Here is a 56,171-nt window from a genome sequence, read left to right as displayed (position 1 = left end):
GCGGTGCATGTTCACCACGGCCTTAGCGCCCACGCAGACGACTGGGTGGCGCATTGTCGGCAGATTTGCCAGCAGTGGCAGGTGCCGCTGGTGGTGCATCGCGTGACGTTAGCCCGGGGAGGGCTGGGCGTCGAGGCCCACGCTCGTGCGGCGCGCTATCAGGCCTTTCAGGATACGCTCAATGCCGGCGAGGTGTTAGTGACCGCCCAGCACCAGGACGATCAGTGCGAAACCCTGCTGCTGGCGTTAAAACGCGGCAGCGGTCCTACCGGCCTGTCGGCGATGGCGCCATCCTCTGCCTTTGCCGGCAGTCGACTACTGCGTCCTCTCCTCAATGAAACCCGCGAATCACTACGCCAGTGGGCGCTCGCCCATCAGCTGTCGTGGATCGAAGATGAGAGTAATCAGGATGATACCTATGACCGCAATTTCCTGCGCCTGCGGGTGATCCCGGTGCTGCGCGAGCGTTGGCCGCACTTTAGCGAGGCCGTCGCCCGCAGCGCCAGCCTGTGCGCCGAGCAGGAACAACTGCTGGACGAGATGTTGGCGGCGGAGCTGGCGTCGCTGGTGGCCGAAGATGGCTCGCTGGCTATCGCGCCGCTGGCGACGATGAGTCCGCCGCGCCGAGCGGCGCTGCTGCGTCGCTGGCTCGCCGGGCAGCAGGCGCCGATGCCCGCCCGCGAGGTGCCTGAGCGCCTCTGGCACGAGGTGGCGCTGGCGCGGGAAGATGCCAGCCCCTGTCTGCGGCTGGGGGAATTTACCGTCCGCCGTTTTCAACAGCGTTTGTACTGGGTGAAGTATCTTCCCGGTCAGACGGACAGCGTTCAGCGCTGGCCCGACTGGCGCCAGCCGCTGCGGCTGGCGGACGGTCTCGGCGAGCTGACGCTGCAGCCCGGCGGCAGGCTGCGCCCACCGTCGGCGGATGAGCCGGTCACCGTCCGCTTTCGCGCCAGCGGCCACCTGCATATTGTCGGGCGCCATGGCGGACGCAAGCTTAAGAAGCTCTGGCAGGAGCTGGGCGTTGCTCCGTGGCGACGAGACACCACGCCGCTGCTGTTTTACGGCGAAACGCCGATTGCCGCAGCGGACGATCTGTTTGTGACCACAGAAGGTGAAGTGAAGGACGGGGAAGGGGTCAGGCTGATGTGGAGGAAAACGGGCGATTAAGCCCGTTTTTGATTCAGGATTCGCTCACCACCACGGTGCCGATTTCCGGGTGACTGAAGCTGGCGATTTTATCCAGGCGCAGCTCGCGGACGTTGCCGGCGAGTTCGACCACCAGATACTCGATATTTTTTCGCGAGATAAGATCGCTGGCCTTTGCCTGCAGCTGTTCGCCATCCTTCAGCGCCAGCGTTAGCACCAGGTGATGCTGGCAGGCCAGCTCCAGGTTGTCGTAATCATCGCAGTTAATGGGTTGATAAGTATCATTCATTGACATAATCGCTCACCAGTAAGTTTGCTGCCGCATAAGCGGCCTTTTCCCTGACTGACTCCGAAAGGGCCTCATCCGCCGCAATCTCATTCAATACTTTCAACACGCAACCCAGCGCATCCGGGATATACCCTAAGTCTCCGCTGGCTATTTCCGCATACCGCTTGCGTATTAACTCACAATAGTGGTCCACATGCCCTCCTGTCAGCGTTCTGACTCAACCGTGGGATGCAAGTTTAAGCCTACGAAGATAAACTCTGTTTAGCAAGGGAACTATATCATAGTCATTTAAGCAATTTCAGCAGGATGAAACAGGTTGCTGCGATTGACGACAGCCTTTTGCCGCCAGTTTCGCTACAATGTACGCCATTCTTTTCAGGAGTTTATTCATGGCGCTGAAAGCGACAATATATAAAGCTGCGGTAAATGTAGCCGATCTGGATCGCAACCAGTTTCTGGATGCTAACCTGACGCTGGCTCAGCATCCGTCAGAAACCCAGGAGCGCATGATGCTGCGCCTGCTGGCATGGATCAAATATGCCGATGAACGGCTACAGTTTACCCGCGGTCTGTCGTCGGATGACGAGCCGGAGCTGTGGCTGCTTAACGATCATCTCGGGGTCGATCTGTGGATCGAACTGGGTCTGCCGGATGAGCGGCGGATTAAGAAAGCCTGCTCACGGGCGCAGGCGGTGGCGCTGTTTGCCTATAATAGCCGGGCAGCTGAAATCTGGTGGCAGCAGAATCAGAGCAAGCTTGCGGCGTACCCGAAGCTGACCATCTGGTATCTTGATGATGCGCAACTGGCACTGCTTAGCGCCTTTGCCGACCGTACCATGACGCTGCAGGCCACTCTGCAGGAGGGCAGTATCTGGTTATCCGACGCTCGGAATAATCTGGAAATTCAGCTTACCGCCTGGCAAGCGTCGGCATGATTACTATTAGCCGCAGCGTAGCCCTTGCCGACGACGAAATCGTCTTGTCAGGCATTCGCGCCCAGGGAGCAGGGGGGCAGCATGTAAACAAAGCGTCGACGGCGATCCATCTGCGCTTTGATATTAAAGCTTCAAGCCTGCCGGAGTTTTATAAAGAGCGCCTGCTCGCCGCCAGCCACCACTTAATTTCTGCTGACGGTGTGGTTATCATTAAGGCTCAGGAATACCGCAGCCAGGAGATGAACCGTGAAGCGGCGATCGCCCGGCTGGTGGCCCTTATTAAAGAATTAACCGCAGTGCAAAAAAGTCGCCGGGAGACGCGACCGACTCGGGCATCGAAAGAGCGACGCCTTGCTTCCAAGGCACAGAAGTCCTCAGTCAAGGCGCTGCGTGGGAAAGTTCGCCAGTGAAAGCGTCGGCGAACGGGTGAAATGGATGATAAGGAAAGCAAAGTGAAGAAAATCGTATTCTCCGTGATAGCGGCCTGTTCGCTGTTCGCGCTGTTTGGTTGTAACCATCGCGCCGAGACTGACACGGTCCAGCCAGCGGCGATGGAAGAGCTCAAGCCGATGCAGCAAAGCTGGCGAGGCGTGCTGCCTTGCGCGGATTGCGAAGGTATCGACACCTCGCTGTTCCTGGAAAAAGACGGGACCTGGGTGATGAATGAGCACTACCAGGGCGCCCGTCGTGAGCCGTCATCCTTTGCCTCGTACGGCACCTGGGCACGTACCGCGGATAAGCTGGTGCTGACCAACAGCAAGGGCGAGAAATCTTACTTTCGCGCGAAAGGCGACAAGCTGGAGATGCTCGACCGCAACGGAAGCCCCATTCAGTCTCCTCTCAACTATACCCTGGAGCCAGTGAAGGCCAGCCTGCCGACGACGCCGATGGCGATGCGCGGCATGTATTTCTATATGGCCGATGCGGCAACCTTTACCGATTGCGCGACCGGTAAACGCGTCGCGGTGGCGAACAATGCCCAGCTTGAACGGGATTATGCCGCCGCGCGCGGGACCGATACTCGCCCGGTACTGCTGGTGGTAGAAGGGCACTTTACTCTCGAAGCGAACCCGGATACCGGCGAGATGATGAAAACGCTGATGACGGATCAAGCCGGCAAATTTATTCCCGGTAAAGACTGCAGCCATTGATTGTCAGGCCCCTGTCCGGGTAACGGGCAGGGGATGATCCCGCGCAGTACCACCTACCTCCTCCTGTTATTAGCCCTGTCACATCAAGAGTGAGCGTGGATCTGGCTGGCGGAAAAGCGTCAATCGTTTCTTTACTCCGCACCGTCCTTCGGTTTGTTCAGCCCCACCAGCTTACCGGCCTGAAGATAAACTCCCAGTTTCAAATGCCCGACATACTGGAGCTGCGTTTCGGGTTTAAACGTGGCGACGTCTCCTTCCCGCATGTGCAGCAGATCGGAAGGACTGATCCACGCCGCCTGCGCGAGCGTCAGCGGATGCCCGGCTCGGACAAAGGCCTCGCTGACAAACTCCGAGCAAAACCACGCTTTCTTGTCGCCGCTTGCCGCATCGCCCAGCTGCGCTTTAGCCAGGCCACTGACGCACTGCTGGCGAAAGTCTCGTGAGAAGGGGTTGAGCGAGCAGAGCGGTTTGGTGACCATATAAGGGATAAACTGAATAATGCCGCGATAGTTATACCCGCTGTCTTTGACCTGCCAGGCAAAACTTTTCATCGCCGTCGCCTGGTCCGGCGTCAGGTCAGGCACCCTGAGAGCAAAGAGTTTATCGCTGTGCGCCAGCGCCTGCTGAAGGGTAATCACTTGTACGCCGGCGCCGGTGGCTTCCGCAACCTGACCTTCGCCCACATACAGCGCGACGTGGCTTACGGAAGAGGCGCTGAAGGCGCGGATCCCAAGCGATGTGACGCCCAGGCTGGAGGAGAACAGCAGGTCGCCGGAGCGCAGGTCGCTTTCGGCGATTTCGCGCAGTCCGCTGCCGGCAATCGAGCTTTGACGCTGGAGGGTAACAGCCCAGGATGATGAATGGTCATCGGCAGCAGATGTGGAAGGCGAGCTGCGGCCGACGTCCAGGGTACAGGCGGTAAGCAGGAGCAGGGCAAAAGTCAGCAGTCCGCTGCGGAGGAGATGTGCAGTCATTGGTACTGTCCTTGTAAAAAGGGCCCTGACATCCGTTCAGGGCCCTGAGGTGGGTGTTAGCCTTTTATCGCTTTAACCAGATATTCCACAATATCCCCGGTCTTAATCAGCTGCTTCTCACCGTTGCGACGATACTTGTATTCGATATCATCGTTGTCGAGGTTACGATCGCCCAGCACGATGGTGTGCGGGATACCGATCAGCTCCATATCGGCGAACATCACGCCCGGACGCTCTTTACGATCGTCCATCAGCACTTCAATACCCTGGGCGCTCAGCTCGGCGTACAGTTTCTCCGCCAGCTCCTGCACACGGTAAGACTTGTGCATGTTCATCGGCAGGATCGCCACCTGGAAAGGCGCAATCGCATCCGGCCAGACGATACCGCGATCGTCAAAGTTCTGCTCAATCGCCGCCGCTACCACGCGAGTCACCCCGATACCATAGCAGCCCATGGTCAGGATCTGGTTACGCCCATCTTCGCCCTGGACCGCGGCTTTCATCGCCTCGGAGTACTTCGTCCCCAGCTGGAAGATATGACCCACTTCGATACCGCGCTTAATAAGCAGGGTACCTTTGCCGTCCGGGCTCGGGTCGCCGGCGACGACGTTACGGATGTCGGCCACTTCCGGCGTCGCGACATCGCGGTCCCAGTTGATGCCGAAGTAGTGTTTGCCATCGATGTTGGCGCCAGCGGCGAAATCGCTCATCACTGCTACAGTACGGTCGATAATCACCGGAACCGGCATGTTCACCGGGCCCAGGGAGCCCGGACCGGCGTTCACCAGGGCGCGGATCTCTTCTTCGGTGGCGAAGGTCAGCGGGCTGGCGACCTGCGGCAGTTTTTCCGCTTTCACTTCGTTCAGCTCGTGATCGCCGCGCACCAGCAGGGCAACCAGCGGGGAAGCGCTATCTTCAACCGCTTTCACCAGCAGAGTTTTCACGGTTTTTTCGATCGGCAGGTTGAACTGCTCCACCAGCTCGGCGATGGTTTTGGCGTTCGGCGTATCGACCAGGGTCATCTCCTGGGTGGCGGCTGCGCGCGGCTCTTTCGGCGCAACGGCTTCCGCAAACTCGATGTTTGCCGCGTAGTCGGAGCTGTCGGAGAAGATCACATCGTCTTCGCCGCTCTGCGCCAGCACCTGGAATTCATGAGAGGCGCTGCCGCCGATAGAACCGGTGTCAGCCTGTACCGCGCGGAAATCCAGCCCCATACGGCTGAAGATTTTGCTGTAAGCGGCATACATCGCGTCGTAGGTTTCCTGCAGCGATTCCTGCGAAGTATGGAAAGAGTAGGCATCTTTCATCAGGAATTCACGGGAGCGCATCACCCCGAAACGCGGGCGTACTTCGTCGCGGAATTTGGTCTGGATCTGATAGAAGTTCAGCGGCAGCTGTTTATAGGAGTTCAGCTCGTTGCGGATCAGATCGGTAATGACCTCTTCGTGGGTTGGGCCGAGGACGAACGGACGATCGCCGCGATCGGCAATGCGCAACAGTTCCGGGCCGTACTGCTCCCAGCGCCCGCTCTCCTGCCACAGTTCAGATGGCTGAACGACCGGCATTAACACCTCGATCGCACCGGCGTTGTTCATTTCTTCACGCACGATGTTTTCGACTTTTTTCAGGACGCGCACGCCGGTCGGCAGCCAGGTGTATAACCCGGAGGCCAGCTTGCGGATCATCCCGGCGCGCAGCATCAGCTGATGGCTGATTACCTCGGCGTCGGCAGGTGTCTCCTTCAGAGTGGAGAGCAGATATTGGCTAGTACGCATGTTGTAACGGTTCCAGTTAAACGAGCGGAACAGGCTGGTTGCCCAGCCTGAAACAAAAAAAGTGGTTTAGTTTACCAGCGTGGCAAAGATGCCAAAAGAGAGGAAAATAAAATTAGCGCGCTTCGAGGGCAAAGACTTCAAAACCGGAGGCAGTCACCCGCCAGCGGACGTTGAAATCCAGCAGCCAGACGGCATACGTTTTTCCCGCTTGTTCCTCTTTTCGGTAGGCCGGACGCGGATCCTGCGCCAGCACCTCGCGGATAAACGCTTTGATATGCGGGTAGCGTTTTTCCAGCGTGAGTAACTGTGCGTCTATTTCCGGCGTAAAGCTGACGTTCATACCCGCCAGCGGCGCCTGCTGTGCATAGCTGGCGCTGGCGTCCGGCAGGGCTTCGGCGAAAGGAAGATACGGTTTGATATCAACCACCGGCGTCCCGTCGACGAGATCGAGGCTGCCGAGTTCCAGTATTACCTGATCTTTCTGACAGCGAATGCCCTTGAGCTCAACGAGCGACATGCCGATGGGATTAGGGCGAAACGTTGAACGGGTGGCGAAGACGCCCATCCGCGCATTGCCGCCCAGTCGGGGAGGTCGCACCGTCGGACGCCAACCGCCTTCCATTGTCTGATGAAACACAAACAGGATCCACAGATGGCTGAAACTCTGCAGGCCACGCACGGCGTCGGCCTGGTTATAGGGCGCGACCAGATGGAGTTCTCCGCCGCCGTGTTTCACCAGGCCTGGCTGGCGAGGAACGGCAAACTTCTCTTTATACGGCGAACGGATGACGCCTATTTGCGCGAACTGAAATGCGCTCATTGCGCCGAGACGTTAAGCGCTGAACCCAGGCAAACGGCCTGACGGTAGCAGCCTGGCGTACCGCTGGTCACTTCGCAGCGGTGAAGCAGGACGGCATTAGCTTTCATACGCGCGGCATTAATTTGCAGGCGCTTGCGCGCGGTGGGGATATTCGGCGGAGAATCCTGATTCGAAGCCTGGCAGGACTCGCCAGATACTTCACCCAGATCGCGGAACGGTTTACCAACCAGCTCTGACGCATCGGTGTAAATACGTACTGGGGCCGGGCGGGTGGCGCGCGGTTTGCTCGGCTCAGATTTAACCGGCGGGGTTGCAGTGCTTTGAGCAGGCTCAACGGGAGATCTGCTTAGCATGGAACAACCGCTTAACATGAGTGCTAACAAACAGATCGGTAAAGCACGCATAGTATTTCCTCAATGAATAAAAAACAGGGCGTTATTGAATCAGGTGCTTGCATAAATGACAAGACGGGCGTGAAGCCCGTCCTGAATGATATTACGGTGAGAAAAGATTACCAGCCTTTCACGGCACCGCCGTTAAAGATCTTGTTCGCTGCTTCGTAAACTTCATCGCTCTGGTAAGCCTGAACGAATTTTTTCACATTCTCAGCATCTTTATTGTCTTCACGCGCCACAATCAGGTTCACGTAAGGAGACTCTTTACCTTCAACAAAGATGCCGTCTTTCGCCGGGGTCAGGCCAATCTGGCTGGCGTAAGTGGTGTTGATAACGGCCAGCGCAATCTGCGCATCGTCCAGGGAACGCGGCAGCTGCGGCGCCTCCAGTTCAACAATCTTCAGGTTTTTCGGGTTCTCGACGATGTCCAGCGAGGTCGGCAGCAGGCCTACGCCATCCTTCAGTTTGATCAGGCCCACCTGCTGCAGCAGCAGCAGGGAACGACCGAGGTTAGTCGGATCGTTAGGGACGGCGATCTGGGAGCCCGGCTGCAGTTCGTCCAGCGATTTGATTTTCTTCGAATAACCCGCGATCGGGTAGACGAAGGTATTACCGACAGCCACCAGCTTATAGCCGCGGTCTTTAATCTGCTGATCGAGATACGGTTTATGCTGGAAGGCGTTCACGTCGATATCGCCTTTGCTCAGCGCTTCGTTCGGCAGAACGTAATCGTTGAAGGTCACCAGTTCTACGTCAAGGCCATACTTCTCTTTTGCTACTTTCTGCGCAACTTCAGCGACCTGCTGTTCCGCCCCGACGATAACGCCGACTTTAATATGATTCGGATCTTTTTCATCCTGACCGCAACCCACCAGCGCCAGAGAACCGATTAACGCGCCGACTGCCGCAAAAGTTTTGAAATTAAAGGCCATGTTATTTCCTTCCTGTAAGAATGAGTGTTGTCTGCCAATAACGTTATTTGTGAGTCACAGCCCGGACGATGCGATCGCCAGAGAATTGAATTAAATAAACCAGAACAACCAGCAATACCAGTACGGTATTCATCACGGTGGCGTTATATCCAATATAGCCATACTGATAACCAATCTGACCCAGGCCACCGGCGCCCACCGCGCCGCCCATTGCGGAATAACCCACCAGCGTGATGAGCGTGATGGTGGCGGCGTTGACCAGACCCGGCAATGCTTCAGGTAGCAGGACTTTGCGCACGATCTGCAGCGGCGTGGCGCCCATCGCGCGGGAGGCTTCAATAAGGCCGGTGGGGATTTCCAGCAGGGCGTTCTCCACCATGCGGGCGATAAACGGCGCGGCGCCAACTGTTAATGGCACAATCGCTGCCTGCAGGCCGATAGAGGTACCGACGATCACGCGGGTAAACGGAATCATCCAGACCAGCAGGATAATGAACGGGATGGAGCGGAAAATATTCACCAGCGCCGACAGCGTACGGTACAGTTTGGCATTGGCGACGATTTGCCCCGGACGGGTAACGTACAGCAGCACGCCCACCGGCAGGCCGAGGACAAAACCGAAGAAGCCAGAGACAAAAGTCATTGCCAGCGTTTCCCATACGCCGCGCAACAGCAGCCACATCATTGCCTCAGACATAACCCAATACCTCTACTTTTACATGATGTTCCTGCAGCCAGGCGATGGCCGCCTGAGTGTCTTCCTGTGTACCGTGCATTTCGGTGAGCATGATGCCGAACTTCACCCCGCCGGCATAATCCATCTGCGCGCTGATAATGTTGTTATTCACGTTGAAGCGACGCGCGGTTTCAGAGAGCAGCGGCGCATCGACGGAGTGGCCGGTAAATTCCATGCGCAGCATCGGTACGCTATCCGCTGTGGCGGTAGGTTTCAGGCGCGCCTGATAGTCATCCGGAATATCGAGGTGCAGAGTGGACTGAATAAACTGCTGAGCCAGCGGCGTCTTCGGATGGGAGAAGACTTCGCTCACGGTGTCCTGCTCGATCAGTTGACCATTACTAATGACCGCCACGCAGTCGCAGATACGTTTAACCACGTCCATTTCATGGGTGATCAACAGGATGGTCAGTCCCAGGCGACGGTTAATGTCTTTCAGCAGTTCGAGAATGGAACGGGTAGTGGCCGGATCCAGGGCGCTGGTGGCTTCATCGCACAGCAATACTTTAGGATTGCTGGCCAGCGCGCGGGCAATCGCCACGCGCTGTTTCTGGCCGCCGGAGAGGTTGGCCGGGTAGCTGTCGTGCTTATCACCCAGACCGACAAGATCCAGCAGCTCCGTGACACGGCGTTTGATTTCAGCCTGCGGCGTGTTATCCAGCTCCAGGGGTAATGCCACGTTGCCGAAAACGGTCCGCGAGGCCAACAGGTTAAAATGCTGGAAAATCATGCCAATTTGACGGCGAGCGCGGGTTAGCTCTTTCTCCGACAGGGCAGTCAGTTCCTGACCGTCAACCTGTACGCTGCCCTCGGTCGGGCGCTCCAGCAGGTTCACGCAGCGAATCAGCGTACTTTTACCGGCGCCGGAGGCACCGATGACGCCGTAAATCTGTCCGGCAGGGACATGCAGGCTGACGTTATTCAGCGCCTGAATGCTGCGATTCCCCTGCTGGAATACTTTGGTGATATTGGAAAGTTTAATCATCAGTTATTTATTATCGTTTAGCCGTTTGCCGTGGCATTTTCTTCTGCCGTATCCAGGCGATGCCTGGCAATGAAATGGATGTTAAGGCATCCAGACGTCTAAATCAATCTGACTCTTTATAATGAGCACTTTCTTGCATGCGGAAACATGCGATACTAGCGGCACTAGTCTTTTTCAGGAGCAAACCGGTGGCAAAGTCAGTACCCGCAATTTTTCTCGACCGTGACGGCACTATTAATGTCGATCATGGCTACGTCCACGAAATCGACAATTTTGAATTTATCGATGGCGTCATTGACGCGATGCGCGAACTAAAAGAGATGGGCTACGCGCTGGTGCTGGTCACTAACCAGTCCGGTATTGCCCGCGGTAAATTTACCGAAGCCCAGTTTGAAACGCTGACCGAATGGATGGACTGGTCTCTGGCAGACCGCGGCGTCGACCTCGACGGTATCTACTATTGCCCGCATCACCCGCAGGGTGCGGTTGAGGAGTACCGCCAGACCTGTGATTGTCGTAAACCGCATCCGGGGATGCTGATTTCCGCCCGCGACTATCTGCATATCGATATGGCTGCTTCTTATATGGTAGGGGACAAACTGGAAGATATGCAGGCGGCAGCGGCTGCGGATGTCGGGACTAAAGTACTGGTGCGCACCGGTAAGCCCCTGACTGAAGAAGCGGAAAAAGCGGCGGATTGGGTGCTAAATAGCCTGGCAGAGCTGCCGGCGGCGATTAAAAAGCAGCAAAAATAAGCGTTGCGTTTAAAAGATGAGCGGTTGAAATAAAATTGTATTTTTCCGCTTGTCATTCCCGGAGAGCTCCCTATAATGCGCCTCCATCGACACGGCGGATGTGAATCACTTCACACAAACAGCCAGTTCGGTTGCAGAGAAAAATCCTGAAAAACGGGTTGACTCTGAAAGAGGAAAGCGTAATATACGCCACCTCGCGACAGAGCGCTAAAGCGCGTCGCAACTGCTCTTTAACAATTTATCAGACAATCTGTGTGGGCACTCAAAGTGACATGGATTCTTAACGTCCTCGGACGAAAAATGAATACCAAGTCTCAAGAGTGAACACGTAATTCATTACGAAGTTTAATTCTTTGAGCATCAAACTTAAATTGAAGAGTTTGATCATGGCTCAGATTGAACGCTGGCGGCAGGCCTAACACATGCAAGTCGAGCGGTAGCACAGAGAGCTTGCTCTCGGGTGACGAGCGGCGGACGGGTGAGTAATGTCTGGGAAACTGCCTGATGGAGGGGGATAACTACTGGAAACGGTAGCTAATACCGCATAATGTCGCAAGACCAAAGTGGGGGACCTTCGGGCCTCATGCCATCAGATGTGCCCAGATGGGATTAGCTAGTAGGTGGGGTAACGGCTCACCTAGGCGACGATCCCTAGCTGGTCTGAGAGGATGACCAGCCACACTGGAACTGAGACACGGTCCAGACTCCTACGGGAGGCAGCAGTGGGGAATATTGCACAATGGGCGCAAGCCTGATGCAGCCATGCCGCGTGTGTGAAGAAGGCCTTCGGGTTGTAAAGCACTTTCAGCGGGGAGGAAGGCGATAAGGTTAATAACCTTGTCGATTGACGTTACCCGCAGAAGAAGCACCGGCTAACTCCGTGCCAGCAGCCGCGGTAATACGGAGGGTGCAAGCGTTAATCGGAATTACTGGGCGTAAAGCGCACGCAGGCGGTCTGTCAAGTCGGATGTGAAATCCCCGGGCTCAACCTGGGAACTGCATTCGAAACTGGCAGGCTAGAGTCTTGTAGAGGGGGGTAGAATTCCAGGTGTAGCGGTGAAATGCGTAGAGATCTGGAGGAATACCGGTGGCGAAGGCGGCCCCCTGGACAAAGACTGACGCTCAGGTGCGAAAGCGTGGGGAGCAAACAGGATTAGATACCCTGGTAGTCCACGCCGTAAACGATGTCGATTTGGAGGTTGTGCCCTTGAGGCGTGGCTTCCGGAGCTAACGCGTTAAATCGACCGCCTGGGGAGTACGGCCGCAAGGTTAAAACTCAAATGAATTGACGGGGGCCCGCACAAGCGGTGGAGCATGTGGTTTAATTCGATGCAACGCGAAGAACCTTACCTGGTCTTGACATCCACAGAACTTTCCAGAGATGGATTGGTGCCTTCGGGAACTGTGAGACAGGTGCTGCATGGCTGTCGTCAGCTCGTGTTGTGAAATGTTGGGTTAAGTCCCGCAACGAGCGCAACCCTTATCCTTTGTTGCCAGCGGTCCGGCCGGGAACTCAAAGGAGACTGCCAGTGATAAACTGGAGGAAGGTGGGGATGACGTCAAGTCATCATGGCCCTTACGACCAGGGCTACACACGTGCTACAATGGCATATAAAAGAGAAGCGAGCGACCTCGCGAGAGCAAGCGGACCTCATAAAGTATGTCGTAGTCCGGATTGGAGTCTGCAACTCGACTCCATGAAGTCGGAATCGCTAGTAATCGTAGATCAGAATGCTACGGTGAATACGTTCCCGGGCCTTGTACACACCGCCCGTCACACCATGGGAGTGGGTTGCAAAAGAAGTAGGTAGCTTAACCTTCGGGAGGGCGCTTACCACTTTGTGATTCATGACTGGGGTGAAGTCGTAACAAGGTAACCGTAGGGGAACCTGCGGTTGGATCACCTCCTTACCTTAAAGAACCTGCCTTTGTAGTGCTCACACAGATTGTCTGATGAAAATAGAGCAGTAAGTAATCTCTGCAGGCTTGTAGCTCAGGTGGTTAGAGCGCACCCCTGATAAGGGTGAGGTCGGTGGTTCAAGTCCACTCAGGCCTACCAAATTCGCTCTCGTGCTTTGTTGTGGCAAAGCTCGCATACTTCAGTATGCTTCGCTTCACCACGCCGCGCCCGAAAACGAATTAAGGTTAAAAGAGATTCATTCGATGGGGCTATAGCTCAGCTGGGAGAGCGCCTGCTTTGCACGCAGGAGGTCTGCGGTTCGATCCCGCATAGCTCCACCATCTTTACTGCGAACACAAGAAAACTTCAGAGTGAACCTGAAAAGGTGCACTGCGAAGTTTTGCTCTTTAAAAATCTGGATCAAGCTGAAAATTGAAACGACACACAGTTAATGTGTGTTCGAGTCTCTCAAATTTTCGCAATCAGAAGTGAAACATCTTCGGGTTGTGAGGTTAAGCGACTAAGCGTACACGGTGGATGCCCTGGCAGTCAGAGGCGATGAAGGACGTGCTAATCTGCGAAAAGCGTCGGTAAGGTGATATGAACCGTTATAACCGGCGATGTCCGAATGGGGAAACCCAGTGCAATTCGTTGCACTATCGTTAACTGAATACATAGGTTAACGAGGCGAACCGGGGGAACTGAAACATCTAAGTACCCCGAGGAAAAGAAATCAACCGAGATTCCCCCAGTAGCGGCGAGCGAACGGGGAGCAGCCCAGAGTCTGAATCAGCTTGTGTGTTAGTGGAACGGTCTGGAAAGTCCGACGGTACAGGGTGATAGTCCCGTACACCAAAATGCACAGGTTGTGAACTCGAAGAGTAGGGCGGGACACGTGGTATCCTGTCTGAATATGGGGGGACCATCCTCCAAGGCTAAATACTCCTGACTGACCGATAGTGAACCAGTACCGTGAGGGAAAGGCGAAAAGAACCCCGGCGAGGGGAGTGAAAAAGAACCTGAAACCGTGTACGTACAAGCAGTGGGAGCACCTTCGGGTGTGACTGCGTACCTTTTGTATAATGGGTCAGCGACTTATATTCTGTAGCAAGGTTAACCGTATAGGGGAGCCGCAGGGAAACCGAGTCTTAACTGGGCGTTAAGTTGCAGGGTATAGACCCGAAACCCGGTGATCTAGCCATGGGCAGGTTGAAGGTTGGGTAACACTAACTGGAGGACCGAACCGACTAATGTTGAAAAATTAGCGGATGACTTGTGGCTGGGGGTGAAAGGCCAATCAAACCGGGAGATAGCTGGTTCTCCCCGAAAGCTATTTAGGTAGCGCCTCGTGAATTCATCTTCGGGGGTAGAGCACTGTTTCGGCTAGGGGGTCATCCCGACTTACCAACCCGATGCAAACTACGAATACCGAAGAATGTTATCACGGGAGACACACGGCGGGTGCTAACGTCCGTCGTGAAGAGGGAAACAACCCAGACCGCCAGCTAAGGTCCCAAAGTCATGGTTAAGTGGGAAACGATGTGGGAAGGCACAGACAGCCAGGATGTTGGCTTAGAAGCAGCCATCATTTAAAGAAAGCGTAATAGCTCACTGGTCGAGTCGGCCTGCGCGGAAGATGTAACGGGGCTAAACCATGCACCGAAGCTGCGGCAGCGACACTATGTGTTGTTGGGTAGGGGAGCGTTCTGTAAGCCGCGAAGGTGACCTGTGAGGGTTGCTGGAGGTATCAGAAGTGCGAATGCTGACATAAGTAACGATAAAGCGGGTGAAAAGCCCGCTCGCCGGAAGACCAAGGGTTCCTGTCCAACGTTAATCGGGGCAGGGTGAGTCGACCCCTAAGGCGAGGCCGAAAGGCGTAGTCGATGGGAAACAGGTTAATATTCCTGTACTTGGTGTTACTGCGAAGGGGGGACGGAGAAGGCTATGTTAGCCGGGCGACGGTTGTCCCGGTTTAAGCATGTAGGCTGGTTGTCCAGGCAAATCCGGATAATCAAGGCTGAGGTGTGATGACGAGGCACTACGGTGCTGAAGTAACAAATGCCCTGCTTCCAGGAAAAGCCTCTAAGCATCAGGTAACATTAAATCGTACCCCAAACCGACACAGGTGGTCAGGTAGAGAATACCAAGGCGCTTGAGAGAACTCGGGTGAAGGAACTAGGCAAAATGGTGCCGTAACTTCGGGAGAAGGCACGCTGGTGTGTAGGTGAAGTCCCTGCGGATGGAGCTGAGACCAGTCGAAGATACCAGCTGGCTGCAACTGTTTATTAAAAACACAGCACTGTGCAAACACGAAAGTGGACGTATACGGTGTGACGCCTGCCCGGTGCCGGAAGGTTAATTGATGGGGTTATCCGTAAGGAGAAGCTCTTGATCGAAGCCCCGGTAAACGGCGGCCGTAACTATAACGGTCCTAAGGTAGCGAAATTCCTTGTCGGGTAAGTTCCGACCTGCACGAATGGCGTAATGATGGCCAGGCTGTCTCCACCCGAGACTCAGTGAAATTGAACTCGCTGTGAAGATGCAGTGTACCCGCGGCAAGACGGAAAGACCCCGTGAACCTTTACTATAGCTTGACACTGAACATTGAGCCTTGATGTGTAGGATAGGTGGGAGGCTTTGAAGCGTGGACGCCAGTCTGCGTGGAGCCAACCTTGAAATACCACCCTTTAATGTTTGATGTTCTAACGTTGGCCCCTTACCGGGGTTGCGGACAGTGTCTGGTGGGTAGTTTGACTGGGGCGGTCTCCTCCCAAAGCGTAACGGAGGAGCACGAAGGTTAGCTAATCCTGGTCGGACATCAGGAGGTTAGTGCAATGGCATAAGCTAGCTTGACTGCGAGCGTGACGGCGCGAGCAGGTGCGAAAGCAGGTCATAGTGATCCGGTGGTTCTGAATGGAAGGGCCATCGCTCAACGGATAAAAGGTACTCCGGGGATAACAGGCTGATACCGCCCAAGAGTTCATATCGACGGCGGTGTTTGGCACCTCGATGTCGGCTCATCACATCCTGGGGCTGAAGTAGGTCCCAAGGGTATGGCTGTTCGCCATTTAAAGTGGTACGCGAGCTGGGTTTAGAACGTCGTGAGACAGTTCGGTCCCTATCTGCCGTGGGCGCTGGAGAATTGAGGGGGGCTGCTCCTAGTACGAGAGGACCGGAGTGGACGCATCACTGGTGTTCGGGTTGTCATGCCAATGGCACTGCCCGGTAGCTAAATGCGGAAGAGATAAGTGCTGAAAGCATCTAAGCACGAAACTTGCCCCGAGATGAGTTCTCCCTGAGACTTTAAGTCTCCTGAAGGAACGTTAAAGACGATGACGTTGATAGGCCGGGTGTGTAAGCGCAGCGATGCGTTGAGCTAACCGGTACTAATGAACCGTGAGGCTTAACCTTACAACGCCGAAGATGTTTTGGCGGATTTGAGAAGATTTTCAGCTTAGATTCAGAGTTGAGTACGCAATAATTTGCGCAGCAGCAAGGCGACAAGCGACGGAAAGGAAGGAGCATACATAAGTATGTGACTGACTTTACGAGCGCAGGCAACGCAGCTGATGCGATAAAGAATTGCGTACTGAGCACAAAGAATTTGCCTGGCGGCACTAGCGCGGTGGTCCCACCTGACCCCATGCCGAACTCAGAAGTGAAACGCCGTAGCGCCGATGGTAGTGTGGGGTCTCCCCATGTGAGAGTAGGGAACTGCCAGGCATCAAATTGCAGTAAGCCGGGGTGACAACCGGTGGTAATAAAGCGAAGAAATTCGGTGGAGCGGTAGTTCAGTCGGTTAGAATACCTGCCTGTCACGCAGGGGGTCGCGGGTTCGAGTCCCGTCCGTTCCGCCACTTATTAAGAGCCCTGAGCATTTGCTCAGGGCTTTTTTGTTTGATCTGTTCTCTATTATTGCTAATTCAGCAAAAATCCTCTGCATTAATCGCTCTTTTTCCCCTCCACACCATCAGCCATAATTTCATCCGTTAACCGAAATGAAGAAATAACGAGGAAAATCATGGCAATCCCTGCATTTGGTCTTGGCACCTTCCGTCTGAAAGATGATGTTGTTATCGCATCCGTAAAAACCGCGCTGGAGCTGGGCTATCGTGCTATCGACACCGCGCAAATCTATGACAACGAAGCCGCGGTGGGTCAGGCTATCGCCGAAAGCGGCGTGCCGCGTGATGAGCTGTTCATCACTACCAAAATCTGGATCGAGAACCTGAGCAAAGACAAACTCATCGCCAGCCTGCAAGAAAGTCTGCAGAAGCTGCGCACGGACTATGTTGACCTGACGCTCATCCACTGGCCGGCACCGAACGATGCGGTTGCCGTTGAAGAGTTTATGGCAGCCCTGATGGAAGCGAAGAAGCTGGGTCTGACCCGTCAGATTGGTATCTCCAACTTCACTATTCCACTGATGGAGCGCGCGATTGCCGCCGTTGGCGCTGAAAACATTGCGACCAACCAGATTGAACTCTCGCCGTATCTGCAAAACCGTAAAGTCGTCGACTGGGCACGTGAGCACGGCATCCACATCACCTCTTACATGACGCTGGCTTATGGTAAGGCGCTGAAAGATGAAGTGATTGCCCGTATCGCGGCGAAACATAATGCGACTCCGGCGCAGGTTATCCTGGCATGGGCGATGGGCGAGGGGTACGCGGTGATCCCGTCCTCGACGAAGCGTGATAACCTGGCCAGCAACCTGAAGGCGCTGGATCTGCAGTTGGATGATGAAGATCGACAGGCGATCGCTGCGCTGGATTGCAACGATCGGCTGGTGAGCCCGGAAGGTCTGGCGCCGCAGTGGGATTAATCACTCGCTGCCGGTATGCCGTTCGCCCTGCCGCCCGAGAAGGTATTACGACAGCTCCTTCGGGAGCTGTTTTACGTGGTCGCTCAGAAAATCAATAAATGCCCTGATGCGAGTGCTGACCGCCCGGTCGCTGTAATAGACGGCACTGAAAGGCATTTCCACCGGTAAGCGCTTATCCGCCAGTAGCTCGACAAACTCTCCGCTGGCAATCTCTTTATCCACCATGTAATCCGACAGGCAGGCAATACCGTTGCCGGTCAGGCACAGCTGCTTGAGCGTTTCGCCGCTATTGGATGACACCGCCGCTTCGATCTCTAACAGCTGGCCATCGCAACAGGAGACCGGCCAGGTATTCAGCGATACCGGCTCGGTGAAGCCGAGGCAGTGATGCTGTTTCAGATCGGATGGATGCTGCGGCATACCGTAGCGCGCGACATAGTCGGGCGAGGCGACGATCTTACGATAGCTGGTAAACAGCGGTCGGGCGCGCAGGCTGGAATCCGTTAAGGTCCCGGCCCGAATGGCCACATCCACTTTCCGTTCAATCAGATTGATAAACGTCTCAGACGAGACGAGCGACAGCGTCATTTCCGGGTAGCGCTCGCGAAATGGCTTCACCAGCGGCATGAGAAAATGCAGCATCACCGGCGTCGCGGCATCTACCCGCAGCAGGCCCCGCGGCGTCGTGCGCGTCTCCAGCAGATCGTTCTCTGCCGCCGCCATTTCCTGCAAGACCACCTGCATCCGGCGAAAGTAGCGCTCGCCTTCTTCTGTCAGGCTGAGCTGGCGGGTGGTCCGATTGAGCAGGCTTACGCCTAGCTTTGATTCCAGCTTTTTGACCGCCCGGCTGACGGCGGAGTTGGCCTGTCCGAGCTGCTCGGCCGCCCGGCTGAAACTCCCGCTTTCCACCACCGCCACAAAGATGGCGATCTCCTCTGATGTGGCTCTCATTATTGCACCTATAGCAAAATTCTATTGATACTTTGATAGTTTTTGTTATTTATACAACCCTTCATACTACGTGTCATCTTAATCCTGATGCTACGGAGTAAATTATGCCACTGGCGCTATTTGCCTTAACTATCGGTGCCTTCGCAATTGGCACCACTGAATTTGTGATTGTCGGTCTGGTCCCGACCATCGCCCAGCAACTCTCTATCTCTTTGCCTTCTGCAGGACTGCTGGTCTCTATCTACGCGCTGGGCGTAGCTATCGGCGCTCCGGTGCTGACGGCGTTAACGGGGCGTATGCCGCGTAAACAGCTGCTGCTGGCGTTGATGGTCCTGTTTACGGCGGGTAATGTGCTGGCCTGGCAGGCCCCGGGCTATGAAACGCTGATCCTGGCGCGACTGCTGACCGGCCTGGCGCACGGCGTGTTCTTCTCTATTGGCTCGACAATTGCTACCAGCCTGGTGGCAAAAGAGAAAGCGGCCTCGGCCATTGCCATTATGTTCGGCGGCCTGACGGTCGCGCTGGTGACCGGCGTTCCCTTTGGCACCTTTATTGGCCAGCATTTCGGCTGGCGGGAAACCTTCCTCGCGGTATCGATTCTCGGGGTGATTGCGCTAATCAGCAGTCTGATTCTGGTGCCGAATAATATTCCGGGCCGCGCCAGCGCCAGCCTGCGCGATCAGCTGAAAGTATTAACCCATCCGCGCCTGCTGATGATCTACGCCATTACCGCGCTGGGCTATGGCGGCGTATTTACCGCTTTTACCTTCCTTGCGCCGATGATGCAGGAGCTGGCCGGCTTCAGCCCGTCAGCGGTGAGCTGGATCCTGCTGGGCTATGGTGTCTCGGTGGCTATAGGTAACGTGTGGGGCGGCAAACTGGCCGATAAGCATGGCGCCGTCTCCGCGCTGAAGTTTATCTTCGCCGCGCTGGTGCTACTGCTGCTGGTCTTCCAGCTGACCGCCAGCGTTCACTATGCCGCGCTGGCGACAGTGCTGGTGATGGGCGTTTTCGCCTTCGGCAACGTGCCGGGTCTGCAGGTCTATGTGGTGCAAAAAGCAGAGCAGTATACCCCGGGGGCTGTCGACATCGCTTCCGGCCTGAATATTGCCGCCTTCAATATCGGTATCGCGCTGGGGTCGATCGTCGGCGGACAGACGGTCGAGCGGTACGGTCTGGCGCAGACGCCGTGGATTGGCGCGATGATTGTGCTGGTCGCTTTGCTGTTGGTGGTCCTGAGCGGACGTTTAGATAAATTGCCACGCCGTTCGGCAGCGCTTTCTCCCGAAGGCTAAGGGTTTCTCGCAATTTGCATTGAAAGTGTATGGGAAAATCCCTATAACAGAATAACCAGTCGTCGTCGGGCTGGTTTCTGTTATCGAGGATTAATGCCCAAATTGCGAAAGAACACCTACGCCATGCGCTATGTCGCCGGACAACCTGCGGAGAGAATATTGCCTCCGGGGGCGTTTGCGGGCGTGAGTCCGGTTTATCCCGCCGGTACGCCATTAAGCAGCGATGAGAAGATCCGCGTGCTGGTATGGAATATCTTCAAGCAGCAGCGCGCAGAGTGGCAGTCGGTCCTTAAAAATTTCGGCAAAGATGCGCATTTGGTCCTGTTGCAGGAGGCGCAAACCACCCCAGAACTGGTCCGGTTCGCGACTTCAAACTATCTGGCCGCCGATCAGGTGCCGGCGCTGGTATTGCCGCAGCATCCTTCCGGCGTAATGACGCTGGCCTCCGCGCACCCCATCTATTGCTGTCCGCTGCGCGAGCGCGAGCCTATTTTGCGATTGCCGAAATCGGCGTTAGTGACCGTTTATCCGCTGCCGGATGCGCGGTTGTTGATGGTAGTCAATATCCATGCCGTCAACTTTAGCCTTGGCGTCGACGTCTACAGCAAACAGCTGCTGCCAATTGGCGATCAGATCGCCCATCACAGCGGGCCGGTGATCATGGCCGGCGACTTCAATGCCTGGAGCCGGCCGCGGATGAATGCGCTGTACCGCTTTGCGCGTGAGATGTCGTTACGCGAAGTTCGTTTCTCAGACGATCAGCGCCGCCGCGCGTTTGGTCGTCCCCTCGATTTTGTGTTCTACCGTGGGTTAAGCGTGCACGATGCTTCCGTGCTGGTGACCCGCGCCTCCGACCACAACCCGCTACTAGTCGAATTCAGTCCCGGCAAGCCTGATTAATTTAAGGTTGGTCAGGCCTGCCATGGGGCAGGCCTGCGCATGCATGGTGCTGCCTTTTATTACTCAAAAAAAACCGTAAGGACAAGACAACATGACAACACGCTCTCACCATGACAACGTCGAAAAGCAGTTCGGCTCCCAGGCCAGCGCCTATCTGACCAGCGCCGTACACGCCTCTGGTCGCGATCTGCAGCGGCTGGCGGAACGGCTGGCTGATTTTCCTCAGGCGAAAGTGCTGGATATGGGCTGCGGGGCAGGGCACGCCAGCTTTACCGCGGCGGGACAGGTTGCCGAGGTGACCGCCTATGATTTATCGAGCCAGATGCTGGAGGTCGTTGCCACCGCGGCAAAGGAGAAAGGTTTTAGCAATATCGTGACCCAGCAGGGGTACGCCGAAACGCTGCCGTTCGCTGATGCCAGCTTTGATGTGGTGATTAGCCGCTACTCCGCTCACCACTGGCATGACGTTGGCCAGGCGCTGCGTGAGGTGAAACGTGTTCTCAAGCCGGGCGGGGTGATTATCGTGATGGACGTGATGTCGCCGGGTCATCCGGTACGTGATGTCTGGCTGCAGACGGTGGAAGCCCTGCGCGACACCTCGCATGTGCGTAATTATTCCAGCGGCGAGTGGTTGACGCTGGCGACTGAAGCGGGGCTGGTGGTTAACCAGTTGTTGACCGATCGCCTGCCGCTGGAGTTCAGTTCATGGGTGGCGCGGATGCGTACTCCTGAGCCGCTGGAGGAGGCGATTCGCTTATATCAGCAGAGCGCTTCGGCGGAGGTCAAAGCGTACTTCGAGTTACAGGAGGACGGATCGTTTACCAGCGATACCATTCTGTTCGAAGCGCATAAAGCGGTTTAATTTAGGCAACAAAAAAGGCACCGGGGAAGTCGGTGCCTTTTTGTCGAACCAGAGGTATCAGGACTCTGGTCGATCGCTGTTTTTCACAAACAACGTTAGCTGATCGCCTGGGCGCAGGTTGTCGGTATCGCTGTTCCAGCGCATCACGTCGCGAATATTAACGCCGTGACGTTTGGCGATGCTCGACAGCGAATCGCCTTTACGAACGCGATAGGTGATGCTATCGCTGTTGTTCGCCAGACGCTGGGCGCTGCTGCCAGCGCCAATAACCAGATTCTGCCCAACCTTTAATCCAGAGCCGCGCAGGTTATTCCACTGCTGCAGATCGCGGGTCGTCACACCAAGACGGGAAGCTATCCCGGAAATGGTGTCGCCGGAACGCACCTTATAGCTACGGCTGGTCAGCGGCGTATTGTCCGCGAGCTGCGTCGGCTGCACGGCGGCAATGTCGCCAGAGGCCAGCGATTCACGCAGCTGTGCGGCGTGCTTCTGCGGCACCATGACGTACTTTGGCCCGCTCGCGCCCAGCGTTGACCCTTTTACGCCCGCATTGAACGTCTTCAGCTTGCTGACCGGCATACCGGCCATGTCCGCGAGCTGAGAAATATCAACCGGACTGTCGAGGCGAACGCGCGCCAGCGCACGGCTTTCATCAGCCGTAGGCAGCTTTACGCCGTAACGTTTGCTGTTTTTGAGAATGTCGCTCAATGCCAGCATTTTCGGGACGTAGATTTTCGTTTCATGCGGCAGAGACAGCGACCAGAAATCGGTGGGTTTGCCACGCGAACGGTTCGCTTTTACTGCCTTCATGACCCGGCCTTCGCCGCTGTTATAGGCTGCGACCGTTAACAACCAGTCGCCGTCGAACATTTTGTTCAGACGTTGCATCATGTCCAGCGCCGCGGTAGTAGACGCGACGACATCACGACGCGCATCGTAACTGCGGGTCTGTTTTAAACCATAATTGCGCCCTGTGCTCGGAATGATCTGCCAAATGCCTGCGGCATTGGCGCCAGACGTCGCGTGTGGGTCAAAAGCGCTCTCCACTATGGGTAGTAATACCAGTTCCATTGGCATGTTACGTTTCTTAACCTGCCCGGCTATCCAGTACATATACGGCTCTGCCCGTAAAGTTACATCGTGGAGATAGCTCTTATTTCTTAAGTACTTCTGTTTCTGTTCGCGAATCCGGGGATTATCCGGTATTCCCATCTTTAGCTCGTCGCCTATGGAAGTCCACAGATCCTGGTCTTGCGCGTAGAAGGTTCCATCATCTAACCAGCGCGCTTGACTTGTGAACTTGCCTGCTTCCCCTTGACCAGCCGCAGAAAGGCTCTGTGCTCGCTGTTCGACGGTGCCATCGTGCTTAGACGCCTGGCACCCCACCAGCAGGACAGAGGCGAGTAATATCGCTCGTGCCTTCATGTGTGTGTCAATAGTTGCTTAAAAGACGACCAAGGATAACGGCGAAGTTGGCCGATGACAAGAATTAAATATCAGAAGTCATCTTTCTTTGACCTTAACCATGCAAATCGCGCCACAGAGTGTTGCAAATTTGTTTCTTTGTTAATTTTGTCAATTAAATCAATATCATTTACGCGTAAAAATAAATTTATACGCCGCTCATTTTTCAGAGTTACGGGTAGTGTTTTTTGTTTTTTTGCACGTAACTCATTAACTTTATGATAGTAATCGTTTATGTCCCTATCATCTGGCAGGATACTCAATGCAAACTTCATATTCGCTAACGTATATTCATGTGCGCAACATATGAGGGTTTCTTCAGGAAGGGCGTTAATTTTCATAAATGATTGATACATCTGCTCTGCTGTACCTTCGAACAGCCTTCCGCAGCCGCCGGAAAACATCGTATCGCCACAGAACAGATAAGGTTCGCTGTAGTAACAGATATGTCCTAATGTGTGACCTGGCGTAGAGAAAATGGAAAAATCGTGCCCGAGAATTGACAGCCGATCGCCATCGCCTACCACCTGAGTGACGCCTTTATCCTGGGTTTCCGCCGGCCCGTAAACCACTATAGAAGGGAATTTTTCACGTAATTGTTTTACGCCGCCGACGTGATCCTGATGATGATGGGTCAATAAAATAGCCTCGGGCTGCCACTGGTTTTCCTCGATGGCTGCCAGAACCGGCGCGGCTTCGCCTGGATCTACGATGATGCAGCGGCCGTTATTCTCACTGAGAACCCAGATGTAGTTGTCCTGAAACGCGGGAATACTGATAAGATTCATAAATTACCTCTAAAGCGTAGCGGAAGGTGGCAATGAAGCCGGCAAGGATACCTCACACAGTGACAGCGCCTGAGCATTGGTCCAGTATGCCGTGGGGCGAATACTATCGCGAAACGCTGGAGCAGCAGATGAAACCGTGGCTGGCTAAATTATATGGCTTTCATCTGCTTAAGATTGGCAATCTGAGCGCGGAAATCAATACCGAAGCTTGCGCCATCTCGCACCAGGTGAATGTCTCGCTGGCGGGAAATCCAATGCAGGTCCGGGCTGACCCGCTGCATTTACCCTTTGCCGAAAAGTCCGTTGACGCCTGCCTGCTGGCGCACACCCTGCCGTGGTGTAGCGATCCGCATCGTCTGCTGCGGGAAGCCGATCGTGTACTGATCGATGATGGCTGGATGATCCTGACCGGGTTTAATCCGGTCAGCCTGATGGGGTTGCGTAAGCTGGTGCCGGTCCTGCGCAAAGGAACGCCTTATAATAGCCGTATGTTTACGCTGATGCGCCAGCTGGACTGGCTGGCGCTGCTCAACTTTGAAGTGCTGCACTATGGACGTTACCAGGTTTTGCCCTGGTCGCGCCATGGCGGCAAATTGTTGAGCACCCATCTGCCGGCGCTGGGCTGTTTGCAATTGATTGTCGCCCGCAAACGGACCATTCCGCTGACGCTCAATCCGATGAAATCCGGCAAAGCGAAAACTCAGCTGCGGCCGGCGGTGGGCGCCACCCGGCAGTGGCGCAAAGGGCAGAATTAACTCTCAGGCAGGTAGCCGACATCGTCCAGTGTGGGGTGGGAGGCCGCCGCGCGCGCCAGCTCGTCGCAGCGTTCATTTTCAGGATGGCCGGCATGGCCCTTTACCCATTCCCATTTAATTTTATGCTGGCCAAGCGCGGCGTCCAGCCGCTGCCAGAGGTCGACATTTTTCACCGGCTTTTTCTCTGCCGTTTTCCAGCCGCGCTTTTTCCAGTTGTGGATCCACTGGGTGATCCCCTGACGAACATACTGGCTGTCAGTGCTGAGCACTACTTCGCAATGCTCTTTTAACGCTTCCAGGGCAACAATTGCCGCCATCAGTTCCATGCGGTTATTGGTGGTCAGACGGTAGCCAGCGCTGAAGGTTTTTTCGTGCTGGCGGTAGCGCATGATGGCGCCGTAGCCGCCAGGTCCTGGATTACCCAGGCAAGAGCCGTCGGTGAAAATTTCTACCTGTTTGAGCATCTCTGGTAGACTTCCTGTAATTGAAATCGATTTGTAAACGATAAGTCTGACATAAATGACCGCTATGAGCACTGCAATTACGCGCCAGATTGTTCTCGATACCGAAACCACCGGTATGAACCAGATCGGGGCACACTACGAAGGACACAAGATCATTGAGATCGGCGCCGTGGAGGTGATCAACCGCCGCCTGACCGGTAACAATTTTCACGTCTATCTGAAGCCCGATCGGCTGGTGGATCCTGAAGCATTCGGCGTACACGGGATCGCCGATGAGTTCCTGCTGGATAAACCTACCTTTGCCGACGTGGCTGATGAGTTTATGGATTACATCCGCGGCGCGGAGCTGGTGATCCATAACGCCTCGTTCGATATCGGCTTTATGGATTATGAATTCAGTAAGCTAAACCGCGGCATCGGAAAAACCGAGACCTTTTGTAAAATCACCGACAGTTTGGCGCTGGCGCGGAAAATGTTTCCAGGCAAGCGCAACAGCCTCGATGCGCTATGTTCGCGTTACGAAATAGACAACAGCAAGCGTACGCTGCACGGGGCGTTGCTCGATGCCCAGATCCTTGCCGATGTCTATTTGATGATGACCGGCGGCCAGACTTCGATGGCGTTCTCTATGGAAGGCGAAAGCCAGCAGCAGGCGGGAGAGATGGGAATTCAGCGCGTCGTCCGCGCCGGCAGTCAGTTACGCGTGGTTTATGCCTCAGATGAAGAACTGGCGAACCATGAATCCCGCCTCGACCTGGTACAAAAGAAAGGCGGAAGCTGCCTGTGGCGTGCCTGATAGCCACTAAAATGAATTAAAAATAGGCGGTTGGGTGATTTTTGCAGCAAACGATTCAAAATGGTAGAAAAAGCGTTGACGGGGTAGAGGGGAATCCGTAATATTCGCCTCGTTCCCAACGGAACAACAACGCGGAGCGGTAGTTCAGTCGGTTAGAATACCTGCCTGTCACGCAGGGGGTCGCGGGTTCGAGTCCCGTCCGTTCCGCCACTATTCAGAAAGCCTGAGCCAGCAATGATTCAGGCTTTCGTCGTTTTCGTCGCCGAATTTCAGCGCGCCTCTTGTTCCTCCTGCATGCACTGCATAAATACCCGCATCGCCGGACTGATAGCCTTCCCGGCATGGTGGGCGCAGAGCGCATGGATCGTCAACGGCGTCTCGCTGAATGGCAGCTCAACCAGCGTCCCGCGCTTGAGCTCGTCCTCCACCGCAAAGCGTGGCAGAAAACTCACTCCCAGATTTCCCGCCACGCACTGCTTTATACTCTCAATACTCCACAGCTCAATGGTGTTCTCCAGAGTAATTTCGCGCTGGCGCAGGGTGCTTTCAAAAATCTGCCGGAACACGCACTGGGGTTCGTTGATGATAAAGCTCAGCGGGATATGCTGCCGCGGGCGCATGAAGTCTACCGGCGCCTGCTCGACCGATGCGACCAGCGTCAGCGACTGCTGGCCAAGCTCCATTATCGTGAGCGCGTCATCGTTACCCACCCGGTAAAACACCCCCAAATCGACCTCGTCGGCAAGCAACGCATCGCGGATGCTGTAGCAGTTGAGCGACTGCAGCGACAGGCGCACTTTCGGAGCGCGTTGCTTAAAACGCTGCAGCACCCGCGGCATTTTATACGCCAGCAGCGTTTCGCCAGTGGCGACGCGAAGTTCGCCGCCGGGCTCATCGTCCTGGCGTGCCGCCTGACGTATCGAGGCCATCACTTTAGTCAGGTCGTAGACATGCGGCAGGACCTTCTTACCGGCGGCGGTGAGACACATCCGCCGGCCGATTTTCTCAAACAGCGGAATGGCAAGCTCCTGCTCCAGCTGCTGGATATGAAAAGTCACGGTGGACTGAGTGCAGCATAGTTTCTGCGCCGCGCGCAGAAAGGAACCTTCTTCGACAACAGTTTTGAAGGTGATGAAGCGTCGCAGATCCATATTTCCTCTTTGTATCGATATTATCGAAGCGAGAATGAAAAAATATTCATTTTTTTAAATTATCAGCTTCGGGTAGTGTCTGCCAGACAAGAGGAGAAAACCCGTGACACCTACCCTGATAAGCGCCTTTTTAACTTACACTTTGATCACCGCCCTGACACCCGGGCCCAACAATATCCTGGCGCTGAGCAGCGTCACCTCCCATGGTCTACGCCGCAGCCTGCGGGTGCTGGCCGGGATGAGCGTCGGGTTTATTATCACTATGCTGATTTGCGCGGCTTTAACCTTTTCGCTGGTTGAACTCGACTCACGCTTTACCCTGGTATTGGGATGGATTGGCGCGGCGTACATCCTGTGGCTGGCCTGGCAGATTGCCAAAAGCAAACCGGCGACAGGGACGCCGAGTGTAGAACCGGTAGGCTTTTGGGCAAGTCTGGGGCTGCAGTTCGTCAACGTTAAAATTATTCTGTATGGCATCACCGCGCTCTCTACCTTTGTTCTGCCCGTTACTCGCGAGCCTGTTTGGCTTATCAGCGTGAGTCTGCTGCTGGCGGCGATTGGCGCGCTGGGAAATCTGTGCTGGGCGCTGGCGGGGCATCTGTTTCAGCGCCTGTTTTTGCTGTACGGGCGGCAACTGAACTGGATGCTGGCAGCGTTATTGGTCTACTGTGCTGTGCGGATCGTGGTGGAATAAAAAGGGAGCGCAGCGGCTCCCGAAGGGTGATTAGCCGATCGTGAAAGGATCGGCATCGCGCCAGGCGGGGAATTTTTCACGATATTCCTGAAGGGCGCTCAGCGACAGCTCGGCATCAAGACGAGTGGCCTGATGCGGATCGGCGGTGGCGATAATCTCCCCCTGGGGATTGATAATCCGACTATCGCCGCGGTAATGATGGCCGTTGCCGTCAGTGCCAACCCGGTTACAGCCGGCGACATATGCCTGGTTTTCAATCGCGCGGGCGATCAGCAGCGACTGCCAGTGCAGCGAGCGCGGCGCCGGCCAGTTGGCGACATACAGCGCCAAATCATAGTCGTTCTGATTACGCGACCATACCGGAAAGCGCAGGTCGTAACAGACCAGCGGCAGGATCCGCCATCCACGCCATTCAAAGACCACGCGCTGGTTTCCGGCCTCATAGTGATCATGTTCATCGGCCATACGGAACAGGTGCCGTTTATCATAATGGTGCACCGTACCGTCAGGCTCGACCAGCAGGAAGCGGTTAACAGCGCCGTGTTCAGTTTGCAGCGCAGCGCTGCCGGCAATCAGCGCCTGGGATTGCGCAGCCCGGGCATGCATCCACTCCACCACGTCGGCCTCGGGTAAAGACTGTTTTGCCGCTTCCATGGCAAAGCCGGTGGTAAACATCTCTGGTAAAACAATCACATCGCGCCCGGTGATTCCTTCCAGTTGGCGATCAAAATGGCGCAGATTGGCAGGGCCGTCCATCCAGACCAGCGGTTGTTGCAACAGCGAAATTTTCAGGCCAGGCACAATGGTCAACTCCATTCTCATGAGGGGGTTAGGTTAACTGTAACACCATATCAGCCGCGCGGCGGTCCGCGGAATATTTTGTTAAAAAAATGCTACTGATGGAAACGAAAGGGGAGGAGAGGGCGAAAAAAGGCGGGGAAAGTTCCCCGCCCGGCGTGTGATGTGGTAGTGGTTTTATTATGCAGCTTCAACTTTACGAACTTTTTCCGGCAGCTTTACCGGCTTTGTCGCCAGCTCCTCTGGCGCAAAGTCGTCGACGTTAATGCTGCGCAGACGGCTATGCTCTGCACGGGTAAGAATGGCGGCCTCATCCTGACTGATTAATCCTTTGGCCAGCGCGTTGTGGGCCAGCTCATCCAGACGGGTGAACGGCAGATTTTTACCCAACTCTTTGCAGATCCGCTGGTGGATAGGATCGGCCGCCATCACTTCCAGCAGGGCCTCTTCCAGCAGGCCTACCGGGTTATGCTCGCTCGGCGTCAGATACTGACCGCGACCGATGCGGGAGCGCGTGGCGCTGGGCACCTGCAGAATTTTGGCGACCTGGTGGTCCAGCCTATCCGACGGCGCATGATGATGACGGCCGGTCGGGAAGATGACCAGGCGCATTACGCCTGCCACCAGACGGTTCGGGAAATTGTCCAACAGATCGTCAATGGCTTGCTCGGCCTGGTGCAGCGCGTCCTGTACCCCCCAGTGAACCAGCGGCAGATCGGCTTCATTGCGTCCTTCATCGTCATAGCGTTTCAGCACCGCCGAGGCCAGGTACAGCTGGCTTAACACATCTCCCAGACGGGCGGAGATACGTTCGCGTCGCTTGAGGCTGCCGCCGAGCACCGCCATTGAGACGTCTGACAGCAGTGCCAGGTTGGCGCTCAGACGGTTCATTTGCTGATAGTAGCGACGGGTGGCGTCACGGGTCGGCGCGCTGCTGGTGCGCCCGCCGGTCAGGCCCAGCCAGAAACTCCGCACTTTATTACTGCCGACATGGCCGATGTGTTTGAACAGCAGCTTGTCATAGGCGTTCAGGTCATTATTCTGCGCGGCGGCCATCTCCTCCAGTACGTACGGATGGCAGCGAATCGCCCCCTGACCGAAGATCATCATGCTGCGGGTCAGAATGTTTGCGCCTTCCACGGTGATGGCGATAGGCGCGCCCTGATAGGCCCGGGCGAGGAAGTTGCCTTCGCCCAGCATAATGCCTTTCCCGCCGGTAATATCCATCGCGTCGATAATGGAGCGCTGGCCGCGGTGGGTGCAGTGATATTTCACGATAGCGGACAGCACTGCAGGTTTCTCGCCGAGCATGATGCCGTAGGTGATCAGCGACGCCGCAGCGTCCATCACATAGGCGTTACCGGCGATACGCGCCAGCGCCTCTTCAATCCCTTCCATTTTGCCGATGGAGATTTTGAACTGGCGGCGAATATGGGCGTAAGCGCCAGTCGCCATGGCAACGGATTTCAGACCACCGGTGGCGTTGGACGGCAGAGTAATACCGCGGCCGACCGATAGACATTCAACCAACATGCGCCAGCCCTGACCGGCCATGCTTGGGCCGCCGATGATGTAATCGATAGGCACGAAGATATCTTTGCCGCGGGTTGGACCGTTCTGGAACGGCACATTCAGCGGGAAGTGGCGACGGCCGATTTCCACGCCCGGGGTGGAGGTGGGGATCAGCGCGCAGGTGATACCCAGCTCTTCTTCTCCGCCCAGCAAACGATCCGGGTCAGAGAGTTTGAAAGCCAGCCCCAGCACGGTGGCGATAGGCGCCAGCGTGATATAACGTTTGTTCCAGGTCAGGCGCATCCCCAGCACCTGTTGACCCTGCCAGTCGCCCATGCACACCACGCCGGTATCCGGGATGGCGCCGGCGTCAGAGCCCGCTTCCGGGCTGGTGAGAGCGAAGCAAGGGATTTCCAGGCCGCGTGCCAGACGCGGCAGATAATGATTCTTCTGTTCTTCGGTACCGTAATGCTGCAGCAGTTCGCCCGGACCCAGCGAGTTCGGGACGCCGACGGTGATCGCCAGGATGCCGGAGACGCCAGAGAGTTTCTGCAGTACTCGTGCCTGAGCGTAAGCGGAGAACTCAAGTCCGCCATACTCTTTCTTAATGATCATCGCGAAGAAGCGGTGCTCTTTCAGATAGGCCCACAGCTCCGGCGGCAGATCGGCCATTTCGTGGGTGATGGCGAAGTCGTTAGCCATCCGGCAGGCTTCTTCAACTGGGCCGTCGAGGAAAGCTTGCTCTTCGGCGGTCAGCCGCGGCTGCGGATAGTTATGTAACTTTTGCCAGTCAGGATTGCCGCGAAACAGATCGCCTTCCCACCAGGTGGTGCCGGCGTCGATGGCTTCTTTTTCCGTGCGCGACATCGGCGGCATCACCTTGCGGAATGTGCGAAACGCCGGTGCGGAAATCATGGATTTACGCATAGGCGCAAAGTTAAACGGCAACAGTATGATCGCCAGCGGCAGCAGCAGCCAGATATTCCACACTCCGGCCGCGCCGAGCGCCGCGGTCCAGGCGAGCAAAATCACGCTGCTGAGCAGCAGGCTGACCCGGTGATAGAAGAGCGCGCCGAGTAAAACGACGGTTGCAACAATACTCAAAATCATCATAGAGAAATGCTCCCTGAGCTTGTAGGAGGTCTGACCACTTGTGATGTATTGGTTGTAGTGCATGCGTTTTTATTTAGCAATGTGTTTACAAAATAATTACAACCTTGCTCACATTGTTGTATGCAAAAGCGGCACATAAAATCAAAAGAGCGAGGGATAACGCTGCCTGCTGCTTCTCGCTTCGACGGCTATCCGGTACACTGCCGGGGTTATTCCACTCATACTGAAGGATTATCCTCATGTACCAGGATCTTATTCGTAACGAACTGAACGAAGCCGCGGAAACGCTGGCTAACTTTCTGCAGGACGAAGCCAATATCCATGCTATCCAGCGTGCCGCTGTCCTGCTGGCGGATAGCTTTAAGGCGGGTGGGAAAGTGCTGTCCTGCGGTAACGGCGGTTCCCATTGCGATGCGATGCATTTTGCGGAAGAGCTGACCGGACGTTATCGCGAAAACCGCCCGGGTTACCCGGCCATCGCGATCTCCGACGTCAGCCACCTCTCCTGCGTGAGCAATGATTTTGGCTATGAGTATGTGTTCTCCCGCTACGTTGAATCCGTTGGCCGCGCAGGCGATGTGCTGCTCGGTATCTCCACGTCTGGCAACTCCGGCAACGTGATTAAGGCCATTGAGGCCGCGCGGGCGCAGGGGATGAAAGTGATCACCCTGACCGGTAAAGACGGCGGTAAAATGGCCGGTAGCGCTGATGTTGAAATTCGCGTGCCGCACTTTGGCTACGCCGACCGCATCCAGGAGATCCATATCAAAGTGATCCACATTCTGATTATGCTGATCGAAAAAGAGATGGCGAAAGGCTAACAGGCAGGTGAGTGTGTACTGTTGACGGTGGCCTCGCTCCGGCGCCGTCGTGATTTGTGAGGGTGAGGTGATCTATGTGCGAACTGCTCGGGATGAGCGCCAATGTGCCAACCGATATCTGTTTTAGCTTTACCGGGCTGGTGCAGCGCGGCGGCGGGACGGGGCCGCATAAAGACGGCTGGGGCATCACCTTCTATGAAGGTAAAGGCTGTCGCACATTCAAGGATCCCCAGCCGAGCTTTCAGTCGCCGATCGCGAAACTGGTTCAGGATTACCCCATTAAGTCCTGTTCCGTCGTCGCCCATATTCGTCAGGCCAACCGCGGGAGGGTGGCCCTGGAGAACACCCATCCCTTCACCCGCGAACTGTGGGGGCGCAACTGGACCTATGCGCACAATGGGCAGCTAAAAGGCTATAAGTCGCTGAAAACCGGTAATTTTCATCCGGTAGGTGAAACCGACAGTGAAAAAGCGTTTTGCTGGCTGCTGCACCGTTTAACCGAGCGCTATCCGCGCACGCCGGGCAATATGCTGGGCGTTTTCAAGTATATCGCCACCCTCGCGGGTGAACTACGTGAGAAAGGGGTGTTCAACATGCTGCTGTCGGACGGGCGCTACGTAATGGCGTTCTGCTCGACCAATCTGCACTGGATCACCCGGCGAGCGCCGTTCGGCGTGGCAAAACTGCTGGACCAGGATGTGGAGATCGACTTTCAACGCGAGACCACACCCAACGATGTGGTCACGGTTATCGCCACGCAGCCGCTGACGGCCAATGAAACCTGGCATAAGATCATGCCAGGCGAGTGGGCGTTATTTTGTCTCGGGGAGCGTGTAGTTTGAGGCCAGCTGCGGCTGGACAACCTCGTGGCTGAGCGGCTTGCTCACCACATAGCGGCCGTCGGTCACTGATACGACCGGCGGTTTGTGGGTCTGCTGGAAATAGTCATAGCCTGGCTTGAGCTGTTTCCAGAAATCCGCGTAGTAGGAGTATTTGTGGCGTTCCATGTTGGCGTTGGTCATGCGGAACGGATAGATACTCACCTGCACGCTTGGCTGGCCGAAGACTAAGGCGCCGGTCACGAACTGGAAGATCTCATCGATACCGCTGTCGGTCATGGCGTAGCAGCCGACTGAGACGCAGTCGCCGTGGATCATCAGGTATTTCCCTTCATAACCATGGGCGCGATCGTAGGCGTTCGGGAAGCCGATGTTAATCGCTTTATAGAAGCGGCTGTCGGGTTTGAGCTGGCTGCGGGTGACGTTATAGAACCCTTCCGGACTCTTGAAATCGCCCTGGCGCTGTTTCGGACCGAGGCCACCGGAGTAGTTGCAGATCCGGTAGCTGTCGAGGAGCTGGTAGGTTTCACCCATTTTGACGTAAAGGTCGAGCATGCGCTCTTCTTTAAAGATCTCAATGTAAACCGGTGAACCCATTAATTGCTGCTTATATTCTTTGCTAACCGGCGTCGTCGGGCTGTTGCTGCTGAGCAGCCCGGCAAATGACACGCACGGCAACAGAAGCATCGCAATAAATAATGCGATTTTGCGCATACTGCTTGTTCCTTGATAAAACAAAATAGCCACATTGCCAGGACGGCAAGAGAGACCCGAAATCAGAGTTTTCTGGATTTAGAGCGCTCACATTAGCATCACGGCATTTTTTCGCAAGGGCGACGTGGCGGCGTTTACAAATCAGCCTCACTTTATACCCTGCCAGCGACGAAAACACAGTGAGAACTTTGCGCAATAGCTCGCATTTTAGAAGCACTTATCGCCCCTTGCGCTACAGCCGCCGCTCACGAAATGTTACACTTGCGCCGGTTCATCATCAGAGTAAGAAAGGATGCTTCTCTTCCGTCCTGAGCGCTACTGGCGCCGTTTCGCCCTTTCTTCTCTGCCATTCTGTCAATAAGCTGGCCCTGACCTGCGTCGGGGTTGAGGTTACGGATACCTGCTAACGATATGATTAAAATCACGAAAGGGCTGGATTTGCCCATAGCTGGCATGCCATTACAGCAGATTTCTCCCGCGCCAGCGGTGAAGCGCGTCGCGCTACTCGGCGAAGAGTACGTTGGCATGCGCCCCGCGATGGCGGTTAAAGAAGGCGATCGGGTCAAAAAAGGTCAGATCCTGTTCGAAGATAAAAAGATCCCTGGCGTCTGCTTTACCGCCCCGGCGAGCGGGATCGTCAGCGCGATCCACCGCGGCGAACGGCGCGTGTTGCAGTCGGTGGTGATTGATATCGAGGGCAATGACGCGGTGGCGTTTACCCGTTACGCCGCGGACGCGCTGGCCGAACTGCCGCGCGACACCGTACAGCAGCAGCTGCTGGCGTCGGGCCAATGGACGGCGCTGCGTACCCGGCCGTTCAGCAAAACGCCGCTCCCGGGGAGCACGCCCGCCGCTATCTTTGTTAACGCCATGGACACCAATCCGCTGGCGGCGGAGCCGCAGCCGATTATTCTGGCCGAACGTGCCGCCTTCGACGCCGGTCTTACCGTGCTCACGCGCTTGACCGACGGGAAAGTGCACGTCTGCCAGCCCAGCGGCGGCAAGCTGGGCGGTCATCCTCTCGGCCAGGTCTGTTTTAATCAGTTCAGCGGGCCGCACCCGGCGGGGCTGCCGGGAACGCATATTCACTTTCTGGAGCCGGTGAGCCTGAATAAGCAGGTCTGGCACCTCAATTATCAGGACGCGATCGCCATTGGTAAGCTTTTCCTCGACGGGGAGCTCTACTGCGAACGGATAATTGCGCTCGGCGGCCCGCAGGTAACATCTCCGCGGCTGGTCAAAACGACGCTCGGCGCCAGCCTGGAGGATCTGCTGGCAGGTGAGTTGCAGGAGGGGGAAAACAGGGTCATTTCCGGCTCGGTGCTTAGCGGCGCCCGCGCCCATGGCCCTCACGCCTTCCTGGGGCGCTTCCATCTGCAGGTGAGCGTGGTCAAAGAAGGGCGGGAAAAAGAGCTCTTCGGCTGGGTGATGCCGGGCAAAGAGAAATTCTCGATTACCCGCACCACGCTGGGCCATTTCTTCAAGCGCAAGCGCTTTCATTTTTCCACCGATACCAACGGCGGCGAGCGGGCGATGGTGCCGATCGGCAACTACGAGCGGGTGATGCCTCTGGATATCCTGCCGACCATACTGCTGCGCGATCTGCTGGCCGGAGACACCGACAGCGCTCAGGCGCTGGGCTGTCTGGAGCTGGATGAAGAAGATCTGGCGCTGTGCACCTATGTTTGCCCTGGAAAGTATGAATATGGCCCGGCGCTGCGCAGCGTGTTAACCCGGATTGAGCAGGAAGGATAAGAGATGGGCTTAAAGCACCTGATTGAGAAACTTGAGCCGCATTTCACGCATGGCGGCAAGCTGGAAAAATATTACCCGCTGTATGAGGCGGCGGCGACCATCTTCTACACGCCGGGCCAGGTAACCCGCGGCGCGGCGCACGTGCGCGACGCCATCGACCTGAAGCGGATGATGATCCTCGTGTGGTTTGCCGTATTCCCGGCGATGTTCTGGGGCATGTACAACGTTGGGCTGCAGACCATCCCGGCGCTGCACAAGCTATACGGCGCCGAACAGCTGCAGCAGGCGATCGCCAACAACTGGCACTACAGCGTCGCCCAGTGGTTAGGGGTGAGCTTCAGTGCCGACGCCGGCTGGCTGAGCATGATGACCCTGGGCGCGGTATTTTTCCTGCCTATCTACCTCACCGTCTTTATCGTCGGCGGCTTCTGGGAGGTGCTGTTCGCGATTGTGCGCAAGCATGAGATTAACGAAGGTTTTTTCGTTACCTCTATTCTCTTCGCGTTGATTGTGCCGCCCACGCTGCCGCTGTGGCAGGCGGCGCTGGGGATCTCCTTCGGCGTGGTGATCGCCAAAGAGATTTTCGGCGGCACCGGGCGCAACTTCCTCAACCCGGCGCTGGCGGGGCGCGCGTTCCTGTTCTTCGCCTATCCGGCGCAGATTTCCGGCGATCTCGTATGGACCGCGGCGGACGGTTTCTCCGGCGCCACGCCGCTCTCCCAGTGGGCCAGCGGCGGCGGTGAAGCGCTGGTGAACGTGGCGACTGGCGTGCCGGTGAGCTGGATGGACGCCTTCCTCGGCAATATTCCCGGCTCAATTGGCGAAGTGTCAACGCTGATGATCTTCATCGGCGGGGCGATCATCCTCTTTGGCCGCGTCGCGTCCTGGCGCATCGTCGCCGGGGTAATGATCGGCATGATCGCCACCGCCACCCTGTTTAACGTTATCGGCTCCGACACCAACCCGATGTTCGCTATGCCATGGTACTGGCATCTGGTGCTCGGCGGTTTTGCCTTCGGGATGATGTTTATGGCGACGGACCCGGTATCCGCCTCGTTTACCGATAAAGGGAAATGGAGTTACGGCGTGCTGATCGGCGTGATGTGCGTGCTGATCCGCGTGGTGAACCCGGCTTATCCGGAAGGGATGATGCTGGCGATCCTCTTCGCCAACCTCTTCGCACCGCTGTTCGATTATCTGGTGGTGCAGGCCAATATTAAGCGGAGGAAGTCGCGTGGCTGAGAAGAAAAGTAACGATAGCATCGGCAAAACGCTGCTGGTGGTGCTGGTGCTTTGTCTGGTCTGCTCCATCGTGGTGGCGGGCTCGGCCGTGGGGCTGAAATCCCGCCAGCAGGCGCAGCGGGCGTTGGATAAGCAGCGCAATATCCTGGCAGTGTCAGGGCTGATGCAGCCCGGTATGGATGCGGATGCGGTAGCGGACACCTTCGCGGCGCGCATTACCCCGCGACTGGTGAATCTGGCCACCGGCGAACTGCTGGAGAAAGACCCGGGTAAATTTAATCAGGCTCAGGCGCTGAAGGATCCGCAGCAGAGTATGGCCCTGGATGCCAGTCAGGATCCGGCTGGTATAAAGCGACGCAGTAATCTGGCGGAAATTTACCTGGTGCGCGACGCGCAGCAGAAGATTGAGCAGGTGGTGCTGCCCATTTATGGCAACGGCCTGTGGTCGATGATGTATGCCTTCGTGGCGCTGGACGTCGATGGCCGCACGGTAAAAGGCATTACTTACTACGATCAGGGCGAAACGCCGGGGCTGGGCGGCGAGGTGGAAAACCCGAACTGGCGCCAGCAGTTTGTCGGCAAGCAGGTGCTGGATGACAACGGCATGCCGGCGCTGAAGGTGGTGAAAGGCGGCGCGCGCGCAGGCGATCTCCACGCGGTTGACGGTTTATCCGGCGCCACGCTGACGTCCAATGGCGTACAGCATAGCTTTGATTTCTGGATGGGCGAACTGGGCTTTGGTCCGTTCCTGAAAAAGGTTCGTGAGGGAGAGCTGAATAATGGCTGAACAGAGCGATATGAAAGAGGTGAAGCGCGTGCTGGTGGGGCCGCTCATCGCCAATAACCCCATCGCCCTGCAGGTGCTGGGCGTCTGCTCCGCACTGGCGGTAACCACCAAACTGGAAACCGCCTTCGTGATGACCATTGCGGTGACCCTGGTGACGGCGTTCTCCAGCATGTTTATCTCGATGATCCGCCACCATATTCCCAATAGCGTGCGCATCATCGTGCAGATGGCGATCATCGCCTCGCTGGTGATCGTGGTGGATCAGCTGCTGCGGGCTTTCGCCTATGAGACCTCCAAACAGCTGTCGGTATTCGTCGGGCTTATCATCACCAACTGCATCGTGATGGGCCGCGCCGAAGCCTACGCCATGAAGTCGCCGCCGCTGGCGAGCTTTATGGATGGTATTGGCAACGGTCTCGGCTATGGCGCGATCCTGATTATCGTCGGCTTCCTGCGCGAGCTTATCGGTAGCGGCAAGCTGTTCGGTATCACGGTGCTGGAGACGGTGCAGAACGGCGGCTGGTATCAGCCGAACGGCCTGTTCCTGCTGGCGCCGAGCGCGTTCTTCATTATCGGTTTGCTGATCTGGGCCCTGCGTAGCTGGAAGCCTGAGCAGCAGGAAAAGGAGTAATCGGTGATGGCTCATTACATCAGCCTGTTTGTCCGCGCGGTGTTCGTTGAGAACATGGCGCTGGCCTTCTTCCTCGGGATGTGCACCTTTCTTGCGGTGTCGAAAAAGGTCTCCACCGCCTTCGGCCTCGGCGTCGCGGTGACGGTAGTGCTGGGGCTTGCCGTGCCAATCAATAACCTGGTCTATAACCTGGTGCTGCGCGACGGTGCGCTGGTTGAGGGGGTGGATCTCAGCTTTCTTAACTTCATCACCTTTATCGGAGTGATCGCCGCGCTGGTGCAGATCCTCGAGATGATCCTCGATAAGTATTTTCCGGCACTGTACAACGCGCTGGGCATCTTCCTGCCGCTGATTGCGGTTAACTGTGCGATTTTCGGCGGCGTGTCGTTCATGGTGCAGCGCGATTACAACTTCCCGGAGTCCATCGTCTACGGCTTCGGCTCCGGCATTGGCTGGATGCTGGCGATCGTGGCGATGGCGGGGATCCGCGAAAAAATGAAGTACGCCAACGTGCCTGCCGGTTTGCGCGGGTTAGGGATCACCTTTATCACCACCGGGCTAATGGCGCTGGGCTTTATGTCCTTCTCCGGCGTGCAGCTATAAGGGCGAATAAGTATGGAAATTATTCTTGGCGTCGTGATGTTCACGCTGATTGTGCTGGTGCTGTCGGGGCTTATCCTGGCAGCGCGCTCAAAGCTGGTGAACGCGGGCGACGTGGTTATTGAGATCAATAACGAAGCGGATAAACAGATCCGCACCCCGGCGGGTGACAAACTGCTGAACACGCTGTCCAGCAACGGGATCTTCGTCTCCTCCGCCTGCGGCGGCGGCGGCTCCTGCGGCCAGTGTCGGGTAACTGTTAAAGAGGGCGGCGGGGATATCCTGCCGACCGAGCTTTCGCATATTACCAAGCGGGATGCCAAAGCCGGTTGCCGTCTGGCCTGTCAGGTGGCGGTGAAGCAGAACATGAAGATTGAACTGCCGGAAGAGATTTTCGGCGTCAAAAAATGGGAGTGTGAAGTTATCTCTAACGATAACAAAGCCACTTTCATTAAAGAGCTCAAGCTGCGGATCCCGGAGGGGGAGGTGGTGCCGTTTCGCGCCGGGGGCTATATTCAGATTGAATGCCCGCCGCATAAAGTGGCCTATGCAGATTTTGATGTTCCCGATGAATACCGTTCAGACTGGGATAAGTTCAACCTGTTTCGCTATGTCTCTGAGGTGAAAGAGCCGACCCTGCGCGCCTACTCAATGGCTAACTATCCGGAAGAGAAGGGCATCATTATGCTCAATGTGCGCATCGCGACGCCGCCGCCGAAGGTCCCGGATGCGCCGCCGGGGATCATGTCATCCTATATCTGGTCGCTGAAGCCGGGCGATAAGGTGACGATTTCCGGGCCGTTTGGCGAGTTCTTTGCTAAAGAAACCGACGCCGAGATGGTGTTTATCGGCGGCGGCGCCGGGATGGCGCCGATGCGTTCGCATATTTTCGACCAGCTCAAGCGCCTGCACAGCACGCGCAAAATCAGCTTCTGGTACGGCGCCCGTTCGCTGCGCGAAATGTTCTACGATGAGGAGTTTGAACAGCTGGCGCGCGACAATCCAAACTTTACCTTCCACGTTGCGCTCTCCGATCCGCTGCCGGAAGATAACTGGACCGGGCATACCGGCTTTATCCATAACGTTCTGTACGAGAACTATCTACGCGATCACCCGGCGCCGGAAGACTGCGAGTTCTACATGTGTGGGCCGCCGGTAATGAACGCCGCTGTAATTAAGATGCTCAAAGATCTGGGCGTCGAGGACGAGAATATTCTCCTCGACGACTTTGGAGGCTGACGATGCTGACGGTATTTATCGCGACCTTTGTGATTTTTGCGCTGGTGATCCTCGGCATGTCGCTGGGCTACCTGGTGAAGCGCAAGAGCATCCAGGGCAGCTGCGGTGGGATCTCCGCGCTGGGGCTGGAGAAAGTATGCGATTGTCCGGAACCGTGCGACGCGCGTAAAAAGCGCCTCGCCCGCGAGGCGCAGCGTCAGCAGCGGCGTATTTTGTAATGCCCGGCGGCGCTGCGCATGCCGGACCTGCTGCTTCAGTTTTGTAGGCCGGGTAAGGCGCCAGCCGCCACCCGGCATAAAGCGGCTCCGTGCCCGGCGGCGCTGCGCATGCCGGGGCTGCTGCTTCGGTTTTGTAGGCCGGGTAAGGCGCCAGCCGCCACCCGGCATAAAGCGGCTCCGTGCCCGGCGGCGCTGCGCATGCCGGGGCTGCTGCTTCGGTTTTGTAGGCCGGGTAAGGCGCCAGCCGCCACCCGGCAACAACATGCCAGCAATGTGAGGCCGCTTTCGCGGCCTTTTTAGCCGTTGACTCCCTTACTGCCAGCTTTTCGCCTGCGCCGGAGAATCCACCATCACCCCGTCGGCGCCCAGTTCTATCGCCGTGCGGTAGTCTTCCGCACTGTTGATGCCGAAGAAGATAATGTGCGCTTTATCCTGCGAGCGGAAGCAATCCATTGCCTCTTTATCCCAGGTGAGCGTCGCCGGGGAGATCCCTTCGCCAAGGGTGAATTTCTCCACCACCTCGACTTTGCGCTTCAGCTCCAGGCCATACCACTGCTCACCATCGCGTTGACTCGCTGGCTGGCACTGATGGCTGAGCGAAATATTGGCAAGCCTGGTGCGGGTTTCACTGCGAGTGACAAAGCGAGGGATGGCTGGCGGCAGGGCGGCGATATAGCGGTCTTCGGTGGAATAGACCCGCACGCGATCGAGGCTATCGGTGGTTTTTAACACTTCAAGCAGGCGCTGGCCCATCACGGTCGGATCGGCATCCGGAGATTTGATATCGATATAGAAAAAAGTGTGCGGCCATTGCTGTAAAACGCTTTGCAAGGTCGGAATGGTGGCCTGCTTACCGCGCCACGGGTGGTTGTCACCCCCCCATTTCCAGCCGGCGTCGACTTTCGCCAGCTCGGCGGCGGTCAAACTGGAAACTTTGCCCTCGCTATTGGTCAATGCGGAAAGATCGCTTGACCGGTAGAGCACCGGTACGCCGTCGCGGCTTAACTGCACCGTGACCCAGATGGCTTCGGCGTTATTCTCCAGCGCCAGCTTAATGGCCGGCAGGGTATTTTCCGGCGCATCGCCGGTGCCGCCGCGGTGGGCTATCAGCTGTGGAGCGGCCCAGGCGCCGGCGGTGGCCAGCAGGCAAAGCGCGGTAAGTATTTTCTTCATGATTATATCTTCCTGATTTATCTTTTAACTCAATGAAAATAAACATGATTTATTGCAGATTTATGTTTTAACCGCTTTTTTAGCCGATGAAATAAAAAAAGCATAAAATTCGCATCTGTTTTTGCTATGCTGTATGGGTATACAGTGTTGAGTCTGACGATGCGTAAAATTATCCATGTCGATATGGACTGTTTCTTTGCGGCGGTGGAGATGCGCGACAACCCAGCGTTGCGCGATATTCCCCTCGCGATAGGCGGCAGTCGGGTACAACGTGGCGTGATTAGTACCGCGAACTATCCTGCGCGTAAGTTTGGCGTGCGCAGCGCCATGCCGACGGCGACGGCGCTCAAGCTGTGCCCGCATCTCACGCTGCTTCCCGGCCGCTTCGATGCCTACAAAGAAGCCTCGAACCATATCCGCGAAATTTTCTCCCGCTATACCTCGCGCATTGAGCCGCTGTCGCTGGATGAAGCCTATCTTGACGTCAGCGACAGCGAGCATTGTCACGGGTCAGCCACCCTGATAGCCCAGGAGATCCGCCAGACCATCGAACGGGAGCTGCGCCTCACCGCCTCGGCGGGGGTGGCGCCGGTGAAGTTTCTCGCTAAAATCGCTTCAGATATGAATAAACCCAACGGCCAGTTCGTTATCGCCCCCCATCAGGTGGCAGAGTTTGTGCGGGCGCTGCCGCTGGCGAAAATACCCGGCGTCGGGAAGGTATCGGCAGCGAAGCTGGAAAATATGGGCCTGAGAACCTGTGGCGATGTGCAAAACAGCGATCTGGCCATGCTGCTTAAGCGCTTCGGTAAATTCGGGCGTATTCTGTGGGAGCGCAGCCACGGGATTGATGAGCGGGAAATTCATAACGATCGGCAGCGTAAATCGGTGGGCGTGGAGCGCACCTTAGCGGAAGATATCCATGAATGGCCGGAGTGCGAAGCGATTATCGAAAACCTCTATCCCGAGCTGGAGAGGCGACTGGCGAAGGTCAAACCTGATCTGCTGATCGCCCGCCAGGGCATTAAACTGAAATTCAATGATTTCCAGCTGACCACCCAGGAGCACGTCTGGCCGCGGCTGAACAAAGAGGATCTGATCGCCACCGCGCACAAAGCCTGGGATGAGCGCCGCGGCGGACGGGGCGTGCGCCTGGTTGGGCTCCACGTGACGTTGCTCGATCCGCAGCTGGAAAGGCAGCTTTTATTAGGGATTTAGCCATGCATATTCGTGCTTACCGCGACAGCGATTTGCCACTGCTCTGCCAGATCTTTCTGCGCGCGGTGCGGGAAACCGCCAGTCGGGACTATACCCCGGGGCAGATCGCGGCCTGGGCGCAGGTGGATGAGACGCGCTGGCGACAAAAGCTGGCCGACTCAATCGGCCTGGTGGCCGTGGTCAACAGCCAGCCGGTTGGCTTTATCACCGCCATCGGGACGCATATCGATTTGCTGTTCGTCTCGCCGGATCGTGCCCGCCAGGGTATCGGCGGCGCGCTTATCGAGGCGCTCTGCGTTCAGTATCCAGCGCAAATCCTGACGGTGGACGCCAGCATTACCGCAAAGCCCTGTTTTACGGCTCATGGTTTTAAGGTGGTGGCTGAGCAACGGGTGGCGGCGCGCGGGGAGTGGTTTATTAATTACCGGATGGAAAAACGCGTGGCGCTAAGGTGATGCGGGGTAAAACCGGCGGCGGGCCGCCGCCGGTTGTGGGGCTTATTTAGCCGGAATGGCTTTCAGCAGCTCGGTCAGCAGCGTCCAGTACTGACCGACGCTCTCGATATGGACCTGCTCATCCGGGGAGTGCGGACCGGTAATGGTTGGCCCGATGGAGACCATGTCCATCTCCGGATACGGTTTTTTGAACAGACCGCATTCCAGACCGGCGTGAATGATCTGGATGTTCGGCGTCTTGTTGAACAGACGCTGGTAAGTCTCGCGCACCAGGTGCATCACCGGCGAATTGGCGTCCGGTTGCCAGCCAGGGTAGGCGCCTTTGGCTTCGGTTTTCGCCCCCGCCAGCTTACCCAGAGAATCCAGCATGCTGACCACGTAGTCTTTGCCGCTGTCGATCAGCGAGCGGATCAGGCAGTGGATCTGTACGTTGTCATCGGTCATGGTGACGACGCCGACGTTCAGCGAAGTTTCCACGACGCCTTTCGCCACGTCAGAGTTGCGGATAACCCCGTTCGGCGTGGCGTTCAGCAGACGGATGAAAGTGTCGCGGGAAGCCTGACTCAGCGCCGCTTTGTCGTTATCGACCGCTTCCGCGAGCACCACCAGGTTCTTCTCTTTGGCCTCCAGTTCGTTTTTCAGCAGCGCCTGGTAAGTATTCACCAGCGCTTTCAGCGCATCGGCTTTATCCGCGGCGACGGCGACAGTAGCGTAAGCTTCACGCGGGATGGCGTTGCGCAACGTGCCGCCGTTGAAATCGACCAGACGCAGATCCAGCTCATCGGCGTGGCCGGCGAGGAAGCGCGACAGCAGCTTGTTGGCGTTACCCAGACCAAGGTGAATATCACCGCCGGAGTGGCCGCCTTTCAGCCCTTTTAAGGTGACTTTAAAGCTCTGGAACCCGGCGGGAATCGCTTCGCGGGTCAGCGCCAGGTTAGAGGTGAAATCGATCCCGCCGGCGCAACCCATGTAGATTTCGCCTTCTTCTTCGGAGTCGGTGTTGATCAGGATATCGGCCTGTAGCCAGTTGGCCTGCAGACCGAACGCGCCGTCCATACCGGCTTCTTCGGTCATGGTCAGCAGCACTTCCAGCGGGCCGTGAGCGACGCTATCGTCGGCCAGTACCGCCAGTGCGGACGCCATTCCGATACCGTTGTCCGCGCCCAGCGTGGTGCCGCGCGCTTTCACCCATTCGCCGTCAATGTACGGCTGGATCGGATCTTTAACGAAGTCGTGGACGGTGTCGTTATTTTTCTGCGGCACCATATCGAGGTGCGCCTGCAGCGCTACCGGCTTACGGTTTTCCATACCGGCAGTCGCGCCTTTACGAATCAGAATGTTGCCAACCTGGTCGCGTTCCGCATGTAAGCCTTTTTCTTTTGCCCAACCCATAATGTGCTCGGCGAGCTGTTCTTCGTGATAGGACGGGTGCGGGATGGAGCAAATTTTGGCAAAAATATCCCAAAGCGGCTGCGGGGATAGTTGAGACAGTTCAGACACGGTAAGTCTCCTTACAGACTCCTGCATACAGCGGTTGCAGGACGAGGGTTAGCGTTAAAATACACAACAAGCCCGGGCTTGCGCGATGGGGTTGAGAATACCACTTTCCACCGCCGCAGGTAGTGTAAACAACGCAAAAAGCGTTGCGCAAACCGCTTAGCACTGGTTTTTAGTGCGTCAGATCTCTATAATCTCGCGCAACCATTTTCCCCCTCGAACATTATTTAAGCCGTATTACACAGGCTGGGACACTTCACATGAGCGAAAAATACGTCGTCACCTGGGACATGTTGCAGATTCACGCCCGCAAACTGGCCAGCCGTCTGCTGCCGGTTGAGCAATGGAAAGGCATTATTGCCGTTAGCCGCGGCGGACTGGTACCGGGAGCCTTACTGGCGCGTGAACTGGGCATTCGTCATGTTGATACCGTATGCATCTCCAGCTACGACCATGATAACCAGCGCGAGCTGAAAGTGCTGAAACGTGCGGAAGGCGATGGCGAAGGCTTTATCGTCATCGACGATCTGGTGGATACCGGCGGTACCGCCGTGGCGATCCGCGAAATGTATCCCAAAGCGCACTTTGTCACCATTTTCGCCAAGCCGGCAGGCCGCCCGCTGGTGGACGATTACGTTGTGGATATTCCGCAGGATACCTGGATTGAACAGCCGTGGGATATGGGCGTGGTGTTTGTACCGCCTATCGCAGGTCGTTAATTCTTCAGGACAGTGCTATTTACCACGCCCGGCTTGCCGGGCGTGGTTTTTTTTATCCTTTAGCAGGTTACAATATCCGGAGTGGCACTACGACGGAGACTGCACATGTCACAGGCTAACCTCAGCGAAACGCTGTTTAAACCTCGCTTCAAACATCCCGAAACTTCTACGCTGGTGCGTCGGTTTTCTGCCGGAAAACCCCAGGCGATGCAGTCGGCGCTGAGCGGCAATCACGTCGATCACTGGTACCGTCTGATCAACCGTTTGATGTGGATCTGGCGCGGCGTAACTCCGCAGGAGATCCTCGATGTGCAAGCGCGCATTGTGATGAGCGAGGCCGAACGAACCGATCCTGAGCTGTTCGATACCGTCATCGGCTATCGCGGCGGCAACTGGATCTTCGAGTGGGCGAAAGAAGCCATGCAGTGGCAGCAAAAGGCCGGGCAGGAAGCCGATCCTTTGCTGAGCGGCCGCCACTGGCTGCATGCCTCGAACCTGTATAGCATTGCCGCTTATCCGCATATTAAAGGCGATGAGCTGGCGGAACAGGCGCAGGCTTTAGCCAACCGGGCGTATGAAGAAGCCGCCCAGCGGCTGCCGGGCTCGCTGCGCGAGCTGGAGTTCACCATCCCTGGCGGCTCGCCGATAACCGGCTTTTTGCATATGCCGAAAGGCGAGGGGCCGTTTCCGACGGTGCTGATGTGCGGGGGGCTGGACTCGCTGCAGACCGATTATTACAACCTGTATGAGAACTACTTCTCACCGCTCGGCATTGCCATGCTGACCATTGATATGCCCTCCATCGGCTTCTCGTCAAAATGGACGCTAAATCAGGACACCAGCCTGCTGCATCAGCACGCGCTGCGCCATCTGGAAAATGTGCCGTGGATTGACCATACCCGGGTCGCCGCTTTCGGCTTCCGCTTTGGCGCCAATATCGCGGTGCGTCTGGGTTATCTTGAGCCGCAGCGGCTGAAGGCTGTAGCCTGTCTGGGCCCGGTCGTTCATGGTCTGCTGGTGGATCCCCTGCATCAGGGGCGCGTGCCGGAGATGTATCTTGACGTGCTGGCTTCGCGGCTGGGCATGCATGACGCCTCCGATGAAGCGCTACGCGTGGAGCTCAACCGCTATTCGTTAAAAACCCAGGGACTGCTGGGGCGCCGTTGCCCGACGCCGATGCTCTCCGGCTTCTGGAAGGACGATCCGTTCAGCCCCGAAGAGGAGTCGCGGTTAATCACCTCGTCATCTGCCGATGGCAAACTGCTGGAGATCCCGTTTAACCCGGTGTATCGCAATTTTGATCACGCATTGCGACAGATCGCCCGCTGGATCAATCATAGATTTGGTTAATTTATTGCTAAATTCTATTGGTTTGGTAAAACAGTTGCATCACTAAAGGAGATCGCAATGACGTTACCGAGTGGACACCTGAAAAGTAAGTTGATCAAGAAATTCACGGCGCTGGGGCCTTACATTCGCGAAGAGCAGTGCCATGACAACCGTTTCTTTTTCGATTGCCTGGCAGTTTGCGTCAATGTTAAGCCTGCACCGGAGAAGCGTGAATTCTGGGGCTGGTGGATGGAAATGGAAGCACAAGAGTCACGTTTCACCTATAGCTACCAGTTTGGCCTGTTCAATAAGGAAGGATTATGGCAGGCGGTCGACATTGACGACCCGGAAGTGAGCGACAGGCTGGAAAAAACGCTGCGCGAGTTTCACGAGCGCGCGGCAGCGCTGCTGACCACCTTTAATCTGAAGCTGGAACCGGCCGACGATTTCAGCGAACCGGTTCGCCTGCGAGCCTGATTGATCTACGGATACGATTTCTCCACGCCCGTGCGGCGTGGAGATGCGTGCCGCCGTACCCGTAATTTCCACCCCTCCATCTGACTCACCCTGCCTGCGGCGACAGCTTGCCAGCCATCGCCTGTTGAATAATCGGGATCGGAGTCAGTAAGTGCTCGCGCATCAGCGCGCTGGCCTGTTCGGCGTCGCGCGCCAGAATAGCGTCCACCAGGGTCTGATGCTGGACATGCTTATCTTCCAGCATCTCCACCGACAGCACGGTGGTGCGCAGCCAGATGAAGCGGTAGCGCGCCGCCAGATCGAACAGCCGTTCGCGCATCTGCAGCAGATACTGCGAACCGCAGCCGGCGACGATGGCGGTGTGAAACGCCTGATGGCGCTGGTCCCATTCATCGAGTAGGTGCTCACTCGCTTCGCACGACTCCAGCTTGTTGAGCAGATGGGCGCGGGCCAGCAGCTCGGCTTCCCACTCGTCGCCGCCGCGTTCAATGGCGAGACGCACCAGCATGGCCTCCATGTTGGCGCGCGCGTCGAAGATATCGAGAAGCTCCTGTTCCGACATGGGCGCCACCCGATAGCCTTTCTGATTGACCACCGTTACCAGCCGCTCGGCCACCAGTTGCGAAAGCGCCTCGCGCAGCGGACCGACCCCCAGGCCATAGCGCGACGTCAGCAGGCTCATCCGCAGCTTCTCATCGGGGTGGTAAACCCCGCGGATGATGTCGTTTTTTAACCAACGGTATCCGTCAATGGCCGTCGCCTGGGGAATGGCGGTCATGTTCTTACTCCTGAATACTCTTCCCGGCGGGCGCCGGGAACAGGGTTAACGCGTATTTTGCAGCGGCAGTTTTTGCCACAATACCAGCTTTTTCCAGCGTGACATAATCGGTACCGTACAAATAATTCCCAGAGCTAACAGGCCGGTAGAGATCACCTCCAGCTGCTGCGCCGGACGAAACAGCATCACCACCAGCACGAAGGTGATAAAGGCGATCACCAGCCAGGTCAGGTATGGATAGAGCCACATTCTGAGACGGATCTCACCGCCTTGCGCCTGAAGGATTTTGCGCATCCGCAGTTGTGAAACGGCGATCACCAGATAGACCAGCAGGGCGATAGCGCCAGAGCTGTCGATGAGAAATTTAAACACCTTGGCGGGGGCATAGTAGTTCACCACTACGGTGAGGAACGCCGCGCCGGTGGAGAGCAGCACCGCCACGTATGGCGTTTTGCTGCGGTTGGTCCGGCCCATAATGGCCGGCGCATCGCCGCGACGGCTCAGGGAGTAGAGCATCCGCGAGGCGGTATACAGCGCCGAGTTCAGACAGCTGGTGACCGACAGGAGGATCACGCCGTCCATAATCAGCTTGGCATAGGGAATATGCAGCAGCTCGAGCACCGAGCGGTAGGAGCCGATGCTCTTCAGCCCCGGCATATTCCATGGGATGAGGGCGACGACGATAAAGATCGAGCACAGATAAAAAATAGAGATACGCCAGATCACCGAGTTGGTGGCGCGCACGATATGTTTATCCGGGGTATCCGATTCGGCGGCGGCAATGGTGACGATCTCCGCGCCCATAAACGAGAACATGGTGATCAGCATCGCGCTCAGCACCGCGCCGAAGCCGTTAGGCATAAAGCCGCCGTGATCCCACAGCCGCGAAATGCCGCTCACTTCGGCATAGGGGTAAAAGCCGGTAATGGCGACCGCGCCCAGTACGATAAACGCCAGAATAGCGATCACTTTGCACAGCGCCAGCCAGAACTCGAATTCGCCGTAGTTCTTGACGCTCAGCAGGTTACTGCCGGTGAGGGCGAGAGTGATGACCAGGGAGAACAACCACACCGGGACGCCCGGCACCCACGAATGCAGAATAATCGCCGCGATATTGGCTTCCAGCGGAATAACCAGGACCCAGAACCACCAGTACAGCCAGCCGATGGTATACCCCGCCCAGCGGCCGATGGCTTTATCGGCGTAGGTGGAAAAGGAGCCGGTATCCGGCGTGGCGACCGCCATTTCGGCCAGCATACGCATAATCATCACCACCAGCAGCCCGGCAAACAAATAGGCCAGCAGCACCGCCGGGCCTGCCTCGGCAATGGCGACGCTGGAGCCGACAAATAAACTCGCGCCGATCACCCCGGCGATAGATAACATCGTGACGTGGCGCGACTTCAGCCCCGCCCCTAAATCCTGTGATTGCGACAGTTGCCCCATCATTTACCCTCTCGAAGTGTGTCACCTGGGAGAGCGCCCCGACGTTCCCGCGCCGGGGCACGCGTATTATTGTTGTTTTGCAGGTCTCGTCTTCATTCCCTTACGAACGTACTTCGCTTCCGCATGTGTTCTGTTCTATGCCTGTTTCTCTATGCCTGTTTCGCCTCGCTAAAGCAGTCGGCGATGATCTTGAGCCCCTGCTCGATCTGCGCCTTTTCGATGGTCAGCGGCACCAGGATGCGCAGCACGTTGTAGTACGGCCCGCAGGAGAGCAGGATCAGGCCTTTGTCGCGGGCGCGGGCGACGATATCCGCCGTCAGCCTGGCGTTCGGCCTGCTGCGGTCGCCCTCTTCAAACAGCTCAATGGCGATCATCGCCCCCAGACCGCGCACGTCGCCGATCTCCGGATGATCTTCAGCGATCGCCAGCAGGCCCTGGCGCAGGGTATCGCCGAGCTGGTTGGCTTTTTCCAGCAGATTCTCCTGCTCGAAAATCTGTAATACCGCCAGGGCTGCGGCGCAGGCGATGGGATTGCCGGCGTAGGTGCCGCCCAGTCCGCCGGGGGCGATGGCGTCCATCACCTCCGCGCGGCCGGTGACGCCCGCCAGCGGGAAACCGCCGGCGATGGATTTGGCGAAGGTGGTGATATCCGCCGCGACGCCCATCTGCTCCATGGCGAACAGGGTACCGGTGCGGCCCGCGCCGCTCTGGACCTCATCGGCGATGAGCATAATGCCGTGCTCGTCGCACAGGGCGCGCAGGCGCTGCATAAAGGCCGGGGAGGCGGCATAGAACCCGCCTTCACCCTGCACCGGCTCAATAATGATGGCGGCGATATCTTCCGGCGCGGCATCGTTTTTGAAGATGCGATGGATGCTGGCGATCGCCTCGTCATCACTGACGCCGTGCAGCGCGCACGGGTAGAGGGCGCGATAGACATGGCCCGGCATTAAGCCCATACCGGCGGAGTAAGGATTCACTTTGCCGGTCAGCGACAGGGTGTAATGGGTGCGGCCGTGATAGGCGCCGGTGAAGGCGATAGCGCCGCTGCGCCCGGTTGCCGCGCGGGCGATCTTCACCGCGTTCTCCACCGCTTCCGACCCGGTGGTGACCAGCAGGGTTTTCTTGGCGAAATCACCGGGCACCTTTTGATTCATCTTTTCGCACAGCGCCAGATAAGGCTCATAGGCCAGCACCTGGAAGCAGGTATGGGACAGCTTTTTCAGCTGGTCTTCGACGGCGGCGACAACCTGCGGATGCAGGTGGCCGGTATTGAGCACCGCGATACCGCCGGCAAAATCGAGATATTCCCGGCCTTCCACGTCCCACACCCGGCAATTCTCCGCGCGTTCGGCGAAGATAGGGTGGATCTGGCCGACGCCGCGCGGGACCGCGTCGCTGCGACGCGCCATCATTGCTTTATTGCTGTTCATCCGTCGCTCCTGTTAAAGGCCAATGCACATATATTTGATTTCTAAGTAATCTTCGATGCCGTACTTCGACCCTTCGCGGCCGAGGCCGGAGGCCTTAACGCCGCCGAACGGCGCGACTTCGGTGGAGATAATGCCGGTATTGATGCCGATGATGCCGTACTCCAGCGCTTCGCCGACGCGGAAGACGCGGCTCAGATCGCGGGCGTAGAAATAGGCGGCGAGACCGAACTCGGTATCGTTGGCCTGGGCAATGACGTCGGCTTCATCTTTAAAGCGGAACAACGGGGCCAGCGGGCCGAAGGTCTCCTCTTTCGCCACTTTGGCGCTGTCGGGAACGTTGACCAGGATGGTCGGCTGGAAGAAGTTGCCACCCAGGGCGTGCGGTTTGCCGCCGGTGACCACCTTCGCGCCTTTGGCGATGGCATCGGCAATGTGTTCTTCAACTTTGGCCACGGCTTTCTCGTCGATCAGCGGGCCGGTGGTGACGCCGTCCTGCAGGCCGTCGCCAATGCGCAGTTTTTCCACCGCCTGCTGCAGCTTCTCGGCGAAACGGTCATACACCCCGTCCTGGACGTACAGGCGGTTGGCGCAGACGCAGGTCTGCCCGGCGTTGCGGAACTTCGACGCCAGCGCCCCCTCGACGGCTTTATCGAGGTCGGCATCGTCAAAGACGATAAACGGCGCGTTGCCGCCCAGCTCCAGGGAGACTTTTTTGATGTCTTTCGCGCACTGCTCCATCAGCTGGCGGCCAATCTCGGTAGAGCCGGTAAAGGAGAGCTTGCGCACCAGCGGGTTGCTGGTCAGTTCGCCGCCGACCGCGCCGGCGGAGCCGGTGACCACGTTGAATACTCCGGCGGGGATCCCGGCGCGATTCGCCAGTTCGGCCAGCGCCAGCGCGGAAAACGGCGTCTGGCTGGCCGGTTTCAGGACCATGGTGCAGCCGGCGGCCAGCGCCGGGCCCGCTTTGCGGGTGATCATCGCCGCCGGGAAGTTCCACGGCGTGATGGCGGCGGTAACGCCGATGGGCTGCTTAATCACCAGCAGGCGCTTGTCGGCCTGGTGGCCCGGAATGGTGTCGCCGTAGATGCGCTTACCTTCTTCGGCGAACCACTCAATAAAGGAGGCGGCGTAGCTGATTTCGCCTTTGGCTTCCGCCAACGGTTTTCCCTGCTCGAGGGTCATCAGGCGAGCGAGATCGTCCTGATTCTCCATCATAAGATCGAACCAGCGGCGCAGAATGTTCGCCCGCTCTTTGGCGGTCAGGGCGCGCCAGGCGGGTAGGGCGCGATTGGCGGCTTCAATCGCTTCGCGGGTTTCATCGGCGCCCATTTTCGGCACGCTGCCGAGCTGCTCGCCGTTGGCCGGGTTGGTGACCGCAATCACGTCGCCGTTGGGCGCATCGCGCCACTGGCCATCGATCATCGCCTGCTGGCGAAACAGTGTCATATCGTTGAGTTGCATAATTGCTTCCTGTCTTCAGGGGGGGTTAACGGGTAAAAGCGGCGTGTAGTGTCTCCACGCTACGTGCCGCACGCAGCGTGCGTCCGGGATTGCTCTGGCTGGCCAGCAGGCTCTGCACCTTGCTGACGATATGCGCGCCGATCGGGATAGCGGAGGTGGCCGCTGGCGATGGCGCATTGCAGGTATGTATCGAACGCGCGGTGGTAACGAAGAGAAAATCGTCGATCAGCTTGCCCTGCGGCGACACGGCCTGCGCCCGCACGCCGGCGGGCCACGGGCGTAAATCGCTGAGCGTCAGGCTCGGGCAGTATTTTTGCACCAGCCGCAGATAGCCGCTTCTGCACAGCGAATTCTTCATTTCGCCCAGTCCGGAGCGCAGGTTGTTTTGCAGTACCCGGCGGATGCCGGGCGAGGTGAGGATCTCCAGGGTATCGGCCAGCGAGATATCGCGCTTGCGGTAGCCTTCGCGCTTCAGAGCCAGCACGGCGTTGGGGCCGACGGTGACGCTGCCGTCGATCATGCGGGTCAGGTGGACGCCGAGGAACGGCATCGCCGGATCGGGGATCGGATAGATCAGATGATTAACGATCTGGTTGTGCTGCGGCGCCAGCTGGAAATACTCCCCGCGGAACGGACAAATGATAAACCCGGGGTCGACGCCGAGCATTTTTACCAGCCGATCGGCCATCAAGCCCGAACAGGCGATCAGCGTCGAGGCCTCATATTCTCCGCCCTGGCGGGTGCGGATCACCACGCCGCTGGCATGTTCTTTCAGGGCGCTGACTTCGGCGTTGTAGACGATCGTTCCGCCTTTCGCTTCGAAGTTCTTCGCCATTGCCGCCGCCACTTCGCGGTAGCTGACGATGCCGCTGGAAGGGACGAAGATCCCGCCGAGCCCGGTAATGTTCGGTTCGCGCTCGCGTAGCTCCCCGGCGCTTAGCCACTCGCGCTGCAGGCCGTTGGCGGCGGTGCGATCCCACAGGGCGCGCATCCGCTCCATCTCCAGCGGTGAGGTGGCGACCAGCATTTTGCCGCAGACGTCATAGCGGATGCCGTTCTGCTCGCAAAAGGCCTTGGTGGCGCGGTTGCCGGCGAGGCAAAACTGCGCCTTGAGGCTGCCGGGCGTGTAGTACACCCCGGCGTGGATCACGCCGCTGTTGTGGCCAGTCTGATGGCAGGCCGGGCCGGCCTCTTTTTCCAGCAGCGCAATGCGGGCGTCCGGGTAAATCTCAATTAACTGCATGGCGGTCGACATGCCGATGATGCCGCCGCCGATAATCACGAAATCATACATCCGCTCAATTCCTTCGCCTGAAAACCCTTATTGATGAGTCTGGTAATGATTCGTGGAATACGCAAAGTAGCCGCGCTGGCGCATCAGCTCGCGGCGCAGGTCCGGGTGCGGCGTAAAGCGGTCGCGGCCGTGCAGCCAGAACAGGTTGTTAATGAGCAGAAATTTGCCCACCGGCACCGGTATGGAAAGGATGTTTTTGCTGGTCTCCAGCGCGTCGGAGAGGCGGCTCAGCCAGGTGCCTTCTTCGAAATCTTTCGGCTGGACGAACTGGTCGATATAGCGCATTACCGGGCGGCCCAGCGAATCGACGTCGAACACCGGGTGGAAAACATCCTTGCTGACGTTTTTGCTCGGCGGCGCGGCCCAGCGCATTGGGCGGCGAGCCAGCGGGTCGCGGAAAAATTCGTCGAGATGCTCCCAGTCGTCGAGATGCAGCAGCAGGGAATTGCCGCCCTGCATGTTCTGCTCGTCGATCTTCATCATTAATACGTAGTCGGTTTGCTCTTCGACGTAGGTGCCGTCGTTGTGCAGCTCCATCACCCGGTGCGGTTGGCGCAGGTAGCTGTCTGAGTTATCGACATTTTTCACCACAAAGCGGGCGTAATACTGACCGCTCATGGCGTCGAAGTTGGAACGACCAATCAGGTGGGCGACGGCGGTGGCCAGCTTGACCATCTCCTCGGCCTGGCTGACGTGATCGATCCCTTCGCCGTTGATAAGCAGCGCGCCTTCCGCGCGATCGAGCAATGTTTTGATCAGCAACGGCTGCAGCTGATTGCCACACAGATCGTCGAGGATCTTGCCGACCTGGAAGCGTAAGAAAGATTTGTACTCCAGCGCCTGCACCGGCCACTGCGCGACCTGCTGCAGGAACTGCGTGGTCGTTTCGGCGGAAAAGGTGAGCTCCAGCAGGCGCGGCGACTGGGCGGAAGGGGTGAAAGAAAAGCCAGGGTATTGCTGGGCTACCGGCGCGGGTGTCGGTTTTACTGCGGTCAGGGCGTTCATCAGGATCGTTCCTCGCTGTAAGGTCAGGGTGATGTTCATTTCGTAGCCATAAATTAAAAATATCTACATTTTTATAAAATGCGTACGAAATGGCTTTTTTGTTTCCATTTTGTGATCTGACAACAATTATTTAACAATGCGAAAGGGGGATAAGGTGGTGGTGAAAGTTGCGGAACAGAGCGGGTGGCGTATAGCGCAAAATGGGGATAAGGCCGAGGGAAATCGTAATACCGGTCACAGTTTTTAATCTGCACAATATCCTTACCAGATGAAGGTGTTAATATTCAGCCGGTAAATACCTTTCAATGCTCACTGAGGCTTCGATGCTGGAGAATGTCATTATCAGATAATCAGTTTCCCGACCTGCCCAGGCCGGACTGATTATCGCTGCGCTTAAACCTTACGCACACACCTGCGGGTGTAGGCATGTTTTCGCACATGATAATGAACAGGTTTCAGTATGAATTTATCCCGTCAGGAACAACGGACCTTACACGTTCTCGCCAAAGGTGGCCGTATTGCGCACGTCCGCGATACCTCCGGCCGCATTACCGCCGTTGAATGCTACACCCGCGAAGGGCTGTTGCTGAGCGACTGCACCCTTGCGGTCTTCAAAAAGCTCAAAACCAAAAAGCTGATTAAGTCGGTGAACGGCCAGCCGTACCGGATCAACACGACCGGTTTGAATAACGTTCGCGCGCAAGCGGACAACCGCTGAAATAGCGACCTGGGCAGGGTCGCTGCCCGGGCGTATGGCTCTCAAGGAGAAAACCTCATGATCGATATCCCTCGCATTTTTACCATCAGTGAAAGCGAGCACCGTATCCATAACCCTTTTACCCCGGAAAAGTACGCCACGCTGGGACGGGCGCTGCGAATGGCGCCGGGCACCACCATTCTTGACCTCGGCAGCGGCTCCGGCGAGATGCTCTGTAGCTGGGCGCGCGATCATCAGATCGTCGGCACCGGCGTAGACATGAGCCTGCTGTTCAGTCAGCAGGCGGCCGCCCGGGCAGAGGAGCTCGGGGTAAGCGACCGGGTAACCTTTGTGCACCAGGATGCCAGCGGATATGTCGCCAGCCAGCCGTGCGATGTTGCCGCCTGCGTGGGGGCCACGTGGATCGGCGGCGGGGTGGCAGGCACAATCGAGCTGCTGAAGCAGAGCCTTATCCCAGGCGGCATGTTGCTTATCGGCGAGCCATGGTGGCGCAAACGTCCGGCCACGGCAGAAGAGGCGGTTGCCTGCGGCGCGCAGTCACCCGATGACTTCCTGACGCTACCGGCGCTGGTCGCCCACTTTGGCGAACTGGGCTATGACGTGGTGGAGATGGTGCTGGCCGACCAGGAGGGCTGGGATCGTTATGAAGCGGCGAAATGGCTGACAATGCGCCGCTGGCTGGAGGCCAATCCGCACGATGACTTCGCACCGGAGGTTCGCCAGCAGTTGACCACCGCGCCGCTGCACCATGTCACCTGGACCCGGGAATATCTCGGCTGGGGCGTGTTTGTTCTGATGGCGCGTTAACCGGCATGTCGGTAGCGTCAGGAGGCGCTACCGACCACCTTCAGACCTTCAGTTCGTCGTAGCTGACCATGACGTGCTGGCGAAAGGCGGGCCGTGAGGTTAGCCGTGCATAATACGCCGCAAGGTGGGGGAGGGGACGACGGGGGATATCGATTGCAAAGTAGCGGTACAGCACATGACCAAACTGGATATCGGCTAGGGTGAACGTATCGCCCACCAGATAGCGACTCCCGGCGAGACGTGCCTCGGCAATCGCCAGCTTTTGCTCCAGGGCCGTCACCGCCGCGGCGATGGCCTGCGGATCCCGCTCGGCGGCAGGCGTGCGCACCACGCGCCAGAACACCGGCGTCGTAAAGC

The 56,171-nt window shown here is 57.0% G+C and carries 54 protein-coding genes, 4 tRNA genes and 3 rRNA genes (2 of these 61 cut by a window edge); 35 read left to right on the top strand and 26 right to left on the bottom strand.

The annotated features are described in order from the left end of the window. Positions 1–1,167, top strand: partial view of a tRNA lysidine(34) synthetase TilS gene (tilS, locus tag AB1E37_RS20685; RefSeq protein ID WP_004177351.1) — the 3' portion only. Its footprint begins 147 nt before the window's first position; 1,167 of the gene's 1,314 nt are visible here — the last part of the coding sequence; the start codon falls outside the window, past its left edge; its stop codon occupies positions 1,165–1,167. Between the two features lie 13 nt (positions 1,168–1,180). Here the strand turns inward: tilS and rof are convergent, their stop codons facing one another. Together rof and AB1E37_RS20675 are read right to left on the bottom strand one after the other, a co-directional pair. Beyond that, the gene (gene rof, locus AB1E37_RS20680; RefSeq protein ID WP_002889424.1) at positions 1,181–1,441 is read right to left on the bottom strand and encodes a Rho-binding antiterminator; all 261 of its coding nucleotides are present in this window, start codon (positions 1,439–1,441) and stop codon (positions 1,181–1,183) included. After that, entirely contained in the window at positions 1,428–1,628 is a 201-nt protein-coding gene (locus AB1E37_RS20675; protein ID WP_002889429.1) for a YaeP family protein, read from the bottom strand. Before AB1E37_RS20675 ends, rof begins: the two co-directional genes overlap by 14 nt. Positions 1,629–1,824: 196 nt before the next feature. Here AB1E37_RS20675 and AB1E37_RS20670 point away from each other — a divergent pair, with 196 nt between their 5' ends. From AB1E37_RS20670 to nlpE, 3 genes are read left to right on the top strand one after another with little or no spacing between them, the layout of a single operon-like run. Next, complete coding sequence (locus AB1E37_RS20670; RefSeq protein WP_002889431.1) at positions 1,825–2,370, top strand: YaeQ family protein; 546 nt, start codon at positions 1,825–1,827, stop codon at positions 2,368–2,370. Beyond that, positions 2,367–2,780, top strand: coding sequence for an alternative ribosome rescue aminoacyl-tRNA hydrolase ArfB (gene arfB, locus AB1E37_RS20665; protein WP_002889433.1), 414 nt, complete (start codon positions 2,367–2,369; stop codon positions 2,778–2,780). The genes AB1E37_RS20670 and arfB overlap by 4 nt, the downstream gene beginning before the upstream one ends. Positions 2,781–2,822: 42 nt before the next feature. Then, complete coding sequence (gene nlpE / locus AB1E37_RS20660) at positions 2,823–3,521, top strand: envelope stress response activation lipoprotein NlpE (RefSeq protein ID WP_002889435.1); 699 nt, start codon at positions 2,823–2,825, stop codon at positions 3,519–3,521. A gap of 131 nt (positions 3,522–3,652) precedes the next feature. Here the strand turns inward: nlpE and AB1E37_RS20655 are convergent, their stop codons facing one another. From AB1E37_RS20655 to metN, 7 genes are all read right to left on the bottom strand, one after another. Then, the gene (locus AB1E37_RS20655) at positions 3,653–4,495 is read right to left on the bottom strand and encodes a YaeF family permuted papain-like enzyme (RefSeq protein WP_004212714.1); all 843 of its coding nucleotides are present in this window, start codon (positions 4,493–4,495) and stop codon (positions 3,653–3,655) included. Between the two features lie 56 nt (positions 4,496–4,551). Next, the gene (proS, locus tag AB1E37_RS20650; RefSeq protein ID WP_004151928.1) at positions 4,552–6,270 is read right to left on the bottom strand and encodes a proline--tRNA ligase; all 1,719 of its coding nucleotides are present in this window, start codon (positions 6,268–6,270) and stop codon (positions 4,552–4,554) included. A 112-nt stretch (positions 6,271–6,382) separates the two neighbouring features. Then, the gene (tsaA, locus tag AB1E37_RS20645; protein ID WP_004222760.1) at positions 6,383–7,090 is read right to left on the bottom strand and encodes a tRNA (N6-threonylcarbamoyladenosine(37)-N6)-methyltransferase TrmO; all 708 of its coding nucleotides are present in this window, start codon (positions 7,088–7,090) and stop codon (positions 6,383–6,385) included. Further along, the gene (gene rcsF, locus AB1E37_RS20640; RefSeq protein WP_002889443.1) at positions 7,087–7,494 is read right to left on the bottom strand and encodes an Rcs stress response system protein RcsF; all 408 of its coding nucleotides are present in this window, start codon (positions 7,492–7,494) and stop codon (positions 7,087–7,089) included. The genes tsaA and rcsF overlap by 4 nt, the downstream gene beginning before the upstream one ends. A gap of 107 nt (positions 7,495–7,601) precedes the next feature. Then, positions 7,602–8,417 (bottom strand): methionine ABC transporter substrate-binding lipoprotein MetQ, encoded by an 816-nt coding sequence (metQ, locus tag AB1E37_RS20635; RefSeq protein ID WP_002889445.1) that lies wholly within the window; start codon positions 8,415–8,417, stop codon positions 7,602–7,604. Between the two features lie 43 nt (positions 8,418–8,460). Continuing rightward, complete coding sequence (locus AB1E37_RS20630) at positions 8,461–9,114, bottom strand: methionine ABC transporter permease MetI (RefSeq protein WP_002889448.1); 654 nt, start codon at positions 9,112–9,114, stop codon at positions 8,461–8,463. Next, positions 9,107–10,138 carry a methionine ABC transporter ATP-binding protein MetN gene (gene metN / locus AB1E37_RS20625; protein ID WP_002889450.1) on the bottom strand — a complete coding sequence of 344 codons (1,032 nt, stop codon included), beginning with the start codon at positions 10,136–10,138 and terminating at the stop codon, positions 9,107–9,109. The genes AB1E37_RS20630 and metN overlap by 8 nt, the downstream gene beginning before the upstream one ends. Before the next feature lie 188 nt (positions 10,139–10,326). Here metN and gmhB point away from each other — a divergent pair, with 188 nt between their 5' ends. From gmhB to dkgB, 8 genes are all read left to right on the top strand, one after another. Continuing rightward, a complete protein-coding gene (gmhB, locus tag AB1E37_RS20620) occupies positions 10,327–10,893 on the top strand; it encodes a D-glycero-beta-D-manno-heptose 1,7-bisphosphate 7-phosphatase (RefSeq protein ID WP_002889452.1) in 567 nt (188 codons plus the stop codon). Between the two features lie 368 nt (positions 10,894–11,261). After that, positions 11,262–12,804: ribosomal RNA gene (locus tag AB1E37_RS20615) — 16S ribosomal RNA — on the top strand. Positions 12,805–12,875: 71 nt separating this feature from the next. Further along, a tRNA-Ile gene (locus tag AB1E37_RS20610) sits at positions 12,876–12,952 on the top strand. A gap of 106 nt (positions 12,953–13,058) precedes the next feature. Next, a tRNA-Ala gene (locus tag AB1E37_RS20605) sits at positions 13,059–13,134 on the top strand. Positions 13,135–13,303: 169 nt separating this feature from the next. Beyond that, positions 13,304–16,204 (top strand): 23S ribosomal RNA (locus AB1E37_RS20600). Positions 16,205–16,400: 196 nt separating this feature from the next. Then, positions 16,401–16,516 (top strand): 5S ribosomal RNA (rrf, locus tag AB1E37_RS20595). The 16S, 23S and 5S rRNA genes sit together here with 3 tRNA genes alongside, the layout of an rRNA operon. Before the next feature lie 57 nt (positions 16,517–16,573). Beyond that, positions 16,574–16,650, top strand: a tRNA-Asp gene (locus AB1E37_RS20590). A gap of 164 nt (positions 16,651–16,814) precedes the next feature. After that, positions 16,815–17,618, top strand: a complete 804-nt coding sequence (gene dkgB, locus AB1E37_RS20585) for a 2,5-didehydrogluconate reductase DkgB (RefSeq protein WP_002889598.1) — start codon at positions 16,815–16,817, stop codon at positions 17,616–17,618. A gap of 45 nt (positions 17,619–17,663) precedes the next feature. Here the strand turns inward: dkgB and yafC are convergent, their stop codons facing one another. Next, entirely contained in the window at positions 17,664–18,569 is a 906-nt protein-coding gene (gene yafC, locus AB1E37_RS20580) for a DNA-binding transcriptional regulator YafC (RefSeq protein WP_002889616.1), read from the bottom strand. 104 nt (positions 18,570–18,673) lie between these two features. Here yafC and AB1E37_RS20575 point away from each other — a divergent pair, with 104 nt between their 5' ends. The 3 genes from AB1E37_RS20575 to AB1E37_RS20565 all read left to right on the top strand — a co-directional run bounded on the left by AB1E37_RS20575 (position 18,674) and on the right by AB1E37_RS20565 (position 21,626). After that, positions 18,674–19,864, top strand: a complete 1,191-nt coding sequence (locus AB1E37_RS20575; protein WP_004222765.1) for an MFS transporter — start codon at positions 18,674–18,676, stop codon at positions 19,862–19,864. Positions 19,865–19,966: 102 nt separating this feature from the next. Continuing rightward, the gene (locus tag AB1E37_RS20570) at positions 19,967–20,764 is read left to right on the top strand and encodes an endonuclease/exonuclease/phosphatase family protein (protein WP_002889629.1); all 798 of its coding nucleotides are present in this window, start codon (positions 19,967–19,969) and stop codon (positions 20,762–20,764) included. A 91-nt stretch (positions 20,765–20,855) separates the two neighbouring features. After that, positions 20,856–21,626 (top strand): class I SAM-dependent methyltransferase, encoded by a 771-nt coding sequence (locus AB1E37_RS20565; RefSeq protein ID WP_004222768.1) that lies wholly within the window; start codon positions 20,856–20,858, stop codon positions 21,624–21,626. A gap of 57 nt (positions 21,627–21,683) precedes the next feature. Here the strand turns inward: AB1E37_RS20565 and mltD are convergent, their stop codons facing one another. After that, complete coding sequence (gene mltD / locus AB1E37_RS20560; protein WP_002889632.1) at positions 21,684–23,051, bottom strand: murein transglycosylase D; 1,368 nt, start codon at positions 23,049–23,051, stop codon at positions 21,684–21,686. A gap of 71 nt (positions 23,052–23,122) precedes the next feature. After that, on the bottom strand, positions 23,123–23,878 hold the full coding sequence (gloB, locus tag AB1E37_RS20555; RefSeq protein WP_004145833.1) for a hydroxyacylglutathione hydrolase: 756 nt from the start codon (positions 23,876–23,878) through the stop codon (positions 23,123–23,125). Between the two features lie 32 nt (positions 23,879–23,910). Here gloB and AB1E37_RS20550 point away from each other — a divergent pair, with 32 nt between their 5' ends. Further along, positions 23,911–24,633, top strand: coding sequence for a class I SAM-dependent methyltransferase (locus AB1E37_RS20550; protein ID WP_002889685.1), 723 nt, complete (start codon positions 23,911–23,913; stop codon positions 24,631–24,633). Here AB1E37_RS20550 and rnhA read toward each other — a convergent pair. Then, the gene (gene rnhA / locus AB1E37_RS20545; RefSeq protein ID WP_002889686.1) at positions 24,630–25,097 is read right to left on the bottom strand and encodes a ribonuclease HI; all 468 of its coding nucleotides are present in this window, start codon (positions 25,095–25,097) and stop codon (positions 24,630–24,632) included. The two genes, AB1E37_RS20550 and rnhA, sit on opposite strands and share 4 nt — an antisense overlap. 64 nt (positions 25,098–25,161) lie before the next feature. Between rnhA and dnaQ the strand changes: the two genes are divergently transcribed. Together dnaQ and AB1E37_RS20535 are read left to right on the top strand one after the other, a co-directional pair. Further along, positions 25,162–25,893 (top strand): DNA polymerase III subunit epsilon, encoded by a 732-nt coding sequence (dnaQ, locus tag AB1E37_RS20540; protein ID WP_004152034.1) that lies wholly within the window; start codon positions 25,162–25,164, stop codon positions 25,891–25,893. Positions 25,894–26,026: 133 nt separating this feature from the next. Then, positions 26,027–26,103: transfer RNA gene (locus tag AB1E37_RS20535), tRNA-Asp, on the top strand. A 59-nt stretch (positions 26,104–26,162) separates the two neighbouring features. Here AB1E37_RS20535 and AB1E37_RS20530 read toward each other — a convergent pair. Next, complete coding sequence (locus AB1E37_RS20530) at positions 26,163–27,044, bottom strand: LysR family transcriptional regulator (protein ID WP_004145830.1); 882 nt, start codon at positions 27,042–27,044, stop codon at positions 26,163–26,165. 103 nt (positions 27,045–27,147) lie between these two features. On the opposite strand from AB1E37_RS20530, the gene eamB reads away from it, so the two are divergent. Continuing rightward, positions 27,148–27,738 carry a cysteine/O-acetylserine transporter gene (gene eamB, locus AB1E37_RS20525; RefSeq protein ID WP_004178672.1) on the top strand — a complete coding sequence of 197 codons (591 nt, stop codon included), beginning with the start codon at positions 27,148–27,150 and terminating at the stop codon, positions 27,736–27,738. Positions 27,739–27,768: 30 nt separating this feature from the next. Here the strand turns inward: eamB and AB1E37_RS20520 are convergent, their stop codons facing one another. Beyond that, positions 27,769–28,539 (bottom strand): amidohydrolase, encoded by a 771-nt coding sequence (locus AB1E37_RS20520; RefSeq protein WP_032447964.1) that lies wholly within the window; start codon positions 28,537–28,539, stop codon positions 27,769–27,771. Between the two features lie 177 nt (positions 28,540–28,716). Next, positions 28,717–31,161: an acyl-CoA dehydrogenase FadE gene (fadE, locus tag AB1E37_RS20515; protein WP_002889690.1), complete on the bottom strand. Its 2,445-nt coding sequence runs from the start codon at positions 31,159–31,161 to the stop codon at positions 28,717–28,719. Positions 31,162–31,400: 239 nt separating this feature from the next. Here fadE and lpcA point away from each other — a divergent pair, with 239 nt between their 5' ends. Both lpcA and AB1E37_RS20505 read left to right on the top strand, forming a co-directional pair. After that, entirely contained in the window at positions 31,401–31,982 is a 582-nt protein-coding gene (gene lpcA / locus AB1E37_RS20510; RefSeq protein ID WP_004145825.1) for a D-sedoheptulose 7-phosphate isomerase, read from the top strand. A 74-nt stretch (positions 31,983–32,056) separates the two neighbouring features. After that, on the top strand, positions 32,057–32,824 hold the full coding sequence (locus AB1E37_RS20505) for a class II glutamine amidotransferase (protein ID WP_002889696.1): 768 nt from the start codon (positions 32,057–32,059) through the stop codon (positions 32,822–32,824). Here AB1E37_RS20505 and dpaA read toward each other — a convergent pair. Further along, a complete protein-coding gene (dpaA, locus tag AB1E37_RS20500; RefSeq protein ID WP_002889699.1) occupies positions 32,795–33,535 on the bottom strand; it encodes a peptidoglycan meso-diaminopimelic acid protein amidase in 741 nt (246 codons plus the stop codon). The genes AB1E37_RS20505 and dpaA overlap by 30 nt on opposite strands. A 411-nt stretch (positions 33,536–33,946) precedes the next feature. Between dpaA and AB1E37_RS20495 the strand changes: the two genes are divergently transcribed. Genes AB1E37_RS20495 through nqrM form a run of 7 tightly spaced genes read left to right on the top strand, consistent with a single transcriptional unit; the run spans position 33,947 to position 40,007 of the window. Next, positions 33,947–35,290 carry a Na(+)-translocating NADH-quinone reductase subunit A gene (locus AB1E37_RS20495; protein ID WP_002889702.1) on the top strand — a complete coding sequence of 448 codons (1,344 nt, stop codon included), beginning with the start codon at positions 33,947–33,949 and terminating at the stop codon, positions 35,288–35,290. Positions 35,291–35,293: 3 nt separating this feature from the next. Continuing rightward, complete coding sequence (locus AB1E37_RS20490) at positions 35,294–36,532, top strand: NADH:ubiquinone reductase (Na(+)-transporting) subunit B (RefSeq protein WP_002889703.1); 1,239 nt, start codon at positions 35,294–35,296, stop codon at positions 36,530–36,532. Continuing rightward, positions 36,525–37,319, top strand: a complete 795-nt coding sequence (locus AB1E37_RS20485; protein WP_004222784.1) for a Na(+)-translocating NADH-quinone reductase subunit C — start codon at positions 36,525–36,527, stop codon at positions 37,317–37,319. Before AB1E37_RS20490 ends, AB1E37_RS20485 begins: the two co-directional genes overlap by 8 nt. Next, on the top strand, positions 37,312–37,950 hold the full coding sequence (locus AB1E37_RS20480) for an NADH:ubiquinone reductase (Na(+)-transporting) subunit D (RefSeq protein ID WP_002889716.1): 639 nt from the start codon (positions 37,312–37,314) through the stop codon (positions 37,948–37,950). Before AB1E37_RS20485 ends, AB1E37_RS20480 begins: the two co-directional genes overlap by 8 nt. Positions 37,951–37,956: 6 nt before the next feature. After that, positions 37,957–38,553: an NADH:ubiquinone reductase (Na(+)-transporting) subunit E gene (nqrE, locus tag AB1E37_RS20475; RefSeq protein WP_004177335.1), complete on the top strand. Its 597-nt coding sequence runs from the start codon at positions 37,957–37,959 to the stop codon at positions 38,551–38,553. Between the two features lie 12 nt (positions 38,554–38,565). Further along, complete coding sequence (gene nqrF / locus AB1E37_RS20470) at positions 38,566–39,789, top strand: NADH:ubiquinone reductase (Na(+)-transporting) subunit F (RefSeq protein WP_002889720.1); 1,224 nt, start codon at positions 38,566–38,568, stop codon at positions 39,787–39,789. A 2-nt stretch (positions 39,790–39,791) separates the two neighbouring features. Then, on the top strand, positions 39,792–40,007 hold the full coding sequence (nqrM, locus tag AB1E37_RS20465) for a (Na+)-NQR maturation NqrM (protein WP_002889722.1): 216 nt from the start codon (positions 39,792–39,794) through the stop codon (positions 40,005–40,007). 312 nt (positions 40,008–40,319) lie between these two features. Here the strand turns inward: nqrM and AB1E37_RS20460 are convergent, their stop codons facing one another. Then, on the bottom strand, positions 40,320–41,180 hold the full coding sequence (locus AB1E37_RS20460) for a glycerophosphodiester phosphodiesterase family protein (protein ID WP_004191871.1): 861 nt from the start codon (positions 41,178–41,180) through the stop codon (positions 40,320–40,322). Between the two features lie 159 nt (positions 41,181–41,339). On the opposite strand from AB1E37_RS20460, the gene dinB reads away from it, so the two are divergent. Continuing rightward, on the top strand, positions 41,340–42,395 hold the full coding sequence (dinB, locus tag AB1E37_RS20455) for a DNA polymerase IV (protein ID WP_002889726.1): 1,056 nt from the start codon (positions 41,340–41,342) through the stop codon (positions 42,393–42,395). A gap of 2 nt (positions 42,396–42,397) precedes the next feature. Then, positions 42,398–42,850 (top strand): GNAT family N-acetyltransferase, encoded by a 453-nt coding sequence (locus tag AB1E37_RS20450; RefSeq protein WP_002889727.1) that lies wholly within the window; start codon positions 42,398–42,400, stop codon positions 42,848–42,850. A gap of 42 nt (positions 42,851–42,892) precedes the next feature. Here AB1E37_RS20450 and pepD read toward each other — a convergent pair whose 3' ends face one another. Then, complete coding sequence (pepD, locus tag AB1E37_RS20445) at positions 42,893–44,350, bottom strand: cytosol nonspecific dipeptidase (protein WP_029884285.1); 1,458 nt, start codon at positions 44,348–44,350, stop codon at positions 42,893–42,895. A 257-nt stretch (positions 44,351–44,607) separates the two neighbouring features. Between pepD and gpt the strand changes: the two genes are divergently transcribed. From gpt to crl, 3 genes are all read left to right on the top strand, one after another. Then, positions 44,608–45,066, top strand: a complete 459-nt coding sequence (gene gpt / locus AB1E37_RS20440) for a xanthine phosphoribosyltransferase (protein ID WP_002889733.1) — start codon at positions 44,608–44,610, stop codon at positions 45,064–45,066. 105 nt (positions 45,067–45,171) lie between these two features. Continuing rightward, positions 45,172–46,416 carry an esterase FrsA gene (gene frsA, locus AB1E37_RS20435; protein WP_002889742.1) on the top strand — a complete coding sequence of 415 codons (1,245 nt, stop codon included), beginning with the start codon at positions 45,172–45,174 and terminating at the stop codon, positions 46,414–46,416. 57 nt (positions 46,417–46,473) lie between these two features. Further along, on the top strand, positions 46,474–46,872 hold the full coding sequence (gene crl / locus AB1E37_RS20430) for a sigma factor-binding protein Crl (protein WP_032447347.1): 399 nt from the start codon (positions 46,474–46,476) through the stop codon (positions 46,870–46,872). Between the two features lie 85 nt (positions 46,873–46,957). On the opposite strand, the gene csiR is transcribed toward crl, so the two are convergent. From csiR to glaH, 6 genes are all read right to left on the bottom strand, one after another. Beyond that, entirely contained in the window at positions 46,958–47,650 is a 693-nt protein-coding gene (gene csiR, locus AB1E37_RS20425) for a DNA-binding transcriptional regulator CsiR (RefSeq protein ID WP_004213891.1), read from the bottom strand. A 45-nt stretch (positions 47,651–47,695) separates the two neighbouring features. After that, positions 47,696–49,096 carry a GABA permease gene (gene gabP / locus AB1E37_RS20420; protein ID WP_002889795.1) on the bottom strand — a complete coding sequence of 467 codons (1,401 nt, stop codon included), beginning with the start codon at positions 49,094–49,096 and terminating at the stop codon, positions 47,696–47,698. A 149-nt stretch (positions 49,097–49,245) separates the two neighbouring features. Beyond that, complete coding sequence (gene gabT / locus AB1E37_RS20415) at positions 49,246–50,529, bottom strand: 4-aminobutyrate--2-oxoglutarate transaminase (RefSeq protein WP_020802539.1); 1,284 nt, start codon at positions 50,527–50,529, stop codon at positions 49,246–49,248. Positions 50,530–50,541: 12 nt separating this feature from the next. After that, positions 50,542–51,990: an NADP-dependent succinate-semialdehyde dehydrogenase gene (gabD, locus tag AB1E37_RS20410; protein WP_004178683.1), complete on the bottom strand. Its 1,449-nt coding sequence runs from the start codon at positions 51,988–51,990 to the stop codon at positions 50,542–50,544. Positions 51,991–52,015: 25 nt separating this feature from the next. Beyond that, a complete protein-coding gene (gene lhgO / locus AB1E37_RS20405) occupies positions 52,016–53,284 on the bottom strand; it encodes an L-2-hydroxyglutarate oxidase (protein ID WP_002889846.1) in 1,269 nt (422 codons plus the stop codon). Positions 53,285–53,311: 27 nt separating this feature from the next. Continuing rightward, complete coding sequence (glaH, locus tag AB1E37_RS20400; protein WP_002889847.1) at positions 53,312–54,289, bottom strand: glutarate dioxygenase GlaH; 978 nt, start codon at positions 54,287–54,289, stop codon at positions 53,312–53,314. 460 nt (positions 54,290–54,749) lie between these two features. Between glaH and AB1E37_RS20395 the strand changes: the two genes are divergently transcribed. Continuing rightward, entirely contained in the window at positions 54,750–55,007 is a 258-nt protein-coding gene (locus AB1E37_RS20395) for a YjhX family toxin (RefSeq protein WP_002889848.1), read from the top strand. A gap of 57 nt (positions 55,008–55,064) precedes the next feature. Then, positions 55,065–55,814: a cyclopropane-fatty-acyl-phospholipid synthase family protein gene (locus tag AB1E37_RS20390; RefSeq protein ID WP_023279832.1), complete on the top strand. Its 750-nt coding sequence runs from the start codon at positions 55,065–55,067 to the stop codon at positions 55,812–55,814. 40 nt (positions 55,815–55,854) lie between these two features. Here the strand turns inward: AB1E37_RS20390 and AB1E37_RS20385 are convergent, their stop codons facing one another. Further along, on the bottom strand, positions 55,855–56,171 hold the 3' end of the coding sequence (locus AB1E37_RS20385; protein WP_002889850.1) for a glutathione S-transferase family protein. Its footprint extends 322 nt past the window's final position; 317 of the gene's 639 nt are visible here — the last part of the coding sequence; its start codon lies off the right edge, out of view; it ends in the stop codon at positions 55,855–55,857.

Origin of the sequence: Klebsiella sp. Shm-1 (genome assembly GCF_040804525.1) — a bacterium.
GTDB classification, from domain to species: Bacteria; Pseudomonadota; Gammaproteobacteria; order Enterobacterales; family Enterobacteriaceae; genus Klebsiella; species Klebsiella pneumoniae.
The sequence above is the reverse complement of the archived record's forward strand: the minus strand, read 5'-3'. Positions and strand labels throughout refer to the sequence as shown.

Coding starts and splice junctions, on each gene's coding strand:
- rof (WP_002889424.1), bottom strand. CDS start 1,441: ATGTCAATGAATGATACTTATCAACCCATTAACTGCGATGATTACGAC.
- AB1E37_RS20670 (WP_002889431.1), top strand. CDS start 1,825: ATGGCGCTGAAAGCGACAATATATAAAGCTGCGGTAAATGTAGCCGAT.
- arfB (WP_002889433.1), top strand. CDS start 2,367: ATGATTACTATTAGCCGCAGCGTAGCCCTTGCCGACGACGAAATCGTC.
- AB1E37_RS20655 (WP_004212714.1), bottom strand. CDS start 4,495: ATGACTGCACATCTCCTCCGCAGCGGACTGCTGACTTTTGCCCTGCTC.
- proS (WP_004151928.1), bottom strand. CDS start 6,270: ATGCGTACTAGCCAATATCTGCTCTCCACTCTGAAGGAGACACCTGCC.
- tsaA (WP_004222760.1), bottom strand. CDS start 7,090: ATGAGCGCATTTCAGTTCGCGCAAATAGGCGTCATCCGTTCGCCGTAT.
- rcsF (WP_002889443.1), bottom strand. CDS start 7,494: ATGCGTGCTTTACCGATCTGTTTGTTAGCACTCATGTTAAGCGGTTGT.
- metQ (WP_002889445.1), bottom strand. CDS start 8,417: ATGGCCTTTAATTTCAAAACTTTTGCGGCAGTCGGCGCGTTAATCGGT.
- AB1E37_RS20630 (WP_002889448.1), bottom strand. CDS start 9,114: ATGTCTGAGGCAATGATGTGGCTGCTGTTGCGCGGCGTATGGGAAACG.
- metN (WP_002889450.1), bottom strand. CDS start 10,138: ATGATTAAACTTTCCAATATCACCAAAGTATTCCAGCAGGGGAATCGC.
- dkgB (WP_002889598.1), top strand. CDS start 16,815: ATGGCAATCCCTGCATTTGGTCTTGGCACCTTCCGTCTGAAAGATGAT.
- yafC (WP_002889616.1), bottom strand. CDS start 18,569: ATGAGAGCCACATCAGAGGAGATCGCCATCTTTGTGGCGGTGGTGGAA.
- AB1E37_RS20575 (WP_004222765.1), top strand. CDS start 18,674: ATGCCACTGGCGCTATTTGCCTTAACTATCGGTGCCTTCGCAATTGGC.
- AB1E37_RS20565 (WP_004222768.1), top strand. CDS start 20,856: ATGACAACACGCTCTCACCATGACAACGTCGAAAAGCAGTTCGGCTCC.
- mltD (WP_002889632.1), bottom strand. CDS start 23,051: ATGAAGGCACGAGCGATATTACTCGCCTCTGTCCTGCTGGTGGGGTGC.
- gloB (WP_004145833.1), bottom strand. CDS start 23,878: ATGAATCTTATCAGTATTCCCGCGTTTCAGGACAACTACATCTGGGTT.
- AB1E37_RS20550 (WP_002889685.1), top strand. CDS start 23,911: ATGAAGCCGGCAAGGATACCTCACACAGTGACAGCGCCTGAGCATTGG.
- rnhA (WP_002889686.1), bottom strand. CDS start 25,097: ATGCTCAAACAGGTAGAAATTTTCACCGACGGCTCTTGCCTGGGTAAT.
- dnaQ (WP_004152034.1), top strand. CDS start 25,162: ATGAGCACTGCAATTACGCGCCAGATTGTTCTCGATACCGAAACCACC.
- AB1E37_RS20530 (WP_004145830.1), bottom strand. CDS start 27,044: ATGGATCTGCGACGCTTCATCACCTTCAAAACTGTTGTCGAAGAAGGT.
- fadE (WP_002889690.1), bottom strand. CDS start 31,161: ATGATGATTTTGAGTATTGTTGCAACCGTCGTTTTACTCGGCGCGCTC.
- lpcA (WP_004145825.1), top strand. CDS start 31,401: ATGTACCAGGATCTTATTCGTAACGAACTGAACGAAGCCGCGGAAACG.
- AB1E37_RS20505 (WP_002889696.1), top strand. CDS start 32,057: ATGTGCGAACTGCTCGGGATGAGCGCCAATGTGCCAACCGATATCTGT.
- dpaA (WP_002889699.1), bottom strand. CDS start 33,535: ATGCGCAAAATCGCATTATTTATTGCGATGCTTCTGTTGCCGTGCGTG.
- AB1E37_RS20495 (WP_002889702.1), top strand. CDS start 33,947: ATGATTAAAATCACGAAAGGGCTGGATTTGCCCATAGCTGGCATGCCA.
- AB1E37_RS20490 (WP_002889703.1), top strand. CDS start 35,294: ATGGGCTTAAAGCACCTGATTGAGAAACTTGAGCCGCATTTCACGCAT.
- AB1E37_RS20480 (WP_002889716.1), top strand. CDS start 37,312: ATGGCTGAACAGAGCGATATGAAAGAGGTGAAGCGCGTGCTGGTGGGG.
- nqrE (WP_004177335.1), top strand. CDS start 37,957: ATGGCTCATTACATCAGCCTGTTTGTCCGCGCGGTGTTCGTTGAGAAC.
- nqrF (WP_002889720.1), top strand. CDS start 38,566: ATGGAAATTATTCTTGGCGTCGTGATGTTCACGCTGATTGTGCTGGTG.
- nqrM (WP_002889722.1), top strand. CDS start 39,792: ATGCTGACGGTATTTATCGCGACCTTTGTGATTTTTGCGCTGGTGATC.
- AB1E37_RS20460 (WP_004191871.1), bottom strand. CDS start 41,180: ATGAAGAAAATACTTACCGCGCTTTGCCTGCTGGCCACCGCCGGCGCC.
- dinB (WP_002889726.1), top strand. CDS start 41,340: ATGCGTAAAATTATCCATGTCGATATGGACTGTTTCTTTGCGGCGGTG.
- AB1E37_RS20450 (WP_002889727.1), top strand. CDS start 42,398: ATGCATATTCGTGCTTACCGCGACAGCGATTTGCCACTGCTCTGCCAG.
- gpt (WP_002889733.1), top strand. CDS start 44,608: ATGAGCGAAAAATACGTCGTCACCTGGGACATGTTGCAGATTCACGCC.
- frsA (WP_002889742.1), top strand. CDS start 45,172: ATGTCACAGGCTAACCTCAGCGAAACGCTGTTTAAACCTCGCTTCAAA.
- crl (WP_032447347.1), top strand. CDS start 46,474: ATGACGTTACCGAGTGGACACCTGAAAAGTAAGTTGATCAAGAAATTC.
- csiR (WP_004213891.1), bottom strand. CDS start 47,650: ATGACCGCCATTCCCCAGGCGACGGCCATTGACGGATACCGTTGGTTA.
- gabP (WP_002889795.1), bottom strand. CDS start 49,096: ATGGGGCAACTGTCGCAATCACAGGATTTAGGGGCGGGGCTGAAGTCG.
- gabT (WP_020802539.1), bottom strand. CDS start 50,529: ATGAACAGCAATAAAGCAATGATGGCGCGTCGCAGCGACGCGGTCCCG.
- gabD (WP_004178683.1), bottom strand. CDS start 51,990: ATGCAACTCAACGATATGACACTGTTTCGCCAGCAGGCGATGATCGAT.
- lhgO (WP_002889846.1), bottom strand. CDS start 53,284: ATGTATGATTTCGTGATTATCGGCGGCGGCATCATCGGCATGTCGACC.
- glaH (WP_002889847.1), bottom strand. CDS start 54,289: ATGAACGCCCTGACCGCAGTAAAACCGACACCCGCGCCGGTAGCCCAG.
- AB1E37_RS20395 (WP_002889848.1), top strand. CDS start 54,750: ATGAATTTATCCCGTCAGGAACAACGGACCTTACACGTTCTCGCCAAA.
- AB1E37_RS20390 (WP_023279832.1), top strand. CDS start 55,065: ATGATCGATATCCCTCGCATTTTTACCATCAGTGAAAGCGAGCACCGT.